Source organism: Streptosporangium sp. NPDC000563, from assembly GCF_040299985.1.
Lineage (GTDB): Bacteria > Actinomycetota > Actinomycetes > Streptosporangiales > Streptosporangiaceae > Streptosporangium.
This window is the reverse complement of record NZ_JBEPDA010000016.1, coordinates 115,344-173,014: the sequence shown is the minus strand read 5'-3', so window position 1 is coordinate 173,014 and position 57,671 is coordinate 115,344. Positions and strand designations below refer to the sequence as shown.

51 protein-coding genes (1 of these 51 only partly in view) are annotated in these 57,671 nt (G+C 71.7%); 12 read left to right on the top strand and 39 right to left on the bottom strand.

Annotation, left to right across the window (positions count from 1 at the left end; genetic code table 11):
• The 7 genes in view from ABT352_RS29060 to ABT352_RS29030 are tightly spaced (at most 31 nt apart) and all read right to left on the bottom strand, a layout consistent with a single transcriptional unit that may run on beyond the window.
• A protein-coding gene (locus tag ABT352_RS29060; RefSeq protein ID WP_350948127.1) for a cupin domain-containing protein crosses the window boundary here: on the bottom strand, positions 1-831 show its 5' portion. Its footprint begins 6 nt before the window's first position; the window shows 831 of its 837 coding nt (coding positions 1-831); the start codon lies at positions 829-831; its stop codon lies beyond the left edge, outside the window.
• Positions 832-862: 31 nt separating this feature from the next.
• Positions 863-1,108 (bottom strand): phosphopantetheine-binding protein, encoded by a 246-nt coding sequence (locus ABT352_RS29055; RefSeq protein WP_350948126.1) that lies wholly within the window; start codon positions 1,106-1,108, stop codon positions 863-865.
• Entirely contained in the window at positions 1,092-1,997 is a 906-nt protein-coding gene (locus tag ABT352_RS29050) for an SAM-dependent methyltransferase (RefSeq protein WP_350948125.1), read from the bottom strand. Before ABT352_RS29050 ends, ABT352_RS29055 begins: the two co-directional genes overlap by 17 nt.
• The gene (locus tag ABT352_RS29045; RefSeq protein ID WP_350948124.1) at positions 1,994-3,214 is read right to left on the bottom strand and encodes an FAD-dependent monooxygenase; all 1,221 of its coding nucleotides are present in this window, start codon (positions 3,212-3,214) and stop codon (positions 1,994-1,996) included. The genes ABT352_RS29050 and ABT352_RS29045 overlap by 4 nt, the downstream gene beginning before the upstream one ends.
• Complete coding sequence (locus ABT352_RS29040) at positions 3,211-3,708, bottom strand: antibiotic biosynthesis monooxygenase family protein (protein ID WP_350948123.1); 498 nt, start codon at positions 3,706-3,708, stop codon at positions 3,211-3,213. Before ABT352_RS29040 ends, ABT352_RS29045 begins: the two co-directional genes overlap by 4 nt.
• Positions 3,705-4,451, bottom strand: a complete 747-nt coding sequence (locus tag ABT352_RS29035) for an SDR family oxidoreductase (RefSeq protein ID WP_350948122.1) — start codon at positions 4,449-4,451, stop codon at positions 3,705-3,707. Before ABT352_RS29035 ends, ABT352_RS29040 begins: the two co-directional genes overlap by 4 nt.
• Positions 4,448-4,930: a SchA/CurD-like domain-containing protein gene (locus tag ABT352_RS29030; protein ID WP_350948121.1), complete on the bottom strand. Its 483-nt coding sequence runs from the start codon at positions 4,928-4,930 to the stop codon at positions 4,448-4,450. Before ABT352_RS29030 ends, ABT352_RS29035 begins: the two co-directional genes overlap by 4 nt.
• An 889-nt stretch (positions 4,931-5,819) precedes the next feature.
• Here ABT352_RS29030 and ABT352_RS29025 point away from each other — a divergent pair.
• From ABT352_RS29025 to ABT352_RS28995, 7 genes are all read left to right on the top strand, one after another.
• The gene (locus ABT352_RS29025) at positions 5,820-6,851 is read left to right on the top strand and encodes a sensor histidine kinase (protein ID WP_350948120.1); all 1,032 of its coding nucleotides are present in this window, start codon (positions 5,820-5,822) and stop codon (positions 6,849-6,851) included.
• Positions 6,830-7,504, top strand: coding sequence for a response regulator (locus ABT352_RS29020; RefSeq protein WP_350948119.1), 675 nt, complete (start codon positions 6,830-6,832; stop codon positions 7,502-7,504). Before ABT352_RS29025 ends, ABT352_RS29020 begins: the two co-directional genes overlap by 22 nt.
• Positions 7,505-7,807: 303 nt before the next feature.
• A complete protein-coding gene (locus ABT352_RS29015) occupies positions 7,808-8,146 on the top strand; it encodes a TcmI family type II polyketide cyclase (RefSeq protein ID WP_350948118.1) in 339 nt (112 codons plus the stop codon).
• Positions 8,143-9,882 carry an acetyl-CoA carboxylase carboxyltransferase subunit alpha gene (locus ABT352_RS29010; RefSeq protein ID WP_350948117.1) on the top strand — a complete coding sequence of 580 codons (1,740 nt, stop codon included), beginning with the start codon at positions 8,143-8,145 and terminating at the stop codon, positions 9,880-9,882. The genes ABT352_RS29015 and ABT352_RS29010 overlap by 4 nt, the downstream gene beginning before the upstream one ends.
• Positions 9,875-10,450, top strand: coding sequence for an acetyl-CoA carboxylase biotin carboxyl carrier protein (gene accB, locus ABT352_RS29005; protein ID WP_350948116.1), 576 nt, complete (start codon positions 9,875-9,877; stop codon positions 10,448-10,450). Before ABT352_RS29010 ends, accB begins: the two co-directional genes overlap by 8 nt.
• Complete coding sequence (locus tag ABT352_RS29000; protein WP_350948115.1) at positions 10,447-11,823, top strand: acetyl-CoA carboxylase biotin carboxylase subunit; 1,377 nt, start codon at positions 10,447-10,449, stop codon at positions 11,821-11,823. The genes accB and ABT352_RS29000 overlap by 4 nt, the downstream gene beginning before the upstream one ends.
• Before the next feature lie 43 nt (positions 11,824-11,866).
• A complete protein-coding gene (locus tag ABT352_RS28995) occupies positions 11,867-13,477 on the top strand; it encodes a serine/threonine-protein kinase (RefSeq protein ID WP_350948114.1) in 1,611 nt (536 codons plus the stop codon).
• 13 nt (positions 13,478-13,490) lie between these two features.
• On the opposite strand, the gene ABT352_RS28990 is transcribed toward ABT352_RS28995, so the two are convergent.
• From ABT352_RS28990 to ABT352_RS28980, 3 genes are read right to left on the bottom strand one after another with little or no spacing between them, the layout of a single operon-like run.
• Complete coding sequence (locus ABT352_RS28990) at positions 13,491-14,420, bottom strand: RluA family pseudouridine synthase (RefSeq protein ID WP_350948113.1); 930 nt, start codon at positions 14,418-14,420, stop codon at positions 13,491-13,493.
• Positions 14,413-15,048 carry a signal peptidase II gene (locus ABT352_RS28985; RefSeq protein ID WP_350948112.1) on the bottom strand — a complete coding sequence of 212 codons (636 nt, stop codon included), beginning with the start codon at positions 15,046-15,048 and terminating at the stop codon, positions 14,413-14,415. The genes ABT352_RS28990 and ABT352_RS28985 overlap by 8 nt, the downstream gene beginning before the upstream one ends.
• The gene (locus ABT352_RS28980) at positions 15,012-15,431 is read right to left on the bottom strand and encodes a TraR/DksA family transcriptional regulator (protein ID WP_350948111.1); all 420 of its coding nucleotides are present in this window, start codon (positions 15,429-15,431) and stop codon (positions 15,012-15,014) included. Before ABT352_RS28980 ends, ABT352_RS28985 begins: the two co-directional genes overlap by 37 nt.
• A 474-nt stretch (positions 15,432-15,905) precedes the next feature.
• Here ABT352_RS28980 and ileS point away from each other — a divergent pair, with 474 nt between their 5' ends.
• Positions 15,906-19,070 (top strand): isoleucine--tRNA ligase, encoded by a 3,165-nt coding sequence (gene ileS / locus ABT352_RS28975; RefSeq protein ID WP_350948110.1) that lies wholly within the window; start codon positions 15,906-15,908, stop codon positions 19,068-19,070.
• 184 nt (positions 19,071-19,254) lie between these two features.
• Here the strand turns inward: ileS and ABT352_RS28970 are convergent, their stop codons facing one another.
• The 18 genes from ABT352_RS28970 to mraZ all read right to left on the bottom strand — a co-directional run bounded on the left by ABT352_RS28970 (position 19,255) and on the right by mraZ (position 40,892).
• On the bottom strand, positions 19,255-21,408 hold the full coding sequence (locus ABT352_RS28970) for a hypothetical protein (protein ID WP_350948109.1): 2,154 nt from the start codon (positions 21,406-21,408) through the stop codon (positions 19,255-19,257).
• A 42-nt stretch (positions 21,409-21,450) separates the two neighbouring features.
• A complete protein-coding gene (locus tag ABT352_RS28965; protein WP_350948108.1) occupies positions 21,451-22,311 on the bottom strand; it encodes a DivIVA domain-containing protein in 861 nt (286 codons plus the stop codon).
• Positions 22,312-22,360: 49 nt separating this feature from the next.
• Positions 22,361-22,648, bottom strand: coding sequence for a YggT family protein (locus ABT352_RS28960; RefSeq protein WP_350948107.1), 288 nt, complete (start codon positions 22,646-22,648; stop codon positions 22,361-22,363).
• Positions 22,649-22,730: 82 nt separating this feature from the next.
• Positions 22,731-23,234, bottom strand: coding sequence for a cell division protein SepF (locus ABT352_RS28955; RefSeq protein ID WP_350948106.1), 504 nt, complete (start codon positions 23,232-23,234; stop codon positions 22,731-22,733).
• A gap of 121 nt (positions 23,235-23,355) precedes the next feature.
• The gene (locus ABT352_RS28950; protein ID WP_350948105.1) at positions 23,356-24,060 is read right to left on the bottom strand and encodes a YggS family pyridoxal phosphate-dependent enzyme; all 705 of its coding nucleotides are present in this window, start codon (positions 24,058-24,060) and stop codon (positions 23,356-23,358) included.
• Between the two features lie 90 nt (positions 24,061-24,150).
• Positions 24,151-25,527: a cell division protein FtsZ gene (ftsZ, locus tag ABT352_RS28945; RefSeq protein ID WP_350948104.1), complete on the bottom strand. Its 1,377-nt coding sequence runs from the start codon at positions 25,525-25,527 to the stop codon at positions 24,151-24,153.
• Positions 25,528-25,752: 225 nt separating this feature from the next.
• Entirely contained in the window at positions 25,753-26,421 is a 669-nt protein-coding gene (locus tag ABT352_RS28940) for a cell division protein FtsQ/DivIB (RefSeq protein WP_350948103.1), read from the bottom strand.
• Between the two features lie 40 nt (positions 26,422-26,461).
• Positions 26,462-27,868: a UDP-N-acetylmuramate--L-alanine ligase gene (murC, locus tag ABT352_RS28935; protein WP_350948102.1), complete on the bottom strand. Its 1,407-nt coding sequence runs from the start codon at positions 27,866-27,868 to the stop codon at positions 26,462-26,464.
• 109 nt (positions 27,869-27,977) lie between these two features.
• The gene (gene murG, locus ABT352_RS28930; protein ID WP_350948101.1) at positions 27,978-29,066 is read right to left on the bottom strand and encodes an undecaprenyldiphospho-muramoylpentapeptide beta-N-acetylglucosaminyltransferase; all 1,089 of its coding nucleotides are present in this window, start codon (positions 29,064-29,066) and stop codon (positions 27,978-27,980) included.
• 14 nt (positions 29,067-29,080) lie between these two features.
• Positions 29,081-30,379: a putative lipid II flippase FtsW gene (gene ftsW, locus ABT352_RS28925; protein ID WP_350948100.1), complete on the bottom strand. Its 1,299-nt coding sequence runs from the start codon at positions 30,377-30,379 to the stop codon at positions 29,081-29,083.
• Positions 30,376-31,728 (bottom strand): UDP-N-acetylmuramoyl-L-alanine--D-glutamate ligase, encoded by a 1,353-nt coding sequence (murD, locus tag ABT352_RS28920; RefSeq protein ID WP_502992900.1) that lies wholly within the window; start codon positions 31,726-31,728, stop codon positions 30,376-30,378. The genes ftsW and murD overlap by 4 nt, the downstream gene beginning before the upstream one ends.
• Positions 31,729-31,810: 82 nt before the next feature.
• The gene (gene mraY / locus ABT352_RS28915) at positions 31,811-32,869 is read right to left on the bottom strand and encodes a phospho-N-acetylmuramoyl-pentapeptide-transferase (RefSeq protein ID WP_350948098.1); all 1,059 of its coding nucleotides are present in this window, start codon (positions 32,867-32,869) and stop codon (positions 31,811-31,813) included.
• Positions 32,866-34,383 carry a UDP-N-acetylmuramoyl-tripeptide--D-alanyl-D-alanine ligase gene (locus tag ABT352_RS28910; RefSeq protein ID WP_350948097.1) on the bottom strand — a complete coding sequence of 506 codons (1,518 nt, stop codon included), beginning with the start codon at positions 34,381-34,383 and terminating at the stop codon, positions 32,866-32,868. The genes mraY and ABT352_RS28910 overlap by 4 nt, the downstream gene beginning before the upstream one ends.
• A gap of 12 nt (positions 34,384-34,395) precedes the next feature.
• Complete coding sequence (locus tag ABT352_RS28905) at positions 34,396-35,940, bottom strand: UDP-N-acetylmuramoyl-L-alanyl-D-glutamate--2,6-diaminopimelate ligase (RefSeq protein ID WP_350948096.1); 1,545 nt, start codon at positions 35,938-35,940, stop codon at positions 34,396-34,398.
• Positions 35,941-35,980: 40 nt separating this feature from the next.
• Complete coding sequence (locus tag ABT352_RS28900; RefSeq protein ID WP_502992899.1) at positions 35,981-37,711, bottom strand: peptidoglycan D,D-transpeptidase FtsI family protein; 1,731 nt, start codon at positions 37,709-37,711, stop codon at positions 35,981-35,983.
• 998 nt (positions 37,712-38,709) lie between these two features.
• Entirely contained in the window at positions 38,710-39,018 is a 309-nt protein-coding gene (locus ABT352_RS28895) for a hypothetical protein (protein ID WP_350948094.1), read from the bottom strand.
• A gap of 223 nt (positions 39,019-39,241) precedes the next feature.
• Complete coding sequence (rsmH, locus tag ABT352_RS28890) at positions 39,242-40,234, bottom strand: 16S rRNA (cytosine(1402)-N(4))-methyltransferase RsmH (RefSeq protein WP_350948093.1); 993 nt, start codon at positions 40,232-40,234, stop codon at positions 39,242-39,244.
• Positions 40,235-40,460: 226 nt separating this feature from the next.
• A complete protein-coding gene (mraZ, locus tag ABT352_RS28885) occupies positions 40,461-40,892 on the bottom strand; it encodes a division/cell wall cluster transcriptional repressor MraZ (protein WP_350948149.1) in 432 nt (143 codons plus the stop codon).
• Positions 40,893-41,383: 491 nt separating this feature from the next.
• Here mraZ and ABT352_RS28880 point away from each other — a divergent pair, with 491 nt between their 5' ends.
• The 3 genes from ABT352_RS28880 to ABT352_RS28870 are packed head-to-tail and all read left to right on the top strand — an operon-like array spanning position 41,384 to position 46,052.
• On the top strand, positions 41,384-42,361 hold the full coding sequence (locus ABT352_RS28880) for an AAA family ATPase (RefSeq protein WP_350948092.1): 978 nt from the start codon (positions 41,384-41,386) through the stop codon (positions 42,359-42,361).
• Positions 42,358-43,614, top strand: a complete 1,257-nt coding sequence (locus ABT352_RS28875; protein WP_350948091.1) for a DUF58 domain-containing protein — start codon at positions 42,358-42,360, stop codon at positions 43,612-43,614. Before ABT352_RS28880 ends, ABT352_RS28875 begins: the two co-directional genes overlap by 4 nt.
• Positions 43,611-46,052 (top strand): transglutaminase TgpA family protein, encoded by a 2,442-nt coding sequence (locus ABT352_RS28870; protein ID WP_350948090.1) that lies wholly within the window; start codon positions 43,611-43,613, stop codon positions 46,050-46,052. The genes ABT352_RS28875 and ABT352_RS28870 overlap by 4 nt, the downstream gene beginning before the upstream one ends.
• A 352-nt stretch (positions 46,053-46,404) precedes the next feature.
• Here ABT352_RS28870 and ABT352_RS28865 read toward each other — a convergent pair whose 3' ends face one another.
• The 7 genes from ABT352_RS28865 to ABT352_RS28835 form a co-directional block, all read right to left on the bottom strand.
• The gene (locus ABT352_RS28865; protein ID WP_350948148.1) at positions 46,405-46,809 is read right to left on the bottom strand and encodes an SCO2097 family morphological protein; all 405 of its coding nucleotides are present in this window, start codon (positions 46,807-46,809) and stop codon (positions 46,405-46,407) included.
• Positions 46,810-46,956: 147 nt separating this feature from the next.
• Entirely contained in the window at positions 46,957-48,177 is a 1,221-nt protein-coding gene (dinB, locus tag ABT352_RS28860) for a DNA polymerase IV (RefSeq protein ID WP_350948147.1), read from the bottom strand.
• Between the two features lie 55 nt (positions 48,178-48,232).
• Positions 48,233-48,991: a class I SAM-dependent methyltransferase gene (locus ABT352_RS28855; RefSeq protein WP_350948089.1), complete on the bottom strand. Its 759-nt coding sequence runs from the start codon at positions 48,989-48,991 to the stop codon at positions 48,233-48,235.
• Between the two features lie 301 nt (positions 48,992-49,292).
• Complete coding sequence (nusB, locus tag ABT352_RS28850) at positions 49,293-49,703, bottom strand: transcription antitermination factor NusB (RefSeq protein ID WP_350948088.1); 411 nt, start codon at positions 49,701-49,703, stop codon at positions 49,293-49,295.
• Positions 49,703-50,263: an elongation factor P gene (gene efp / locus ABT352_RS28845; RefSeq protein ID WP_350948087.1), complete on the bottom strand. Its 561-nt coding sequence runs from the start codon at positions 50,261-50,263 to the stop codon at positions 49,703-49,705. Before efp ends, nusB begins: the two co-directional genes overlap by 1 nt.
• Before the next feature lie 25 nt (positions 50,264-50,288).
• The gene (locus ABT352_RS28840; protein WP_350948086.1) at positions 50,289-51,425 is read right to left on the bottom strand and encodes a M24 family metallopeptidase; all 1,137 of its coding nucleotides are present in this window, start codon (positions 51,423-51,425) and stop codon (positions 50,289-50,291) included.
• 85 nt (positions 51,426-51,510) lie between these two features.
• Positions 51,511-52,551 (bottom strand): LLM class F420-dependent oxidoreductase, encoded by a 1,041-nt coding sequence (locus ABT352_RS28835; RefSeq protein ID WP_350948085.1) that lies wholly within the window; start codon positions 52,549-52,551, stop codon positions 51,511-51,513.
• 191 nt (positions 52,552-52,742) lie between these two features.
• Here ABT352_RS28835 and ABT352_RS28830 point away from each other — a divergent pair, with 191 nt between their 5' ends.
• A complete protein-coding gene (locus tag ABT352_RS28830; RefSeq protein ID WP_350948084.1) occupies positions 52,743-53,636 on the top strand; it encodes an endonuclease/exonuclease/phosphatase family protein in 894 nt (297 codons plus the stop codon).
• Here ABT352_RS28830 and ABT352_RS28825 read toward each other — a convergent pair.
• From ABT352_RS28825 to ABT352_RS28810, 4 genes are all read right to left on the bottom strand, one after another.
• Entirely contained in the window at positions 53,633-54,244 is a 612-nt protein-coding gene (locus ABT352_RS28825) for a nucleotidyltransferase family protein (RefSeq protein WP_350948083.1), read from the bottom strand. The two genes, ABT352_RS28830 and ABT352_RS28825, sit on opposite strands and share 4 nt — an antisense overlap.
• Entirely contained in the window at positions 54,241-55,347 is a 1,107-nt protein-coding gene (locus ABT352_RS28820; RefSeq protein WP_350948082.1) for an XdhC family protein, read from the bottom strand. The genes ABT352_RS28825 and ABT352_RS28820 overlap by 4 nt, the downstream gene beginning before the upstream one ends.
• Positions 55,340-56,554 carry a vWA domain-containing protein gene (locus tag ABT352_RS28815; protein WP_350948081.1) on the bottom strand — a complete coding sequence of 405 codons (1,215 nt, stop codon included), beginning with the start codon at positions 56,552-56,554 and terminating at the stop codon, positions 55,340-55,342. Before ABT352_RS28815 ends, ABT352_RS28820 begins: the two co-directional genes overlap by 8 nt.
• Before the next feature lie 118 nt (positions 56,555-56,672).
• A complete protein-coding gene (locus tag ABT352_RS28810) occupies positions 56,673-57,578 on the bottom strand; it encodes an AAA family ATPase (RefSeq protein WP_350948080.1) in 906 nt (301 codons plus the stop codon).
• Positions 57,579-57,671 lie beyond the last annotated feature (93 nt).

The window sequence follows — 57,671 nt, the reverse complement described above, 5'->3', positions numbered from 1 at the left end:
TCCCACCGCCTCCGGACAGGGCTCGGTGTCCACGTGCCCGAGTTCGGGCCTCGGGGCGAGCGGGCTGAGCTGGAAGACCACGAGCGCGTCGTCGTCGCCGACATTGGTGAGGCGGTGCCTCACCTCGCGGGGGATGAGCAGCGCCTGCTCGGCGCCGACGGTGAGCGGCTCACCGTCGAGGTCCACCCTGAGCGTCCCGGTCGCGACGAACACGTACTCCTCGGAGTAGGGGTGGTAGTGCTCACAGACGCCCTCGCCGGGCGCCAGGCGCACGGCCCCGCAGAAGCCCGACGAGGAACCGCAGGTCGCCGGGGAGACCAGGGTGCGCAGGTCGCCGCCGCGCCTGGTGTTGGACGGCACGTCGTGAAACCCCACGACGCGCCGGCGGCGTCTCTCCACCTTCTCCTTGATCAACGACATCTGGACCGCGGAGCCGGCGTTGATCCGGCCGGTCATCTCCCGGGTGTCGACCGGCGCCTCGGGCCTCATGTGGAAGTCCTGTACCCAGCGCATGCGGGTACGGTCGGGGCCGAGCTCCTCGTAGACCCAGGTGATGTTCATGAACTCGAACGGCCCGGTCTCCACCCGGCGCGCCCTCACCGTCCAGGTGTCGCGGTCCCAGGAGCGCTCCGACACCCAGGACCAGACGCGGTCCAGCGCGTCGGGGTGCATGGTGAGCCGGAAGGTCACCGAGTCGTCCGACTCGGTGAGGACCTCCACCTTGGCGTACTCGGAGAAGAGCTCCGGCCAGGCCCGGACGTCGTTCGTCAGGTCCCAGACGAATCCGATGGGAGCGTCGATCTCGATCGTGTTGTCGGTGTGTCCGATCATGATGTGCGTTCGCCTCCTCAGAAGACACCGGTCAGGCGCCCGTCGCCGCCAGCCGCTCGGTCACGAGTTCTCTCATCAGGGACGGCGTGGTCTGGGCCGTCAGCTCCTCCTCCACGTCCACGCCGAACCGGTCCTGGATGCGGGTGGCGATCTCCACCCTGGCCAGGGAGTCGAGGTCCAGCGCGTCGAAGGTGAGTTCCAGGGCCTCGTCCCCGGCCGCGGGGTCCAGGCCCACACAGAGCAGCAGTTCGCGTACGTTCTCATCGGTGAACGGCATCGTCATCGGCTCCTGTCGTCGGTCGGTGTCCTTCTTCGTCTCGCACTTCGTCTCGCAGGGCGTCCACCAGCCAGATCCGGGCCGAGCCGACCGTCCGGGGATCCGCCATCACCGGGACGGGACGGCCCATCGCCCGGGCGAGGTCGGCCTGGTGGGTCACCGTGGCACGCCACCCGTACCGGGCCAGCCATGCGGTCGGGTCTTCGACGGCCGACCGCCAGGCGGCCCGGGTGGAGGCGAGCCTGCCCATCGCGGGCCGCATCTGCGGCAGTTCGGCGTACGCCTTGTTGACGTGCTCGACGGCGAGCCTGCTCCCGGGGGGCGACAGCTCGGAGACCCGGCCGACCACACGCCCCGCCTCGGCAGGCGTGAGGTACATCAGCACGCCCTCGATCAGCCAGGCGGTCGGCGCGTCCGGATCGAGGCCCGCGGACAGCAGCGCCGACGGCCAGTCCTCGCGCAGGTCGGCGGGGACGACCGCGCGATCGCAGGCGGGCCGGGCCCCCTGGTCGGCGAGCGCCTTCTCCTTGAAGGAGATCAGGTCCGGCAGGTCGACCTCGAACAGGCGGGTGCCTTCTGGCCATTTCAGCCGGAAGGCACGGGTGTCCAGGCCGGCGGCGAGCAGGGCCACCTGCCGCAGGCCCGCCTCCGCGGCCTCGCGCAGCCGGTCGTCGAAGAAGCGGGTGCGCAGGACGAAGTGCTCGGCCGCGTGCCGGCCCGCCTCGCTGATCCCGGTGATCCGCCCGGCCGCGTCGGCGAGCGGGCCCGCGAGCGGATCGTCGAAGAGCCGGTCGGGCCGCGCGCTCTCCGCCTCCCGCGCCTGGGTGATCACCACCGCGGTGCGGCTCACACCCGTGGGCGGCCCGGGCTTCCCCGCGAGTCTGGTCACGTCTCACTCCCCTCCGCCGTGAGGTCCCCGTCGCCGGCGGACCTCCCGGCTCCGATGGCGTCCGCGTCTCCGGTGAAGTCGACGGCCATGGTGAGCCGGTACGTCTCGCGGTACACCAGCCGGTCGAACGTCAGGCGCATGAACGCGTCGCGTGCCGCGCAGGCGATCGGGTGCCGCCAGCGGGTGAGCTCGCCGTTGGCCCGCGACCGCCGGACCATCCGGGCGGTGCGTTCCACCCTGCGGGCCTCGTAGGCGGCGAGTGCCGCCGGAACGTCGCCGCCCGCGAGCTCCTCGCCCAGGACGAGCGCGTCCTCGATCGCCTGTCCGGCCCCCTGGCCGAGGTTGAACGTCATCGGATGAGCCGCGTCCCCCAGCAGCGTCACCCGGCCGTGGCTCCAGCGCCGCAGCGGAGGACGGTCGAAGACGTGCACCGGGGTGACGTCGTCGGCCCCGGTGGCGGCGATCAGGCCGGGAATCGGGTCGGGCCAGCCGTCGAACTCCGCGGCCAGCAGGCCGAGAGGGCTCTCGCCGAGCCGCGGCGCGACCCGGTCGCCCAGCACCCCGTCCCAGTAGACGTGGTCGTCGGAGAGCCGGTAGCAGACGAACCACCGGCCTCGGCCCCACGTGCTGAGGAAGGTGTGCTCGGGCATCCCGGAGCCGGGCAGCCTGATCACCCCCTGGAAGGCGGTGAACCCGGCGTATCGGGGCGGAGGGTCGCCGGGGAGCAGTGCGGCACGTACGGCCGAGCGCAGCCCGTCCGCGCCGACGAGCAGGTCCGCCCGCTCCTCGCGACCCTCGCCGAACCGGACGACGACGCCGTCCCCGGTCGCGGTGAAACCGGTGAACCGGAAGCCGGTCACGAGGTCCTCCCCCACCCGGTCGGCGAGGAGCGCGTGCAGGTGGGGGCGGCCGACGCCGTAGACGGGGGCGCCGAGACGCCCCGCCATGCGCGCCATCGACCACTCCGCGATCCTTCTGCCACGCGCGTCCAGAAAGCGATGCCGGTGAAGCTCGTGACCGATCTTCTCGACCTCGGGCCCCACACCGAGCGCGCGCAGTGCCAGTACGGCGTTGTGCCAGAGCACCAGGCCGTGTCCCGCCCGCGCGGCACGCGGTTCGGTGACGCGTTCGTACACGGTGACCTCGGCTCCCGCGGCCCGCAGCGCCAGCGCCGCGCTCAGCCCGCCGATGCCGCCCCCGACGACGGCCACCCTCACGACGGCTCCCGCGCGACGGCGGCGGCCACGACGGCCTTCGCCTTCCCCGCGGACGGCACGGCCGCCTCCTCAGGGAGTGACACGACCACCGCCGTCCCCCCGGCGGGCGGCGCCCCTCCGGGGACGGCATGGCCGTCCTCCGTCCCCTCCGGGAGCGGTACGGCCGCCGCCGTCCCCTCGGGAAGCGGTACGGCCGCCCCCGTCTCCTCGCGGATCAGAAAGCGCAGGGAACGGGCCTCGGTCATGCACTCGCGCATGGGCCCGACGAGTTCGCGGTGTTCCTCGGTCGCCTCCCAGGTGAGGAAGTCGGCCAGTTCGCGCCACTCACTGGTGATGAGCCACTGCTCGGGGTCGGTGGCCGACTGGCAGACCTGGTCCCTCAGGTGGCCGGGGACACCTGCGGACACCTGGTAGCGGATCTTCTCGTAGGCGGCCAGGAAGTCCTCTCGCCGCTCGTCGGGCACCCTGATCAGGAAGACGATCCTGGCCCTCATCGGGGACCTCCCGCACCGGGCGGCGGTCCGCCCAGCTCGGAGGTGAACTCGAACCGGCCCAGCACCGGGACGCAGCTGCCGTACAGGCCGTCCGACTCCTCGCAGGTGAGGAACCCCACGACCCTGGCGACCAGCTCGGGGGTGACGGTGTGGTCGAAGTTCATCCCGGGCCGTTCCCGGCGCTTGTCCGGTGTGTCCGCCACGGTCATGACGACCGTGTTGGCATGGATGCCGCTCCGCTTCACCTCGTGCGCGATGGAACGGACCCAGGCGACCAGGGCAGCCTTCGCGGCGGTGTAGGCCGACAGCGCGGGCAGCGGCTCACCGGCGAGCGGGGTGCTGAAGTAGACCAGCCGCGCCCCCTCGCCCAGGTACGGCAGGACCGCCTGGGTGGCGATCACCGCCGACAGGAAGTTGTCGCGCAGCATCCGCTCGTAGACCCCGATGTCCGTCAGGAAGAGCGGTCCCGCCCGGAAGCCGCCGACCAGGTGGACCAGCCCGTCGAGGCGGCCGAAACGCCTGATCGCCTCCTCGGCGGCGAGGCGGGCACCTTCGGGATCGGAGACGTCCGTGGCCAGCGTCTCGATCCGTCCGACGACCCCGTGCCGTCGCCGCAGCCCGTCGAGGCGGTCCTTGTCGCGGCCGGTGAGCAGCAGCCGGTCGCCCCGGCCGCCGAGCAGCTCGATCACGGACTCGGCGAGCTGCCCGGTCGCCCCGGTGATCAGGAAGGCCGGGGCGCTCATCGAACCGGCTCCCCTCGAACCGGATCAGCTCGGAAGGGCTCAGCCGGCTCAGCTCTGCCCGCTTCCCCTCGTACCGCCTCAACCTGGACGGCCTCTGCCTGTACGGGCTCTGCCTGTACAGGCTCGCTCCTGGCCGGCCCGGCGACGCGGGTGGTCACGTGGTCCATGAGCGCCGACGCGAAGAAGGCGCGCACTCCCTCCGGGTCACTCATGTCGCGCGGGACCGCGAGGTAGGCGTCCAGCTCGCGTTCCAGTCGCTGAATGCCCGGCTGCCTGGACAGGTGGGCCATCACACTCGGCAGATCGCCGTCGATCTCGATGACACGGACGACCGTGGTGCCGTGCATGAAGATCGACGTACTGAGCAGACGCGTCCCGTCGGAGGTCTCCCAATCCGGGGGAGCGTACTCCGACAGGAGTTTCCGCACCGCCGCCTCCGTGCCGGGCCTGATCTGGAAAGTGATCGCGTAGCGCCGCATCGGTCTCCCTTGGCCGGTGGCAGCCGTCCGCCGCCTTCTGGAACCAGCCTGTTCGCGGCGGGCCCGGCTGTCTTCCACCGCGTGACCGAACCCGTCGTTCCCCCCTCGGTGGGTTCCTCTCCGCCATGGGTGGGAGCAGGCGTCCCCTCACCGCGGTGTTTTCCGGCCTCCGGTGCGGGAGCCCGCCGCCCCCTGCCCCGCGGAACACCCCGGAGCACGGGCACCCTGGCCACGGAATCGGGGACACGGGGCCGAAGGCACAGGGCAGGCGCACGGGAGCATGAAGGCGCGGGAGACCGGGAGGGCCAGGGCATCGACAGAGGTCGGAGCGAGGAGACGGAGACACCGAGGTCCAGGACACGGGCGTGGGGATCGAGGGGTGAGGGGCGCGGAGGCGAGAGGCGCGGAGGCGATGGTGCCATTGCGCCCAGCACTTAAACCGCCTCGCCTTTTAATTCAAAACATCATCACCACAATGCCTCGTTGTCACGATTCACGCCACTTTACCCGCATATCAAGTCACCGCACATAATGCGATTCGGTCCGCGCACCTTAAGAACCTCCGAGACCTCTCTGTGAGAACCCATAGATCGCTTGAATGCGGAGCCCGTCGCCGGTATCCGCCGACAGGAGCGCCTCGAATTCCCCGACGACCGCCCGAGAACATTTCCAGACGCGCGATCGGCGTTTCACTTACCCGGAGAACAGAATCTTAACGAAGCCTGTGACGGCCCATATAATTTGCTTGATATAGCTCCCTTTTCTGACTACGCTCACCTTTCATGGGGGAACGACGGGGCAAAACAACCCAGAAATGCAAGCACCTCTCACATCCACTGATCAGCCGATCCCAGCGGAGATCTCAACGGACCCCAACGGGGTGGGTCCGGTGAGCGACTTCTTCGGCTATCTCCTCTCCGAGCTGAGCTGGACCGACCTGTTGTGCTCCACGGCGGCCGTGATCCTGGCCACCGTGTCGGCGACGACCGATCCTCGCCAGGCCCGGATCACACCGACCCAGACCACCTCGGCCCAGACCATCCCGACCGGGAGCGAGACCGGCGCGATGCTCCGCGAGCGGCGCTGGATCGCCCGCAACCTGCACGACGGCGTGGGTCACGGCCTGACCGTCATCGCGCTCCAGGCCAGACGGCTGTCCGGCTCGTCGACGACGGGACACCAGGTGGCCCGGATCATCGAGGAGACGGCCCAGGCGACCCTGGAGGACCTGCGGGAAACACTGGCCGCCCTGCGGCACGAGCCGTCTCTCCCACGGGGGAGGCTCGACCTGGCGCCCTGGAAGGACCCGCTGGGAGATCCCGCATGGGAGCGGCCTCCGCGTGGTCCGTCTCGAAGGGAGCCGCCACTCCGCCTCTCCCGGAGGAAACCGTCGCGTGGCCTCCCCCTGGAGGAGCCTTCAGGCGGGCTCATCCGGCAGGAGCCTCGACGCGGTGACGACGGGGTGCCGCTCTCGACCAGGCTGACCGAGCTCGCCGGGCGCTTTCCTCTCCCCGACCTGGCCGTACGGCTGCGCAACATCGCCGACGAGCGCCACGTGCCACCCGAGGTCGCCAAGACCGCGTTCCGCGTCGCCCAGGAGGCGCTGACGAACGCGCTCAAGCACAACGCCGGCCCGGTCCACCTGGACGTCTGCTTCGGTGACAAGCTGAGCGTCTCGGTGGTCAACGAGACGCGCCCCGGTGTGATGACCGTGGCCGCTCCCGTGCCCTTTCCCGGCAGGCGGGTTCCCGGCGGACGGGGCGGCACAGGACTGTCCGGCCTGTCCGAGCGGGTCGCGGAGCAGGGGGGCCACCTGGAGTCGGGGCCACTGCCCGGGGGCGGGTTCGCCACCCGGGCAGTCATCCCCGTCACCTCCGCCGTCTCCAGAGAGGACGAGCCATGCGGAAGATCCGCGTCCTGATCGCCGACGACCAGCCGCTGATCCGCAGCGGCCTGCACGCCGTCTTCGACGGGGTGCCCGACATCGTCGTGGTCGGAGAGGCACCGCACGGGCTACAGGCGGTGCAGTCGGTCAAGTCACTCCGCCCGGACGTGGTGCTGATGGACATCAACATGCCGCGCATGGACGGCATCACCGCCACCAGGGAGATCTGCAAGCTGGGTGCCGCCTACCCCGCGAAGGTCGTGATCCTCACCATCTACGACCAGGACGAGCACGTCTTCGAGGCGCTGCGCAGCGGGGCCAGCGGCTTCATCCTCAAGCACACGCCCACCGACCGGCTGGTGGAGGCCGTGCGCGAGGTCGCCGAGGGCGACGCCCTGCTCTCGCCCTCGGTGACGCGAAAGCTCATCGACGAGTTCGCCAGGCGCCCGGTGCTCTCGGCCGCGCCGACCGCCGTGCTCGACCAGCTCACCGAGCGGGAGCGGGAGGTGTTCCGCCTGCTCGTACGTGGCTACGGCAACGACGAGATCGCACGCGCGCTCGTGCTCGGCGACAGCACGATCAAGTCGCACGTCCAGCACCTCTACCAGAAGCTCGGGGTCCGCGACCGGGTCCAGATAGTGATCTTCGCGTACGAGAACGGCCTGGTGGCGGCCACCCCTCGGGGCTGACACGGCTCAGGCGCGCGAAGGCGGCCGTCTCCCCCACGGGGGGCGGCCCATTCGCGTCCGCCCGTACCGCGAGACCACCTTCCGCTCGATCCCGCAAAAGCACCAGAAACCCGAAAAGGCGCCAGGAAGAGGGCCGGAAGGAAGGCCCCGAAGGGGGCCCGGAAAAGAGGACGGCTCCCCTCGGGGAAGGAGAGGGTCCCCTCCCCGGAGGAGTCCCGGGTTCACGCCGGCGGCGGGCGACAGCGGCCCGGCCCGGTTCCTACGGTGGGACGGACCCGATCGACCGGACACCGAGGAGTTCCCGTGCCCGACCGGATTCTGATCGTCGCCCGCCTCACCCCCGGCGGCTCCGGCGAGGTCTCCCGCCTCTTCGGCGAGTCCGACGCCGGCGAGTTGCCCCGCGCGCTCGGGGTGACGCGCCGCGATCTGTTCCGCTACCGAGACCTCTACTTCCACCATGTCGAGTTCGAGGGATCCGCAGCCGAGGCGATGGCCACGGCCGGCGGACGCGAGGACTTCCTGCGGCTGAGCCGGGAGCTCGCCCCGCACGTCAGACCGTACGACCCGGACACCTGGCGCGGCCCCGCCGACGCGATGGCACAGCGGTTCTACCACTGGACCCCCCGGGAGCGTGCCCTGTGACGATCTCCCCCGCCGCACCGGCCACCGCCCCCGCCCCCGCCCTGTGGTCTCGCTGCCCCGGCTGCGCGTCCATCGTGTACGTCCCCCGCCTGGCCCGTACGCGGGGCGTCTGCCCCGAGTGCGACCACCACCACCGGCTGTGCGCCGATGAGCGGCTGCGCACACTGGTGGACGACGGTTCCTTCGTCGCCGCCCCCCGGGTGCGCGGTGGCGACCCGCTGGGATTCACCGACTCCCTGCCCTACGGCGAGCGTCTGGCGCGGGCACGCGAGCGCACCGGCCTGGACGACGCCGTCCTGCACGGCACCGCCACGATCGGCGGCCACCGCGTGGTCGTCGCCGTCATGGATTTCTCCTTCCTCGGCGGCAGCATGGGTTCGGCGGTCGGCGAGGCCGTCACCCGCTCCTGCGAGCGGGCGCTGAGCGAGCGCGTGCCGCTGGTCCTGGCCGTCGCCTCGGGAGGCGCCCGCATGCAGGAGGGCTGCCTGTCACTGATGCAGATGGGCAAGACCGCCCAGGCGATGCGACGACTGCGGGGAGCGGGCGTGCTCAGCGTCTGCGTGCTGACCGATCCCACCTTCGGCGGGGTGACCGCCTCCTTCGCCACTCTCGGGGACGTGCTGATCGCCGAGCGCGGTGCGCTCGTCGGCTTCGCGGGGCCGCGCGTCATCGCCTCCGCCACCCGCGAGAAGCTCCCGCCCGGGTTCCAGAGCGCCGAATACCTCGCCGAACGCGGCATGCTCGACCGGGTCGAGCCCCGCGAAGGGCTGCGTCCCCTGCTCGCCCGGCTGCTGTCCACGACCGGCCGCCCCGGAAACGAACAGACCGGGAACGCACCACACCGAGACGTGCGAAACGGGAACGGATCCGCGCAGGGGACGCCGCTCCCCGCTCGGTCCGCGGCGGTGATCCGCGATCCGGGCGAGCTGTCCGGCGCGCCGGCCGCCCGGGAGACCCTGCGGCTGGCCCGCGACACCCGGCGTCCGACCACTCTCGACTACATCTGGCACCTGTGCTCGGACTTCGTGGAGCTTCACGGAGACCGCACGCACGGCGACGACCCGGCGATCGTCGGCGGCACCGGCCTGCTCGACGGGACACCCGTGATGATCATTGGTCATCAGAAGGGGCACGACACCGGGGAACTCGTCGCCAGAAACTTCGGTCTCGCCCATCCCGAGGGCTACCGCAAGGCACTGCGGCTGATGCGGCTCGCCGACCGGCTCGGCCTGCCGGTGGTGACGCTCGTCGACACCCAGGGCGCGGCCCCGGGCGTCGGAGCCGAGGATCGCGGGCAGTCCTGGGCGATCGCCGAGTGCCTCGCCGGCATGTCGGAGCTGTCCGTGCCGGTGGTCGCCACCGTGGTCGGCGAGGGAGGCAGCGGCGGGGCGCTGGCCCTCGCGCTGGCCAACCGGGTCCTGATGCTGCGCCACGCCGTCTACTCGGTGATCAGCCCGGAGAGCTGCTCGGCGATCCTGTACGGCGATCCCTCACACGCCACCGAGCTGGCCGGTTCCCTGCGGATCACCGCGCCCGAGTTGCTGCGGCTCGGTGTCGTGGACGGGGTCGTGCCGGAGCCCGCGGGCGGTGCCCAGGAGGATCCGCGAGCGGCGATGGACGCGCTCAGGTCGGCCGTACTGGAATCACTGCGCGAGCTGTCCGGGCTCGACGGCGACGAGCTGCGCAAGCACCGCCACGAGAGGTTCCGCGTGCTGGGGGTGGTCGAGGATGAGTGAGCGGGCCACCGGAAGGCAGGGCCGGGGAGAGGACACCCACGCGGTGGTCCGAGACGCCGAGAGGCGGAGTGAGGGGGAGGAGACCCACGCGGCGATGCGGCTGCTGCGCGAGGAGGTCGCCAACCTCGTCAAGGCCGTCCCGGGACCGGTGGCCGGCATCTCCCTGCGCCTGGGCGAGTGCGCCCTTGAGGTGACCTGGGCCTTTCCCCAGGCCCCTCCCCCGGTCCTGCGGCCCGCCTCCCAGCCCGCCGCGCCGGTCCAGCAGCCTGCGGCCGTGACCACGGAGCAGGCGGCCGGGTCGCCCGAGCGGGAGGACCCCGCGTCGTACGCGGTGACCTCTCCCCTGGTGGGCACCTTCTACGTCGCCGCCGAGCCGGGAGCCCCGCCGTTCGTACGACCCGGCGACCGGGTGGACGCGGGACAGACGGTCGGCCTCGTCGAGGCGATGAAACTCATGAACCCGGTGGCCGCCGGCCAGGCGGGCGAGGTCGTCGAGGTGGTCGTGGGAAACGGCGAGCCTGTGGAGTACGGGCAGGTCCTGGTGCGGCTACGGACGGACGAGCCATGAGCTTCGGAAGGATACTCATCGCCAACCGGGGCGAGATCGCGCTGCGCGTGGCCAGGACCTGCCGCGAGATGGGCATCGAGACCGTCGCCGTGTACTCCACGGCCGACCGGGACGCCCGGTTCGTGGCCTACGCCGACAGAGCCGTCCACATCGGCCCGGCCCCGGCGCGGCGCAGCTACCTCTCGGTGCCCGCCGTCATCGAGGCGGCCCTGCAGACCGGGGCGGAGGCGATCCACCCCGGCTACGGTTTCCTGTCGGAGGACGCCGACTTCGCGAGGATCTGCGCGGACAGCGGGATCACCTTCATCGGTCCCCGTCCCGAGGTCATGGAGCGCGTCGGCGACAAGGCGCGGGCGCGCTCCCTGATGGCCGAGGCCGGGCTGCCCGTCCTGCCCGGCAGCGACGGCGCCGTCTCCTCCGCGGCCGAGGCCGAGCGGATCGGCTCCGAGATCGGCTATCCGGTCATCGTGAAGGCCGTCGCGGGCGGCGGCGGGCGGGGCATCGAGGTGGCGCGCGACCGGGCGGAGCTGCGTGACGTCTACCGGCGCACCACCGCGCTCGCCCGGCGGATGTTCGGTGACGGCGACGTCTACATCGAGCGGTTCGTGCCCGTGGCCCGCCACGTGGAGGTGCAGCTGCTGGGAGATTCCGCCGGGACCGTCGTGCACCTGGGGGAGCGCGACTGCTCGTTGCAGCGGCGCAACCAGAAGCTCGTCGAGGAGGCGCCCTCCCCCGCCCTGTCCGAGGAGGCGCGCGGGCGGCTCGGCGAGTACGCCGTGGCCGGAGCGCGGCACGTGGGCTACACCGGGGCGGGGACGATGGAGTTCCTGGTCGGCCCGACCGGCGAGGCGACCTTCATGGAGATCAACGCCCGTATCCAGGTCGAGCACCCGGTGACCGAGATGCTCACCGGCGTCGACCTGGTCAGGGAGCAGATCCGGGTGGCGGCGGGCGAGCTCCTGCCGTTCACCCAGGAGCAGATCCGCCTCACCGGCGCGGCCGTCGAGTGCCGGGTGAACGCCGAGGACCCGGGCGCGGGGTTCCGCCCCACTCCTGGCCGCCTGACGGTCTTTCGTCCGCCCGGCGGACCCGGGGTGCGGGTCGACTCCGGGTTCGCCCAGGGCGACACGATTCCCCCCGACTACGACTCGATGATCGCGAAACTGGTCGTCTGGGCGCCCACCAGAAAGGAGGCGATCGCCAGGGCGGACCGCGCGCTCGCCGAGTTCGCCGTGGAGGGACCGGGGGTGGCCACCACCATCCCGTTGCTGCGCGCCCTGCTCGCGCAACCGCGGTTCGCGGCGGGTGAGCACGGCACCGGATTCGTGGACACGTTCATGCGCGAAGAAGGGCACATGCTCTGGTCTGCGTAAACTTTCCTGAATGCCGACGTAAATCCTGGGTACTCGCCACCCCATGACCGATTCTCAGGGGATCATCGGAGCCCGCTACCGCCTGCTCGAACGCATCGGCCGAGGAGGCATGGGAACGGTCTGGCGAGCGCGGGACGAGGTCCTGGGCCGGGAGGTGGCGGTCAAGGAGGTCGTCCCCTCCCCCGACCTCACCGGTCCCGAGCGGGAGGTCTTCACCGTCCGGACCCTCAGGGAGGCCCGTACCGCCGGGCGGATCGGCGGCCACCCGGGGGTGGCGACGGTCTACGACGTGATCGAGGAGAACGGGCGCCCCTGGATCATCATGCAGCTCATCGACTCCCGCACGCTCGGAGCGGTGGTCAGGGAGGACGGGCCGCTGCCGCCGATGCGGGTGGCGCGGATCGGGCTGGAGGTGCTGGGCGCGCTGCTCGCCGCCCACCACGCCGGTGTCCTGCACCGCGACGTGAAGCCGGACAACGTGCTGATCGCCAGGGACGGACGGGCGGTGCTCACCGACTTCGGCATCGCCGTCCTGGAGGGCGACTCCTCGATCACCAGGACCGGCTCGCTCATCGGCACCCCGGCGTTCATCGCGCCGGAGCGGGCGAGCGGCGGGCCGGCCGAGTTCGCCTCCGACCTGTGGTCGCTCGGCGTGACGCTTTACGTGGCGGTCGAGGGACGCTCCCCCTTCGAGCGTGCCCACCCGCTCGCGACGCTCAGCGCCGTCATGCACCAGGAGCCGTCGCCGATGCGGTTCGCCGGGCCGCTCGCCCCGGTGATCTTCGGCCTGCTCCACAAGGATCCCGCGCGACGCATGTCGGCCCGCGATGTGCAGGTCCACCTCACCTCCCTGGTGAACGGCACCGCACCGGAACCGACCATGCCCATCGAACTGCCCACCGCACCGCCCGCCGGAGCCGCCACCGGACCGTCGACCGGATCTTCCTTGGCGGTTCCCCTGGTGGCCGCGGTCCCGGGTCCGGACGGCGCACCCACCGCTCCGGCCGAGGCCACACCGCCGCCGCCTCCCGTGCCCGCCGGATCCGGCCCGGAGCAGGGGCCGGGCTTCGTCCCCCGGAGGAGGCGACGCCCGGCGATGGCCGCCCTGGTCGCGGCGACGCTCGCCATCGCCGCGACCGCGGGAGGTGCGGCGTGGGTCGCCGTCAACTCCTCGCCCCCGATCCCCCGGGATCAGCCGACGTCGGCGAGCGTGGGGCCCGACGAGAAGAAGCCCTCGAACAAGCCCGAGCAGGCGAAGGTACCCGCGCGAGACAACGGTGGCGGGACCTCGGGTCGCCCCGCCCCGGAAAGGGCGAGGAACGACGACCCCGCGCCACGGGACAGGCCGTCGGGCGAACCGTCGGAGAAGCCGTCGCCCAAGCCGTCACAGGACCCTCAAAACAAGCCCGACAAACCCGACAAGCCTGAGGAGGACCCCGCCGGCCAGGGGCAGAACGAGGAGCAGGACCAGGGTGAGGGGACCGGCGAGGGCTCGGGGCAGGACACCGCGCCGGGCGAGGGGCAGCAGGGCGACTCACCCGACCAGGTCGACCCCAACGCCGGGACGGCCTCCGAGAGCAAGGTCGCGAACGCCGGAGTGATCAACGAGCCGGGCCAGGACACGGACACCGGAGGCGAGATCAGGAACGGCTGATCGGTGTGCGGCGCTAGGACTCGGCGGCGACGATCCTGAGAGCCTGGGCCAGATCTTCGGGGTAGGCGGTGCTGAAGGAGACCCACTCGCCGGTGGAAGGGTGCTCGAAGGCGAGGGAGACCGCGTGCAGCCACTGCCTGCTCACCCCCAGGCGCGCGGCCAGGGTGGGGTCGGCCCCGTACAGCATGTCGCCGACGCACGGGTGGCGCAGCGCCGACATGTGGACCCTGATCTGGTGGGTCCGGCCCGTCTCCAGCTTGATGTCCAGCAGCGACGCCGCGCGGAACGCCTCGATCGTGTCGTAGTGGGTGACCGAGTCCTTGCCCCCGGCCACCACCGCCCAGCGGCCGTCCCCGACGGGATGGCGGTCGATCGGCGCGTCCACCGTGCCTCGGTGCGGGTCGGGGTGGCCCTGGACCAGCGCGTGGTAGCGCTTGTCGACCGTACGCTCCTTGAAAGCCCTCTTCAGGTGGGAGTAGGCGTGCTCGCTCTTGGCGACGACCATCGCGCCGGTGGTGTTGGCGTCCAGCCGGTGCACGATGCCCTGGCGTTCGGCCGCGCCGCTGGTGGCCACCCGGTGGCCGGTGCCCAGCAGACCGCCGATCACGGTGGGACCGGTCCATCCGGTGGTCGGGTGGGCGGCCACGCCGATGGGCTTGTTGACGACGACGATGTCGTCGTCCTCGTACACGATGTGCATTCCGGGCACGGGCTCGGCCACCGGCATCGGCGTGGTGGGCGGCGGCGGAAGGGTGACCTCCAGCCACGCGCCGCCGTGGACCCGGTCGGACTTGATCGCGGTCGCGCCGTCCACCAGCACGTCACCGGCGACGATCAGCTCGGCCGCGCGGGTGCGGGAGAGGCCGAACAGGCGTGACAGGGCGGCGTCGAGGCGCTCGCCCTCCAGCCCGTCGGGGACGGGCAGGCTTCGCCGGTCAGCCATCGCTGTTCTCCTTCGTTTCCTTCGTGGTCTTCTCGGCTCCCATGTCGCGCGTGCCGTCGAGCTGGTAGCCCCGCCAGGCGAGAACGACCGCCAGGATGCCCCCGCAGACGATCGCCGAGTCGGCGACGTTCCAGACCGGGAAGTGGCCGGGGAAGGTCTCGATGAAGTCGACCACGTGCCCCTGGAAGGGCGAGGGCCTGCCGGGCCCGAAGCCCGAGGGCCAGCGGAAGATCCGGTCGGTGAGGTTGCCGAGTGCCCCGCCGAGCAGCAGGCTCAGCGTGATCGCCCAGGGCAGGCTGCGCAGGTTGCGCGCGGTGCGCAGGATCGCCACCACGACGGCGGTCGCGACACAGGTGAAGATGATCGTCATCCCGGTGCCGAGACTGAAGGCGGCCCCCGAGTTGAAGATCACCCGGAACTGGAGGAGATCCGGGACGACCACGAGCGGTTCCCTGCCCTCCAGGGTCCGAAGCACGAGGGTCTTCGTGGCCAGGTCGAGGGCGTAGATGACGGGGACGATCGTCGCGAGTACGGCGATCCGCCGCCTCGGGAGCGGGGCGGCGGAAACCGCCCCGTCCTCGCTGTCACCGGTCAGCGGCGCTCCTCCCGCTGCTTGCAGGCCACGCACAGCGTCGCCCTCGGAAACGCCTGAAGGCGCTCCTTTCCGATCGGCTGATGGCACGATTCGCACACTCCGTAGGTCCCCGCGTCGATCCGGGCGATCGCTCGCTCGTTCTGCGCGACCAGGTCGCGCGAGTTCAGGGTAAGGGCGATTTCGCGCTCGCGTTCATACGTCCGGGCTCCGGCGTCGGCCTGATCGTCGCCCGCGCCGTCGGTGACGTCGCTCGACGCGATCTCCGTCTCGGCCTTGGCGATCTCCTCGGTGAGCTCTCGGATCTCCGTGGCCAGTTGCTCACGGACCACCTTGAGTTCCTCGGCCGACCAGGTGACGACGGCGCCGTCCTGGGACGGCGCCACCGCGCTGTTGTGTGCGCGCACGGTCGCGGCCATGGCGGCCTCCTTGCTCGATGACCGTTTCCAATGTGGTAAGCGGTGCGGGCAGCTTAGGTCTTCTATAACAGAACGGCAAACGACCCGCCGCATTGTTTACCACTCCCGTAACATCCGGTCGCTTCCCCCTGATTCCGCTCAGCCTGCCTCGATAACGGGAAGCTTCCAGGGGGGCGGGTGCGTTATCGTGTGAGCCTGCAAGGCGTTGATGGGGACAGCAACCTCCGCATCCCCTCGCACGAGCGACCCGGGGACGGTGCGAGCCCGGGGCGAGGCGCGAAGGCACGATCACCCCGGAGCCGCCGGAAGAACGGCCGCGACGTCCCGGAGAAGATCCGCGGCGGCCCAGTAGACCCGGCAGCAGACCGAAGGAAGAGGGCCTCGCACGCGAGGTCAAGGAGGGTGGTACCGCGGGGCCCGACGGCCTCGTCCCTCCACGCCACAGCCGGTTCCAGCGTGGAGGTCCAGCCCATCATGTCCGCCTATTTCCGTTCTCTTCCCGCGCAGGTCGATCTTCCCGCGCTTGAGCACGAGGTGCTCGACCGCTGGCGGGACGGCAAGATCTTCGAGCGCTCGGTCGAGCAGAACGCCGGCGGTCCCAACTGGGTCTTCTACGAGGGTCCGCCCACCGCCAACGGCATGCCCGGCGTCCACCACGTCGAGGCGCGTGTCTTCAAGGACGTCTTCCCCCGCTACAAGTCGATGCGTGGCTACAACGTCCCCCGCAAGGCGGGCTGGGACTGCCACGGACTGCCCGTCGAGGTCGCCGTCGAGAAGTCCCTCGGCCTCTCCGGCAAGAAGGAGATCGAGGCGTACGGCATCGCCGAGTTCAACGACAGGTGCCGCGAGTCCGTGCTGAAGCACGTGGACGCCTTCGAGGAAATGACCGAGCGGATGGGCTACTGGATCGACCTGTCCCAGGCGTACCGCACGATGGACCCCGCCTACGTGGAGTCCGTCTGGTGGTCGCTCAAGGTCATCTTCGACAAGGACCTCCTCACCCGCGACTTCCGCATCACCCCGTACTGCCCCCGCTGCGGCACCGGCCTGTCCGACCACGAGCTGGGCCAGCCGGGCGGCTACGAGACCGTGAACAGCCCGTCGGTCTACGTCCGCATGCCCGCGACCTCGGGGCCGCTCGCCGACCTCGGCGCCTCGCTGCTGATCTGGACCACCACGCCGTGGACCCTGGTCTCCAACACCGCCGTGGCCGTGCACCCGGACGTGACCTACGTCGCGGCCCGTCCCGCCGGATCCGACGAGGTCCTCGTCGTGGCCGAGCCGCTGCTCGCCGCCGCGCTGGGCGAGGGCGCCGAGGTCCTCGCCTCCTTCCAGGGGGCCGACCTGGAGCACACCACCTACACGCGCCCCTTCGAGCTGGTCGACATCCCCGGTGCGCACTACGTGGTGCTCGGCTACTACGTCACCACCGACAACGGCACCGGCCTGGTCCACCAGGCGCCCGCCTTCGGCGCCGACGACATGACGACCTGCAAGCGCTACGGGCTGCCCGTGGTCAACCCGATCGGCCCCGACGGCCGCTTCCTCGACAACGTTCCCCAGGTCGGCGGCACGTTCTTCAAGGACGCCGACGAAGGGCTCACCGCCGACCTGCGGACGCGCGGCCTGCTCTACCGGGGCAGCCACTTCGAGCACAGCTACCCGCACTGCTGGCGCTGCCACACCGCGCTGCTCTACTACGCCCTCCCCGCCTGGTACATCCGCACCACCTCGATCAAGGACCAGCTCCTCGCCGAGAACGAGAAGACCAACTGGTACCCCGAGACGATCAAGTGGGGCCGGTTCGGCGAGTGGCTGCGCAACAACGTCGACTGGTCGCTGTCGCGCTCACGCTACTGGGGCACCCCGCTGCCCCTGTGGGTCTGCACCACCGACGACTCGCACGTCACCTGCGTCGGCTCGCTGGACGAGCTGGGCCGCCTGTCCGGTCAGGACGTCTCCGCGCTCGACCCGCACCGCCCCTACGTGGACGACGTCACCCTGCCCTGCCCCACCTGCGGCGACGAGGCGCGCCGGGTGCCCGACGTGATCGACGCCTGGTACGACTCGGGCTCGATGCCGTTCGCCCAGTGGGGCGCCCCGTACCAGAACGAGGAGATGCTCGCCAAGGCGTATCCCGCGCAGTTCATCTGCGAGGCCACCGACCAGACCCGCGGCTGGTTCTACTCGCTGATGGCGGTGGGCACGCTCGTCTTCGGCAGGTCCTCGTACGAGAACGTGCTCTGCCTCGGCCTGATCCTCGCCGAGGACGGCCGCAAGATGAGCAAGCACCTGGGCAACGTCCTGCAGCCGATGCCGCTGATGGACCAGCACGGCGCCGACGCGCTGCGCTGGTACATGGCCTGCTCCGGCTCGCCGTGGGCGGCCCGCAGGGTGGGGCACGGCGCCCTTGAGGAGATCGTCCGCAAGGTCCTGCTCACCTACTGGAACACCACGTCGTTCTTCACCCTGTACGCGAACGCGGAGTCCTGGTCGCCATCCCAGCTGTCGGCGGCGCCCGCGTACCACGAGCGCCCGCTGATCGACCGCTGGGCCCTCGCCGAGCTGCACAGGACCGTGGACGAGGTCACCGCGTCGATGGACGTCTTCGACACCGCCCGCGTCGGGCGGCGCCTCGCCGAGTTCCTCGACGACCTGTCCAACTGGTACGTACGGCGTTCCCGGCGCCGCTTCTGGAGCGGTGACCCCGCGGCGTTCGCCACGCTGTACGAGTGCCTGGAGACGGTCACCCGGCTGATGGCGCCGGTGGTGCCGTTCACCACCGACTACGTGTGGGACGTGCTCCGCGACGCCGACGCCGACGCCCCCTCCTCGGTCCATCTCGCCTCCTGGCCCGAGGTCAACGGCGAACTGCTGGACCCGGAGCTGTCCGAGCGGATGGCGCTGGTCCGTCGCCTGGTGGAGCTGGGCCGCTCGGCCCGCGCCTCCAGCGGGGTCAAGACCCGCCAGCCGCTCGGCCGGGCCCTGGTCGGCGCCCCCGGCTGGGCCACGCTCCCCCCAGAACTGCGCGAGCTGATCACCGACGAGCTCAACGTGAAGGACCTGGAGGACCTGTCCGGGATCGGAGCGGACCTGGTGTCCTTCACGGTCAAGCCCAACTTCAGGGCGCTGGGCAAGCGGTTCGGCTCGCGGACCAAGCTGGTCGCCTCGGCCGTCACCGCCGCCGATCCCGCCGAGCTCGCCCGCGCGCTCCGTACCGGCTCACCGGTCCCGGTGGAGGCGGGAGAGCTGGGCACCGTGGAGCTCGGCGCCGACGACGTGATCGTCACCGAGCAGCCGAGGTCGGGCTGGGCGGTGGAGGCCGGGGCCGGTGAGACGGTCGCCCTCGACCTGACCATCACCGACGAGCTGCGCCGCGCGGGCCTGATCCGCGACGTCATCCGCCTGCTCCAGGACACCCGCAAGTCCACCGGCCTGTCGATCGCCGACCGGATCGACGTGTGGTGGTCCACCGGCGACGCCGACCTGGCCGAGGCCCTGCGAACCCAGGGACAGGCGGTGGCCGACGAGGTCCTCGCCGTCTCCCTCACCGAGGGCGGCGCCGACGACCTCCCCGTCCACGGCGACGCGGAGCTGGGCCTGACCTTCCAGCTCCGCCGCGCGACGACGACGGTCTGACCGCTGACCGGTCCGGCCGGTCCGATCGGCTCAACCGGTCGGACCGGCCCGGGAAGGTCGGCGAGACCGGACGCGGCCGGGGTTTCCTGGATGTCCTCCAGGAAACCCCGGCCGTCATGGTTCACAGCGGTACGGATGTGCGGAGGGGCCGGTAAGGGCCGGGCATCCGGCCTGCCCGGTCAGCTCACGTCCGGCGGTCGATCCGGCAGATCGGGCAGTTGCTCAGACCGGCCCGCTCGGCCTCGGCTCGGGTCGTGGTCTCGACGCCGCTGCCGCCCACGCTGGCCCCCTTGACGAGAGGGCAGTCGGAATCGTGGAAGCGGCGGGTGCCGGCGATGACCGTGACCGTCTCGCCGTCCGTCTCCCGCTCCTCGGTCGCGGGGCGCGGCCGGTCCTTGATGGCGGGGATACCGCCGGGAGAGGTGTCGTCGTCTCGATCATCGGGGGCGTCGCCGTCGTCGCGGCCGTCGCGGGAGGAGGCCCCCGCGCCTGCTTCGGACCTCACATCGGCCGAGGCGTTCTCGGGTGCCGGGTCGGGTTCGGCTGAGGTGGAGTCGGCCGCTACCTGCCGCCCGGCGCGCCCGGGTGCGGTCTCGGCCGGCTCCACCGGCTCGGGGGTGCCGACCGTGGCGGAGTCTTCTCGCCCGGAGGAACCCGAGGGCTCCGGAGAGGTCTCCCGACCGGCGGTCGTGGTTTCCGCCTCCGCGGAGGAGGCGTTCTCGCCGGGGACGGCCTCGGCGCGGGCCTCCCCGCCACCGGACCCGCCCTTCGCGGAGTCGGCGGACGTGGCCTCGGCCGGTCGGCTCCTGGTCTGCTCGTCCTTCGCGGGCTTGGTCCGAGCGGGCCTGGTGGGCTCGACCTCGGCCTGATCGGATCCGGTTGACCCGGACTTCGCGGACGCGACCCCGCCGGCGTCCGGCTCATCGGGGTCGGACGCCCCGGCCCGGCTCGCCGAGGCGTCCGTGGCCGGCGTACCGGAAGAGCCTGGGGCGCCTGAGGCGGCGGGCTCGGGTCCGGCCTTCGCGGAGTCAGGCTCCGGCTTCGGCGAACCGGGCTTGGCCGAGGCGCCCACGGAGCCGGCGGAGGCCTCCCGGCTCTCCCCTGCCGCCTGCGCGGCCACGTCACGGCTGAACCAGCTGGTGGCCTCGGACGCGGCGTGCGGGATCTCGGGGATCTTCGGCAACTGGATCGCCGGTCGGGTGGGCTGCTCCGCCGGGCGGGCCGGAGGGCTCGCGGGCTTCTGCGGCTGGGGCCTGGGCTCGGAGGACCGAGGCTGGGGCTCGGAGGACCGGACGTAGGGCCGGGCGACCGGGACGACGGGGTCCTGCTGGGAGGGCTCGGCTTCCGGACGCCCGGTCTCCTGGCGGGACGCGGTGCTCTCGCGACCGCCTGCGGAGCTCTCCGGCCTGGCGGGCGCGGCGTCGCGGCTCGCGACCGGAAACGCCGGAGACGCCGGAGATTCAGCCCTGGTCTGCGAAGCCTCGAAACGGCCCTGCGATGCCGCTGTCTCGGGCCGCTGAGTCTCGGACCCCTGCTGTTCGCCGGGCCGCTGGGACTCGGAGCGCTGGGACTCGGGCCGCTGAGGTTCGGGCCGCGCTCCGGGAGTCTGCTGCCCGCCGGACGAGACCCCACCGGACGGAGCGGTGGGCTGCACGGGCCGGTACGGGGAGGTGAAGCGGGCGGTGGCCTCATGAGCACCTGGCTCGCGAGCACCGGCGACGGGGCCGGACTCCCGAGAGGCGGTCAGAGGCTCGTCGGGCTTCCGCGCCTCGGGCGAGGTCTCCCGCGGCTGGGGCCCGGAGGCGGAGTCTGCGGGCAGGCACGTGGTGCAGGGCGTGAAGCCCTCCTCCAGCGCCTCCTCGTGGGTGAGCTCCTCATGATCCCTGCCGGCCAGCTGGCGGCACCCCGCGACGTGATAGCGCTTACGGCCGGGGATGACCAGCACGATGGCCTCGGGGGCCAGGGCGCCCCGCCTCGCCGCGGCGGTGGCGGGTCCGGCCACCGGGCCGCGTCGCGGCTGGGTCGGGGCCACGGGCGCCTGCTGCATCCCGTGCCGCACCATCATCTGCTGTGGCGCCGAAGGGTGGTTCGGCACCCCGTGCGGCGCGGGCAGTGGCCCGGCCGGCATCGGTCCCTTCTGGGGAAGGGGCTGAGATGCCCCGGCGTCCCCGCCGGGGAACAACTCGTGGCGGCGCAGCAACGCCCCGATCACCAGGAAGACCGCCGACAACACGCTGACCGCGATCGACCACATGACCAGAAATGGCTTGGCCAGCACGAACCCCGCGATGAGCAGGACGATGGCCGTGAGTACCAAACCGGCGCTGATAAGGATCACAGAGAGACTCCCGGGTGCGGGTCAAGGGGATGACCCGACACCTTAGCGGCGGTCGTTGTGAGGACCGTCAACGCCCTGGAAGGCACCGGAGTGCTGCGAGGGGTCACCGCCGAACGGGTTGGGTGCGCTCTGGAGGGTCGGCTGACCGCCCTGAGCCACCGCGTGGGACATCGCCGGAGGCCCGCTCACGATCGGGAACCCGCCGCTGCCCTCGGCAGCCACGTTCAGCTCTGCGAGCTGGTTCTCCAGGTACAGCTTCAGGCGACTGCGATACTCGCGCTCGAAGCTGCGGAGCTCCTCGACCTTGCGCTCAAGCTCGTCGCGGGTCTGCACCAGAGAGCCCATGGCCTGGCGGTGCCGCTCCTGCGCGTCACGTTCCAGCGTCTCGGCTCGGGCACGCGCGTCGCCGATGACCTGCTCGGCCTGGCGACGTGCCTTGCCGAGGATGTCGTCGGCCTCGCGGCGCGCCCGGGTCACCGTCTCGTCCGCCTCACGGCGGGCGTCGGCGATGGCCTGGTCGGCGGTCTGCTGGGCGAGAGCGAGAACGCGGGCCGCGGTGTCCATGTTGTCCTCGGCCGGAGGCATTCCCATCGCGACGGGAACAGGCTGCTGATGCTGCACCGGCTCGGGAGCGCGCATGGGCTCCGGCTGCTGCTGCATCATCATCTCGGGCTTGGGCTCGGCGATGGGGGCCGGCGCCATGGCCATGCCCATACCGCCGGGGACCTTGCCCCGCAGGCACTCCGCCAGCTTGGCGCGGAGCTCCTCGTTCTCCTGAATGAGACGGTCCAACTCGGACTCGACCTCATCGAGGAAGGCGTCTACCTCTTCCTCGTCGTAACCCGGCCGAAGGCGGGTCGTACTGAATTGCTTGTTCCGCACATCGGCGGGTGTCAGCGGCATTTCGGTCTCCTTGGCGCGCTTGGAGTCTGTCCGGGGGGACGGTACCCGATCAACGAAGCGCGGACACGAGTTGGATCAAGACCAAGACCACAATGAACAGCACTGTGAAGCTTAGGTCAAAGGCCACCGTACCCAACCGGAGTGGTGGAATGAAACGGCGGAGGAACTTGAGAGGTGGGTCGGTCACCGTGTATACGGCTTCCGCCAGCACCAGAACGATGCCGGTGGGGCGCCACTGGCGCGCGAACGCCTGCACCGTCTCCAAGATCATTCTGCCGATCAGCAGGACGAGGTAGATGGACAGGACGAAGACCAAGATCCCGCTAACGATCCCCACGGTCCGTGCCCGCCTCCACTTCGCTCTGCCGTCCTCTGGCCCGTCGGGACCTGTTAGGCCGGTCACTGTTCATGATGGAACTCTAGCTCTGGTTGAAGAATCCGCGTTCCGCGATTCGAGCCTTGTCCTCGGCGGTCACCTCGACATTGGCTGGGGACAACAGGAACACCTTGTTCGTAACACGTTCGATGCTGCCGTGTAGGCCAAAGACGAGACCTGCCGCGAAATCAACGAGCCGCTTGGCGTCACTGTCAACCATCTCGGTCAGATTCATGATGACCGGGGTGCCGTCACGGAAGTGCTCGCCGATGGTCCGCGCCTCGTTGTACGTGCGGGGATGCAGGGTGGTGATGCGCGCCAGATCGGTCGTACGGCGCTCCAGAAGGGCCGTCGCGGGCCTCGGGGCGGGGACGCCGGAGTCGGTGTCGTCCTGGAGGTCGTGGACCGTGCCAGACCGCTCGTCGCCCTCGCGGCGCGCGTCGTCGAACTCCTCGTACTCGTCGTCGGGGTAGCTGTCGTATCTCTCGTAGCGGTCGTCCTCAACAAGACCGAGGTAGACCGCCATCTTGCGCATCGCGCCGGCCATCGCTACTTCTTCCTCCGTCTTACTTCAGATGTGCCCCAGGGGGACAGCCCGACCGCCCTGAGCTCACCACCGTTCGACCGCTGTCCGGACACGTGGACGCCAAGGTCCACTTGAAGGGACATTACCTGACGAAGGGCTTCCTGCGACCGAGCAACGCCGTACCAACACGCAGGTGTGTCGCGCCGTTGGCGATAGCCTGGGACATATCCCCACTCATCCCCGCCGAGACGACACCGGCGCCGGGGTGAGCCCGCCGGACGGACCTCGCGATCTCCCTCAGCCTCGCGAACGCCCTGCCCGGCTCCTCGCCCAGTGGCGCGACCGCCATCACCCCGCCCAGCTCAAGCCCCTCGGCTCCGGCGACGGCGTCGGCCAGGGCCTCCACCTCCTCGGGCCGCGCACCGCCCCGCGCGGGGTCGCCGTCGAGCGCGACCTGCACCAGGCAGGTGACCGGGCGTCCCGCCGCGAGCGCCTCCCGGCTGAGCGCGGCCACCAGGCGCGGACGGTCGACCGAGTGGACGACGTCCGCGTACCCGACCACCGAGCGGACCTTGTTGGTCTGCAACTGGCCGACGAAGTGCCAGCGGAGATCGAGGTCGGCGCATTCGCGCGCCTTGGCGGACGCCTCCTGGTCGCGGTTCTCCCCCACGTCGGTGATCCCGAGCTCGGCCAGGATCCGCACGTCGGCGGCGGGATAGGTCTTGCTCACCGCGATGAGCGTCAGCTCCTCGCGGTGACGGCCGGCGGCCCGGCAGGCTTGGGCGATCTCCGCCTCCACCCGGGCCAGCCCGGCCGCGATCTCATCACGTCGTGTTGTTTCCGTCACATCTCCGCCGCTCGGACGTCGGCAAACCGGCGGAGCCCATTCTTCCCGGCACGGCCGGGCAGGTCGTCGCCACCCCCACCGTGAGAGATCTCACTTCAGGAAGTCGGGGACGTCCAGCTCCTCTTCCTGCTCCTCGAAGATCACCGGTCGGCGCCGGGCCGGGTCGGTGGCCCTGGCGGAGATCGGCGTCGGCTGCGAGGGTTCGGGAGCCGGGCGGGGGATCGACAACGGCGGGGAGTGCGGCTCCTCCGCGCGGTGCGGCTCGGCGTGCTCCGCCGAGGGCTGCGCCTGCTGGACCGGGTAGATCTGCTGCTGGGGCGTGGGCTCCGCCGGCGCCGGCTGCGGGGTGGCGACCGGTCGCACCGGAGGGGGCGGCGCGTGCTCCACCCTCGGCTCGGGGCGGGGCTCGGCCTTGACCGTGGGCGCCAGCGGGCGGACCGGCGCCGTCGCGGCGGGCGGGGCGGGGCGGGAGACGGCCTGCGGGCGCGCGGCCGGCTGCGCGGCCTGCTTGGGCTCGGGAGCGGGCTCGTCGAAACCGGCCGCGATCACCGTGACGCGCACCTCGTCGCCGAGGGCGTCGTCGATGACCGTACCGAAGATGATGTTGGCATCCGGCGCGGCGGCGGTGGAGACGAGCTGGGCCGCCTCGTTGATCTCGAAAAGGCCGAGGTCGGAGCCTCCGGCGATCGAGAGCAGCACGCCGTGCGCACCGTCGATGCTGGCCTCCAGCAGCGGGCTGGAGACGGCCATCTCGGCCGCCGCGACCGAGCGGTCGTCGCCGCGGGCGTGGCCGATGCCCATCAGGGCCGAACCGGCTCCGGACATGACCGACTTCACGTCGGCGAAGTCGAGGTTGATCAGGCCGGGCGTGGTGATCAGGTCGGTGATGCCCTGGACACCGGAGAGCAGCACCTGGTCGGCCGCCTTGAAGGCGTCGAGCACGCTCACCTGCCGGTCGGAGATCGACAGCAACCGGTCGTTCGGGATCACGATGAGGGTGTCGACCTCCTCGCGGAGGGTCTCGATGCCGGCGTCGGCCTGCATCGCCCTGCGCCGTCCCTCGAAGCTGAACGGCCGGGTCACCACACCGATGGTGAGCGCGCCCAGCGTACGGGCGATGTTGGCCACCACCGGGGCGCCGCCGGTGCCCGTGCCACCGCCCTCGCCCGCCGTGACGAAAACCATGTCGGCCCCCTTGAGGACCTCCTCGATCTCCTCGCGGTGGTCCTCGGCCGCCTTGCGCCCGACTTCGGGGTTGGCCCCCGCGCCGAGGCCGCGGGTGAGCTCGCGCCCGACGTCGAGTTTGACGTCGGCGTCACTCATCAGCAGCGCCTGGGCGTCGGTATTGATGGCGATGAACTCGACGCCCTTGAGTCCCTCCTCGATCATCCGGTTGACGGCGTTGACTCCGCCTCCGCCGATTCCTACAACCTTGATGACCGCGAGGTAGTTCTGCGGTGCTGCCACGACGAGGGGCCTTTCCGCTCGTTGACTTGCAATTTCATGCGGCACGGGGCCCGTGCCGTCGTTTCCAAAACCCTCACCCTCAAGTTGAGATTTAGCTTTATGTCAACCTGAGGAGTGATACGGACAGTAGGAGTTACGCTCCTGGCGGGTCAACTAACCGCGCCGCAAGCGTGTCCAGCGTGTCGCGGGCCGTCCTTTTCCGGGAACGCCCGCCATCCGATGAGATCACTTAACCGTCACCACGTCAGGCGAACTGACGTCATAGGTGTCAGCGGGACGCTTGAGCAGCGTAACAAGGATCCGCGCCTTGTCTGCGGGGCGGTCGCCGCCACCCCACACGATCGCGCGGCCGTCCTTGAGACGCAGCGAGACCGTCTCCGCCGACGGCGCGAGAACCTCCGCGACCCGGCGGGCGAGATTCTGCGGCAGCGCGGTGATGACCTTGAGCGCCGCCGCGGTCGCGGGATCCGCCGGGCCCGGCCGGGACACCCTCAGCACGGGCAGTGCCGGGGGCGCGACGTTCCTGAGCTCGGTGACGATCCCGTGGCGGTCCATCAGCGCGGACCTGTCACCGACCGGCACCACCGCCACCGGCTCGCGCTCCACGACCTCGACGCGCAGGGTGCCCGGCCAGCCACGGCTCACCGTCACCGACTCCACCTGCGGGATCCTGCCGATCCTGCCCTCGACCTCGGCCACGTCGACGGTGGCGAGTGGCATGTCCTCGGCCACCTGCGCCGCCTGGCGGATCTGCTCGGCGGACAGGCCCGCGTTGCCCACCACCTGGATCTCCCTCACCCCGAGCACCGGGGAGAAGAACACCAGCCAGGCGGCGATGCCCACCACCCCCACGGTGAGCAGGGCCAGGAAGGCCGACCTCCACACCCCGTTCATCGCCACTCCCCCTCCGGCGACCCGCGCCCGCTGGCGTGAGTCACCGCGCGGCCAGCTCCGCAACGATCCTGGGACCGAGCTCGGTGACGTCGCCCGCTCCCATGGTCAGGACGATGTCACCGGGCCTGGCCCGCTCCGCCACCAGGGCGGGCACGCTGTCGCGGCGGGGGGCGTAGGCCACCCGCTCGGCGGGCAGCGGCACCTTCCCCGCCACCAGCGCCCCCGACACGCCCGGCTCGGGGTCCTCGCGGGCCCCGTAGACGTCCAGGACGATGGCCTCGTCGGCCAGCCCGAGCGCGGTACCGAAATCGTCGGCGAAGAACCTCGTCCGCGAGTACAGGTGCGGCTGGAAGACCGCGATGACCCTGCCGTCGCCGGAGAAGGACGCCACCACGTCCCGCGCCGCGCGCAGGTCGGCGGCGAGCTCGGTCGGGTGGTGGGCGTAGCTGTCGAAGACCGCGACCCCGCCCGCCTCCCCCTTGGCCTCGAAACGGCGCTTGGCGCCGGTGAAGGCCGCCAGGCCGTCACGGATCTCGTCGAAGGAGACGCCCAGCTCTCTGGCCACCGCGATCGCGGAGGCGGCGTTGAGCGCGTTGTGGCGGCCCGGCACCGCGAGCCTGACCTCCCCGTGCCCCACGATCGTGAAGGTGATGCCCAGCCCTTCGGGGACGATCCCGTCCACCCGCAGGTCGGCGTCCTCGCTCTCGCCGTAAGTGATCACCTTCAGGCCGCGGGCGCGGGCGATCGGGATGAGCGCGGCGGAACCGGGATCGTCGGCGCACACGACCATGGTGGCGGTGACGCGCTCGACGAACCGGGCGAAGCTGTCGTGGACCGCGCGCGGGTCTCCGTAGTTGTCCAGGTGGTCGGGCTCGACGTTGGTCACCACGGCGATGTCGGGGGCGAGCATCAGGAAGGAGCCGTCGCTCTCGTCGGCCTCGGCGACGAACGTACCGCCCGAACCCTCGTCGGCGCCCAGGCCCGTCGTCACCAACTGCCCGCCCACGCAGTACGAGGGGTCGGCGCCGCACTTCTGCAGCGCCACGGTGAGCATCGAGGTCGTGGTGGTCTTGCCGTGGGTGCCGGCCAGCGCGACACCGGTCTTGCCCGCCATCACGGAGGCGAGCGCCGCGGCCCTGGGGATGACCCGCAGGCCCTGGCGGAGCGCCTCGCCCAGCTCGGGGTTGGAGTCGCGGATCGCGGTGGAGACCACGACGGTGTCGACGTTCTTGATGTGGGAGGCGGCGTGGCCGATGTGGACCCTCGCCCCCAGATCGCGCAGCTCCGTCACCAGGTCCGAGCCCCGCGCGTCACTGCCGGAGACCGGCACTCCCCGCTTGAGCAGGATGCGCGCGATCCCGGACATCCCGGAACCGCCGATCCCGATGAAGTGGACCCGTCCCAGATCGCCGGCCGCGACCGGATCCACCAGCTTGACCAGGCTCATCGGCCGCTCACCCCTCCTCGTTCGCCGCGCGGGCGCGTCCGCGCCCCTCCGGCCGTCGTTCGTCTCCGGCGGTCCCGCGCCCGCCGCCCCGGCTCCCCTGCGCGCCCATTCAGCCTCTCCCCTGCGCCGCGATCCGCAGCACCTCGCGTGCCAGCGTCACGTCGGCGTCCTTCCTGCCCATCCTGGCGGCCGCCTCGGACATGGTGACCACGCGCTCGGGGTCGGACAGGATGGGCAGCACGCTGTGGACGATCCACTCCGCCGACAGCTCGGCGTCGTCGATCATCACACCGCCGCCGCCCCGCACGATCGGGGTGGCGTTGAGCCGCTGCTCGCCGTTGCCGTGCGGCAGCGGGATGTACGCGGCCGGCAGGCCCACGGCCGTCAGTTCGGCGCAGGTCATCGCGCCGCTGCGGCACAGGGCGAAGTCGGCCGCCGCGTAGGCGAGGTCCATCCGGTCGACGTACTGCAGCACGACGTACTGGGGGTCGCCCGGCGGCGGCTCCTCCTCCAGCGTGTTCTTCGGGCCGATGACGTGCAGCACCTGCACCCCGGCCCTGCGCAGCGCGGGGGCGGCCGCCAGGGCCGCCCGGTTGAGCGAGCGCGCCCCCTGGGAACCTCCGGTGACCAGCAGCGTGGGCAGGTCGGCCTCCAGGCCGAACCAGGACCGGGCCTTGTCGCCCATGGACAACCGGTCCAGGTTGACGATCTCGCGGCGAAGCGGGATCCCGATGTGCTCGGCGCGGCCCAGGGGGGTGTCCGGATGGCCGGTGAACACGTGCTCGGTGAGGCGCGCGCCCAGCCGGTTGGCCAGGCCGGGGCGCGGGTTGGCCTCGTGGACCACGATCGGCACGTTGCGCCGCCGCGCCGCCAGGTAGGCGGGGGTGGCCACGTAACCGCCGAAGCCGACCAGGACGTCGGCCTGCACGCGGTCCATGATGCCGGCGGCCGCGTTGACCGCGCCCGCCAGACGGCCCGGCACGCTCAGCAGCTGGGGCGTCAGGGACCGGGGCAGCGGCACCGCGGGCACCAGCTGCAGCTCGTATCCCCGGGCGGGCACCAGCCTGGTCTCCAGGCCGCGCTCGGTGCCGAGGCAGGTGATCCCGATGTTCGGGTCGAGCCGGCGCAACGCGTCGGCCAGAGCGAGCGCCGGTTCGATATGACCGGCCGTCCCGCCGCCGGCGAGGACCACCCTCATCTCGGTCCTTTCGCTTATCGTTTTCCGCGGCCCGGCCGTCGTTTCCTGGCCGGACCACCCAGGCCAAGCCAGCTTAGGCCCCGCGCCACCGGTCCGGGGCCATGGGCCGCCAGCGCCTCGCGGGCGCCGGGTTCCTGCTTGGCGAACGACAGGAGCATGCCCAGGGCGGCGAGGGTGGGCAACAGGGCCGATCCACCGTAGGAGACCAGCGGCAACGGGATGCCGGTGATGGGCAGCACGCCGATGACCGCGCCGATGTTGACGAGCGCCTGACCCACGATCCAGGCGACCGCGGCGGAGGAGGCGAGCCTGATGAACGGGTCCTTGACCCGGGTGGCGACCCGCAGCCCCGCGTAGCCCAGCAGCCCGAACAGGGCCACCGCGACGAGCGTGCCCATCAGGCCGAGTTCCTCGCCGAGGATGGAGAAGATGAAGTCGCTCTCGGCGTGCGGGATCCAGCTCCACTTCTGCCTGCTGGACCCCAGCCCCAGCCCGAACCAGCCGCCGCTGCCGATGGCGATCTGTCCCTGTACGGCCTGGAAGCCCGCCCCCTGGGCGTTGCCCCACGGGTCGAGCCACCCGGCGATCCGCGCCGAACGGTATCCCTCGGTGCTGATCATGACGATGGTCGCGAGCGCCGTCACCCCGAGGATCCCGCCGAACAGCTTCAGCGGCGCCCCCACCACCCACAGCAGCGACAGGAAGATGAGCATCAGCACCAGCGTGGTGCCGAGGTCGCTGCCCAGCATGACCAGGACGGCCAGGATGGCGGTGCCCGGCATCAGCGGGATGAACAGGCTGCGCCACTCGATCATGCCGTTGCGCGCCTTGCGGGCCAGCAGGTCGGCCCCCCAGAGCATCAGCCCGAGCTTGGCGGGCTCGGACGGCTGCAGGTAGATGGGGCCGAGGTCGATCCAGCGCTGGGCGCCGAGCTGGGAGGTGCCGACGAACAGCACGAGCACCAGCCCGAGGATCGCCAGCGCCATCAGCGGGTATCCGGCGAGCCTGAAGAACCTCGGCGGCAGCTGCGCGCAGATCCACATCAGCGGGAGGCCGAGCCCGACCGAGATCGACTGCTTGAAGAACCAGTAGAAGGGATCGCCCGTCTTCTGCAGCGCCTCGATGCTGGAGGCCGAGAGCACCATCATCAGGCCGAGGACGAGCAGCAGGCCGCTGCACCCCAGGATCAGGTAGTACGAGGTCAGCGGCCGGTTGAGCAGCTCACGGAAGGCGGTCAGGTGCTCGCGGAACCCCTCGGGGCGCCCGGGGGCGCCCTGGCGGGCGGGCGCGCCCTCCTGGGTGGTCGCGCTCACGCCGCTCCCCCGTCGTGCCCCTCGGCGAGACGGTGCACGGCCCGGGCGAACGCCTCCCCTCGGGCGGGGTAACCGGCGAACATGTCCAGAGACGCGCCGGCCGGGGCCAGCAGCACGGTGTCTCCGGGGGCGGCGAGCCTGGCGGCTTCGGTGACGACACGGTCCATGACCCCAGTGTCTTGCCCCGCCACCTCCACCACGGGAACATTCCCGGCGTGTCGCGCCAGAGCCTCGCGAATTCGCTCGCGGTCGGCGCCCAGGAGCACCGCGCCGCGCAGCCTGGGCGCGGCCCGGCGTACCAGCTCGCCGACGTCGGCCCCCTTCAGCTGCCCTCCGGCGACCCAGACGATCGACGGGTAGGCGGCCAGCGAGGCGGCGGCGGCGTGCGGGTTGGTGGCCTTGGAGTCGTCCACGTAGTCGACCTCGGCGACCCTGGCCACGTGCGCGATCCTGTGGGGGTCGGGAACGAAGGCGAGCAGTCCCTCGCGGACGGCGGCGGCGGGCACCCCGTAGGCCCTGGCGAGGGCCGCGGCGGCGAGCGCGTTCGCCACGTTGTGCGGCGCGAACGGGCGGATGTCGGCGAACGAGGCGAGCTCCTCGGCGCTGCTCGCCGGGTCGGCCACGAACGCCCGGTCCACCAGCAGGTCCTCGACCACGCCGAGCTGGCCGGGCCGGGGCACCTTGAGGGTGAAGCCCACGCTCCGCGCCGTGACGCCGTGCCCGGCCGCGCTCTCGTACGGCGCGGCGAGACCGGCCGCCCACTCGTCGTCGGCGTTGTACACGACCGTCCCGGCCCTGGCGAAGATCTCCCCCTTGACGCGGGCGTACTCCTCCATGGAGCCGTGCCAGTCGAGGTGGTCGGGCGCCACGTTGAGCACCGCGGCCGCGTACGGGGCGATGCTGGGCGAGCGGTGCAGCTGGAAGCTGGAGAGTTCCACCGCCAGCACGTCGCCGGGACCGGCGACGGCCTCCACCACCGGGGTGCCGACGTTGCCGACGGCGAGCGCCCGGTGGCCCGCGGCGAGGAGCATCGCGGTGAGCATGCGCACCGCGGTGGTCTTGCCGTTGGTGCCGGTCAGCGCCAGCCAGGGGGCGGCGCCCTCGCCTCGGAGCCGCCAGGCCAGCTCGACCTCGCCGATCACCTCGATACCGGCCGCCGCGGCGGCGGCGAGCAGCGGGTGGTGCGGCGGCCAGCCGGTGGTGACGATGAGGGAGGTGCCCTCGGGAGGCTCGGCGGGTTCGCCGAAGCGCACCTCGACGCCGAGCGCGGTCAGCTCCCCCGCGACCGCCCTGGCCCGCTCGCCGTCCCTGCCCTCCAGGACGACCACCTTCTCGCCGCGACCGGCCATCGCGCGGGCCACGGCGGTGCCGGAGACCCCCAGCCCCGCGACGCAGATCACACGCCCTCCCCGGCCACGCTCGTCCGTACGCTCACAGCCTGGGCATCCATTCCACGTAGAAGATCCCCAGTCCGGCGGCGGAGCACAGGGCGGCGATCAGCCAGAAGCGGACCACGATGGTCGTCTCGGCCCAGCCCTTCAACTCGAAGTGGTGCTGGAGCGGCGCCATCCTGAAGACCCGTTTCCCGGTCATCTTGAAGAAGCCGACCTGGATGATCACCGACATGGTGATGAGCACGCACATCCCGGCGAGGATGATCAGCAGCAGCTGGGTCCTGGTGGTGATGGCCAGACCGGCGATCACGCCGCCCAGGGCGAGCGAGCCGGTGTCACCCATGAAGATCTTCGCGGGCGGCGCGTTCCACCACAGGAACCCGACCAGCGCGCCGAGCACCGCGGCGGCGACCACCGCCAAATCCAGCGGGTCGCGGACCCAGTAGCAGTTGGGTCCGAGCTGGCTGGTGCAGCTGTTGCGCAGCTGCCAGTTGCCGATCAGCACGTACGAGGCGAGCACCACGCCGGTGGCGCCGCTGGCGAGGCCGTCGAGACCGTCGGTGAGGTTCACCGCGTTGGAGAAGCCGACGATCATGATCAGCACCCAGATGGTGAAGCCGATGAGGCCGATGGAGGGGCCGAAGTCCCTCAGGAACGACAGGCGCGTCTCGGCCGGGGTGATCTGGTAGGAGTTGGGGAAACGGGTCACCAGGACCGCGAAGACCGCGCCCACGATGAGCTGGCCCAGCGCCTTGGCACCGCTTCGCAGACCGAGGCTGCGCTGCTTGTAGATCTTGATGAAGTCGTCGAGGAAGCCGACCGCGCCCAGTCCCGTCATCAGGAACAGCACGAGGACGGCGGAGACCGTGGGGGGCGTGAAGCTGTACAGGTGGGCGCAGGCGAAGCCGACCAGCGCGGCGATCACGATCACGGTGCCGCCCATGGTGGGGGTGCCGCGCTTGTCGTGGTGGCCGGAGGGTCCCTCCTCCCGGATGCTCTGCCCGTAGCCGCGCCGGGAGAACAGGCGGATCGCCAGCGGCGTGCCCAGCATGGACAGCAGCAGGCTGACCGCCGCCGCGACGAGGATCTCCCTCATCGGCGGTCACCCCCGAGCAGCGCCGCGGCCACGCGTTCGAGGCCCGCGGCGCGCGGTCCCTTGATCAGTACGACGTCGCCGGGGGCGAGCAGTGCCGACAGCTCCGCGCCCGCCTGGGCCGCGTCGGCGGCGTGCGAGATCCGGATGGCGCCGGCGGCGGCATCGGGCTCGGCGGTCTCGCCGAACGCGGAGAGAGGCGAGAGCGCGCCGTCGCCCGGTGGTCCCCCCGCCCCGTGCGGCGCCGCTCCCGCGTGCGCGACGACGCCGCTCTCCCGCGCGGCCCGTACGGCGGCCTCCGCCCCTGCCAGGACCGGATCCGCGTCGGGGCCGACGACGAACAGGCCCGCCAGGCCCGCGCCCCCGGCCAGGCGTCCCAGCCCCTCGTTGAGCGCGGCGCTCTCGTCACCGAGCTCGCGCAGGGCGGCGATGACCGCGAAGCGGCGGCGGCCGCCCGCGAGCACGTCCAGGGTGCCGAAGGCGGCCCGCATGGAGTCGGGGTTGGCGTTGTAGGCGTCGTTGATCACGGTGACGCCGTCCGCGCGGTCGGTGACCTCCATCCGCCAGCGGCTGCGGGGCTCGGCCTCGGACAGCTCCTCGGCGATGGTGGCGACCGGCAGGCCCAGCTCGTAGGCGGCCGCCGCGGCGGCGAGCGCGTTCTCCACCGCGTGCTCGCCGTACAGGCGCAGGCCGACGGGGGCGGCACCCGAGGGGGTGCGCAGCGTGAAGGAGGCTCGGCCGCGCTCGTCGACGGTCACGTTCTCGGCCCGTACGGTCGCGTCCTCGCCCCGGCCGTACCAGGTGACGCGGGCACCGGTGCGCCCGGCCATCGCGGCCACCAGCGGGTCGTCGGCGTTGAGCACGGCCACCCCGTCGGCGGGCAGCGCCTCGACCAGCTCGCCCTTCGCCCTCGCGATCTCCTCCTTGCCGCCGAAGACGCCCAGGTGGGCGGTGCCGACGTTGAGGACCACGCCGATCCTCGGCGGGGCGACGCGGGTCAGGTGGGCGATGTGCCCCGCGTTCCTCGCGCCGAGTTCCAGCACCAGGTAGCGGGTGTCCTCGCAGGACTTCAGCACGGTCAGCGGGTGGCCGATCTCGTTGTTGAACGAACCGGCCGTGGCGACCGTCGGGCCGATCCTCGCGGTGAGCCTGGCGAGCAGGTCCTTGGTGGTGGTCTTGCCCGCGGAGCCGGTGATGCCGATGACCGTGGTCGCCGGCAGTGCCGCGCAGACGGCGGTGGCCAGGCCCGTCATGGCGGCCACGGTGTCACCGACGATGACGGCGGGGGCGTCGACCGGCCGGGCGGCGAGCACGGCGACCGCCCCGGCCGCGACGGCCTGCGCCGCGAAGTCGTGCCCGTCGACCCGTTCGCCCTTGATCGCGACGAACAGCGACCCCGGTTCGACGGCGCGGGAGTCGGTGACGACCGGGCCGCGCACCACCGCGCGTGGGTCGGCCATGCCCGCGAGGGCCCCCGAGGTGATCTCGGCGATCCTGGCCAGCGGCAACGGGATCATGATGCGTCTTCCCTACTCTCCATACGTGCTTCGGCGCCCGGTGCGGTTCCTGCGCCTGACGATCGCGTCGGCCACGACCTGCCTGTCGTCGAAAGGAAGCACCTGGTCGCCGACGTACTGGCCCTGCTCGTGGCCCTTGCCGGCCACGACGACGACGTCACCGAGACCCGCCCGGCCGATGGCCAGGTCGATGGCCGCGGCGCGGTCCGGCTCAATGATCACATGTGCGCGCCCGTCCTGGGGCACACCGAGAACTCCGTCCATCATCTCCGCGAGGATCCGCAGGGGATCCTCGGAGCGGGGGTTGTCGCTGGTGAGAATAGCCACATCTGCCAACCTTGCGGCGGCTTCTCCCATCATTGGGCGTTTACTGCGGTCACGGTCACCCCCGCAGCCGAGCACGACGATGAGTTCGCCCTCGGTGACCTCGCGCAGCGAGCGCAGGACCGACTCGACCGCGCCGGGCTTGTGCGAGTAGTCGACGATGGCCTGGAAGTCCTCGCCGCCGGGAACCCGCTCCATCCGGCCGGGAACCCCCGTCAGCGTACCGACACCCGCCACCGCGGCCCGCAGCGGCACACCCGCCTCCACCAGCGCGACGATCGCGCCCAGGGCGTTGGACACGTTGAAGGGCCCCGGCAGGGCGACCGAGGCGGCCTCCTCGACGCCTCCCGGCCCCACGACCGTGAAGGTGCTGCCCTCGGGGCCCAGCCGCACACCGGTGGCCCGCCAGTCGGCCTCCAGGGCGCCCTCGGCGGAGAAGGTGGTCATCGGGATCTTCGCGAAGCCCGCGAGTTCACGTCCGTGCGGATCGTCGAGGTTGACGACCCCCACGCGACTCATCTCGGGGGTGAACAACCTGGCCTTCGCCGCGAAGTAGTCGTCGAGGTCACGGTGGAAGTCGAGGTGGTCCTGGGACAGGTTGGTGAACAGCGCCACGTCGTAGAACACCCCGTCGACCCGGCCGAGCGCCAGCGCGTGGCTGGAGACCTCCATCGCCGCGGCGGTGACGCCCCGCTCGCGCATCAGGGCGAACAGGCTCTGCAGGTCGCTCGCCTCGGGCGTGGTGAGCTTCGGCGCGAAGCGCAGCTCACCGGCGTGGATCTCCACCCCCCCGATGAGCCCGGGGCTGTGCCCGGCGGCCCGCAGCCCGGCCTCCAGCATGAAGGTGACCGTGGACTTGCCGCTGGTGCCGGTGACTCCGACGACCATGACGTCCGCCACGGGATTGCCGTACACCCAGGCGGAGACCTGCCCGAGCAGGGCCCGCGGATCGGGCACGACGAGGACCGGGAGGCCGGTCGCGACCGCGGCCTCCCTTCCCGCCTCGTCGGTCAGGATCGCGCTGGCACCCGCGGCGAGGGCCTGGGCGGAGAAGTCGGCCCCGTGGACCGAGGCCCCCGGGAGCGCGACGTAGAGATCTCCCCGGCACACCTGGCGCGAGTCGATGGTGATCCCGGACACCGCGGCAAGCGGGGCTCGCGACGTGCCCGAGGGCGCGCCGATGAGGCTCGCCAGCCCCGAGAGCGGACGGGGTGAACTGGTTGAGGGTCGCATTGACGACGGGGGACGCACGGCGAGAGCGTACCTTCACTCGTCACTCTCCGGCGCGTATCCGCACCGGGGACGGCTTGGTTCCGGTCGGCGGGATCTTCCCGCTCTTCAACGCGAACGTCATCACCTTCTTGAAGACCGGCGCGGCGATCTCCCCACCGTAATGGCCCTCCTTGGGGTCCTGGAGGACCGCCAGGACGACGAGGCGGGGCTTGTCCGCGGGAGCGAAACCAACAAAAGTCGCGGTATAACCGCAATAACCCTGACATCTGGTGTCGTAGCGCATCGCGGTCCCCGTCTTGCCCGCCACCCGGTAACCGTCGATCGCGGCGAGGTTGCCGGTGCCCTCCTCGCTCACGGCGGCCTCCAGCATGGTCGCGATCTCCCGCGCCGTACGCTCGCCGACCACCCGGGTCTGCTTGCCCGGCGGCGACGGCGTGAACACGCCGTTCTCACCGGTGGTGCCGGCCACGATCCGCGGGGTGACACGCACCCCGCCGTTGGCGATGGTCTGGTACACGCTCGCCGTCTGCAGCGCCGTCACCGAGACCCCCTGGCCGTACGCGATCGTGCAGCGCTGGCTACCCGACCAGCTCTTCCAGTCGGGCAGGAGCCCGGCCTCCTCCCCCGGCAACTCCGAGCCCGGCTTCGTGCCGAACCCGAAGCGCTGGAGCATCGAGTGGAGCTTCTCGTCGCCGATCTTCTGGGTGGCGAGGATCGTGCCCACGTTGCTGGAGGTCGCCACGATGCCCGAGAAGGTCAGGCGCTCGGTGGGGTGCGGGTGGGAGTCCTTCAGCACCTGGTCGGCGCACCTGATCCGGTCGGCGACCGTGAACAGGGTCTCCGGCCGCACGGCACCCGACTCCAGGGCCGCCGCCGCGGTGATGACCTTGTTGGTGCTGCCCGGCTCGAACACGTCCGTGACCGACCGGTTGACCCGGTCGGCGCCGGGAGAGTTCATCCAGTTCTTCAGGTCGAGCTCGGGCGCGTTGGCCATGGCGATCACCTCGCCGGTCCGCGTGTCCAGCACGATCGCGCTGCCGGTGCGCGCCCCGGTCGCCTTGACCTGCTCGGCGATCGCCTTCTGCGCGGCCCACTGGACGTCGCGGTCGATGGTCAGACGCACGTCCCTGCCCTCGACGGGCGCCCGGACGGTGCTGCGGGTCATCGGGATGCGCTGCCCCCTGGCACCCGTCTCGATGATCTGCTCGCCGTCGCGGCCCGCGAGCAGCTTGTCGTAGGTGCTCTCCAGCCCGGCCAGCCCGGTGCCGTCGGTGCCGACGAAGCCCAGCAGGGTGCCCGCCAGGTCGCCGCCGGGATAGTCGCGCCGGTAGCGGTGCTTGCTGCCGACGCCCTTGAGGTCTTGCGCCATGATCCGCTGGGCGAGCGGCGGGTCGACGGCCGCGGCGAGCTGCTGGTAGTGGCTGGTGCTCTGGGCCAGCTTGGCGGCGATCGACTCCTTGGGCGTGCCCAGCTCCTTGGCCAGGATCGTGGCCACCCGGTCACGCTGGCCGGCGGAGACCTGGGAGGGGTCCACGAAGATCTCGCGAGCCTCCAGGGTGAGCGCGAGCTCGTGACCGTTCACGTCGGTGATCGACCCTCGCCTCGCGGGCAGCTTCTCACCCTGGACGCGCTGCTTGGCCGCCTCCGCGGTGTAGACCTTCGAGTCGAGGCCCTGGAGCTGGATGAGCCGCCCCGCGAAGATGGACAGCACGAAGGTCATCGCCATCAGGCCGATACCGATGCGCCTGCGGGGGTTGCCCAGGCGCAGCACCGCCGACGGGCGCGCCGGCGGCCGCGGCGGCCTGCCACCGCCGCCGCGTGTGGTCATGCGGGTGTGCTCGTGATCCCCCGGTCGCTCGCCCCCGCGCCTCGGCGCGGACCGCACCCAGCCCAGCGGGTCCGGCGGTCCTTCCGCCCGTGAGGACCGCACCGGCCCACGCGGGGCCTCGGATCCCGAGGACCTGCGCGGGGCCTCGGGCCCCGAGGACCTGCGTGGGGCCTCGGACCCCGGCGGCCTGCCGGGGCGGGGGGCGGAGGTCCTGCCCGGCGCCTCGGGGCGGCCGGATCCACCGGAAGCCCTCGGGGCTCCGGAGACACCGGGAACGCCGGGGACACCACGGATGCCGGGGGCGCCGGGGGCACCGGAGGCACCGCCCTTGCCGTCCGGTCGTCTTTGCCGGCCCGAGCCGTCGGAAGCGGGCGGCCGTGCGCCGGAACCGGTCCTGCCGGTGGGAGCGGGCCTGCCCGGGGCTCCCGGCCTGCCGGACGCGCCGGCGGCCGACGGCCTCGCCGGGGAGCCCGGCCTGCCGCCCCTGGCCGGTTTACCGGATTTGCCGGAACCTTCCGGTGCCGGTGACCCGCCGGACGAGCCTGCCCTGCCGGAGGCACCGGAGGAGCCCGCACGGCCGGAGCTCCCGGCGGAGCCCCCGCGCCCCGAGCCACCGGAGGAACCCGCACGGCCCGAAGGGGAGCCCGCACGGCCGGAACTTCCGGAGGAACCCGTACGGCCCGAACCGCCTGCCCCCTGCCTGCCCGAGGCCGGAGGCCTGCGCGGGGGGGCCGGCTCCCGGGGGCTGTCGGGAACGCCGGGAGCACCGGACGGCCCGGCGTCGCCGGACCCCGGCCTGCGCGGCTTACCGGAGGCGTCCGGGGAACCGCCAGGTCTGGCCGCGCGGCCGGGACCGCCGGGAGAACGGCGGCCCGCCCCTCCCGCCGGTCCTCCCCCGGAGCCCCCGCGGCCCTGCCCGGGACCGGGCCCCCCGGTCTCCCTCACCGGCCCGTGCCCGGCACTCGCTCCTGCCCCGCGGGCTTGGTGGCGTCGTCGGCGCCCCCGACGGCGGGCTTGTCGGGGTCGATGACGCGCGCGGTGTCCCAGTCGGGACCCAGACCCTGGAGTTCGTTGTTCCTCGCCACCGCTTCCGGCATCTCCTGCCGCATGATCGCGCTCTGCTTGCTCTCCTTCGCGATGCGCAGGTCACTGATCTCCTTGCGCAGCCCGTTGGCCCTGAAGGAGTCCTGGGCGAGCACGGCGTTCAGCAGCAGCAGGCTGATCAGCCCGCCGCAGAGCAGGCCGACCACGAGCAGCAGGAAAGGAGTCCTCGGCGGCCTGGCGCGACGGGCCGCCGGGGGCCCTGAGGCACCTGTAGCCCCGAGAGCCACAGCCTTGACCTGCTTACCCTGCGCGGCCGGAGCGGTTGCGGGCGCAGGCCTGGCCGGCTTGGTCCCGTACCCCTGCGGCACCGCGCGGGGGACGCGCACGGGGCGTGCGCCGCGGCTGGGCGCGGCGCGTCGGACGTCTGTCTCACTCCTCGTCAACTGCCTCACGGATCCTCTCTGCCGCCCGACACCGGGCGGAGGCCGCCCGCGGGTTGCGGGCCACCTCCTCTTCGCTCGGAAGCTCGGCTCCCCTTGTCAGGAGCGCGAACCGCGGCTGGTGAGCCGGCAGCGGGACGGGGAGGCCGACAGGGCCGGTGTCCCTGGTCCGCGCGGTGATGACCTGCTTCGTCAACCGGTCCTCAAGGGAGTGGTACGCGAGCACGACGACGCGCCCGCCCAGCGTCAATGCGTCGAGCGCGGCCGGGAGCGCGCGTTCCAGTGCTGTCAACTCCGCGTTCACCTCGATCCGCAACGCCTGGAAAGTCCTTTTGGCGGGGTTGCCCCCGGTCCTGCGGGTAGCGGCCGGGATCGCCGTTCTGACGATCTCCGCAAGCCGCTTGGTAGACGTTATGGCCTCTCTGGCCCTTTCCTTGATGATTAAGTGCGCGACACGCGGGGCGAATCGTTCTTCTCCGTAATCCCGCAGGATCCGGATCAGCTCGGCGGCCGGGTAGGTGTTGACCACGACCTCGGCCGTCAGCTCCTCGTCGCGGTCCATCCGCATGTCCAGCGGCGCGTCGTAGGAGTAGGCGAAACCGCGTTCGGCCTCGTCCAGCTGCGGGGAGGAGACGCCCAGGTCGAACAGCGCGGCGTCGACGCGGGGACGGCCCAGCTCGGCCAGCACCTCGGGAAGCTCGTCGGAGACCGCGCGGACCAGCGTGATCCGCTCGGCGTACGGGGCGAGCCTGGTGGTGGAGCGCTCGATGGCGGTGGGGTCGCGGTCGATCCCGATCAGGTGGAGCGAGGGGTGCGCGGCCAGCAGGGCCTCGGCGTGACCGCCGAGGCCGAGGTTGGCGTCGACGAGCACGGGGGCGGGGCGGGCCAGCGCCGGAGCGAGCAACTCCAGCACCCGGTCGAGCATGACGGGGACGTGACCCCCGGCCGTCTGGAGATCATGGTTGTGGTTCTCGGCGCGCATGAAGCGCAACCCCCCTCTTTCCCGCCTCGTCCCGTGGACGCGCGGCGGACGCTCACCGGTGTCTTGAAAACAGGCCCCCACCCCCGGGGCCGTCCGGCCAGGTCCCCATCCGCACCCGCGTGTCCACCCGTCACCTGACACCGGGGAAGGTGCATCAGCTGACGGACAGGTGGTTGCGGGTGGAGACCTCGCCGAACGACGTTTTACCGATGAGTCGACCGTGGAATCACAGAATCCCTGGCAGCACCTCCTCCGACAGATCGGCGAAAGCCTGCTCTTGGTCGGCCAGATAGGCGCTCCAGGCGTCCGCGGCCCAGATCTCCAACCGGGTGTTGGCTCCGATGACCACGCAGTCGCGGCGCAGGCTGGCGTACTCGCGCAGAGGTTGCGGAACGGTGATCCGGCCCTGCTTGTCGGCGACCTCGTCGGATGCGCTGGCGAAGAGGACGCGGCTGTAGTCGCGGACCGCCTTGGCGGTCACCGGCGCAGTGCGCAGAGCCTCGGTTATGCGCTGAAACTCCTCTACGGGAAAGACGTAGAGGCAGCGCTCCTGGCCTTTGGTGATCACCAGACCCTCCGCCAGCTCCTCGCGGTACTTCGCCGGCAGGAACAGCCGTCCCTTGTCATCAAGACGTGGGTGGTGGGTGCCGAGGAACACCGGCCTCACCTCCCGTGCCCAGCGGAGCGCCAGGCGTCGCCGCCCTGCCCTCCACTGCGCACCACCATACTCCACTTCTCTCCACCGTCAACTGATTCCACGCCTCTTCACGACGGGTTTCGCCGACATTTCCCCAGTTCAAATGGGGTGGTGCGGAGTGGAGGGGGTAAGCGGCCCCTCGTACGCCACGGGCGTGTCGGGTAAGGCCGCCGAATAGGCTATGGATCATGAAATAAGTCGGATCGCGGCGAAGAATGATGGAAGGCGGGGATCCCCGCACCGTTCCGGAATCGGCGCGCCCCGGCACGTGGTCGCGACCACCGCGTCGCCCGCTATGACCGTTTACCCGGAATCAGCCCTGATGACCGCATAAAGTCGCCGTGGGAACGTATGGCGCCGTAGTGTCGGAAGGCAGAATGAGTTACGGGATCGCAAAGATTCCGCAACGGTAACCCCTCGGCGCACAACCGCCGCACCCTCATGGAGGCCTGGTGGCAGTAACACATGACGTCTCACCACAGCTCGATGATCTTGTGGTCACCGCGCACCGGATTCGTGAGTCGATCGAATCGGTGATCGAGGGCAAGAGCGACGTCGTCCGCCTGACCTTGACCGTACTACTCGCCGAGGGACACCTCCTCATCGAGGACGTGCCCGGAGTCGGCAAGACCATGCTCGCCAAGGCGCTGGCGCGGTCCATCGACTGCCCGGTGCGCCGCGTGCAGTTCACCCCCGACCTGCTACCGAGCGACATCACCGGGGTGAGCGCCTACAACCAGCAGACCAGGGAGTTCGAGTTCAAGCCCGGCCCGGTCTTCGCCAACATCGTGGTCGGTGACGAGATCAACCGGGCCTCGCCGAAGACCCAGTCGGCGCTGCTGGAGTGCATGGAGGAGCACCAGGTCACCGTCGACGGCGCGACCTACCGCCTGGACTCCCCCTTCATGGTGATCGCGACACAGAACCCGATCGAGATGGAGGGCACCTATCCCCTTCCCGAGGCACAGCGCGACCGGTTCACCGCCCGGATCGCGATGGGCTACCCCGCCCCCTCCGCGGAGCTGGAGATGCTCGACGTGCACGGCGCGGCCTCCCCGCTGGACAAGCTGGAGCCGGTGGCCACCACCGAGCAGGTGAAGGCCCTGATCGAGGCGGTGCGCGGGGTCTACGTCTCCCAGCCGATCAAGAAATACGCGATCGACCTGGTGACCGCCACCCGTCAGTCCCCCGACCTGAGGCTGGGCGCCTCCCCCCGCTCGACCCTGCAGCTGGTCAGGGCGGCGCGGGCGCACGCCGCACTCGCGGGCCGCGACTACGTCATCCCCGACGACCTTCAGGATTTGTGCGCCCCCGTGCTCGCGCACCGGCTGCTGCCCAGCATCGAGGCCCAGGGGCAGCGCCGCCCGCCCGAGCAGGTGATCGCCGACCTGGTCCGCCGGGTGCCCGTGCCCGAGGCCCAGGCCCGGTGACCTCTGGCCTCAAGGCGCTCACCGCCCGCGGCCGGTCCTTCCTCGCGTCCGGCGTCGCGGCGCTGTTGTGCGCCTTCATCCTCGGCGAGCACGACCTGCTCAGGATCGGCGTGCTGATCGTCTCGCTGCCGCTGCTCGCGGCCCTGGTGGTCGCCCGCACCCGTTACCGGCTGAGCTGCGCCCGGCGCCTGGACCCGCCCAGGACCGAGGTGGGCAGCGAGGCCACCGTGACGCTGCGGCTGGAGAACATCACCCGGCTGCCGACCGGGCTGCTGATGATCGAGGACACCGTTCCCTACGCCCTCGGCGCCCGGCCCAGGTTCGTGCTGGACCGGGTGGAGGCGCAGGGCATCCGGGAGATCGACTACCGGGTCCGCTCCGACCTGCGCGGGCGCTTCACCATCGGGCCGCTCTCCATCCGGATCAGCGACCCCTTCGGCCTGGTCGAGCTGACCAGGTCGTTCACCATCACCGACACGCTCATGGTGACGCCCCAGGTGGTGGCGTTGCCCCATGTGCGCCTGTCCGGTGAGTGGACGGGCGGGGGCGACAGCCGTACGAGAAGCGTCGCGGCCGCGGGAGACGACGACGTCGCGCCACGTGAGTACCGTCAGGGCGACGACCTGCGTCGCGTCCACTGGCGCTCGACCGCCAGGCACGGCGAGCTGATGGTGCGGCGCGAGGAGCAGCAGTGGCAGAGCAGGGGGGCGCTGCTGCTGGACACCCGGCGCTACGCCCACCGGGGCGAGGGCCCGCGCTCGTCGTTCGAGGCGGCGGTCTCGGTCGCGGCCTCCATCGGCGTGCACCTCGCCCACGAGGGTCTCGGCCTGCGCCTGGTCACCGACCAGGGGGCCGAGCAGCTCACCGACAGCGGGCTGAGCCTGTCGCTGCTGGACACCCTGGCCGTCGTGCGGACCAGCACGGCACGGTCACTGGAGTACGGCGTCGGCGCGCTGCGGCAGGGGGGCGGCGACGGCCTGATCGTCGCCGTGCTCGGCAAGATGGACCTCGACCAGGCCCAGGAGCTGGCCAGGGCCAGGCACGGCAACGTGACCGGCGTGGCCGTGCTGCTGGACGTCGAGGGCTGGGAGAATCCCGAACTGGGCGAGGACGAGGAGTTCCGGGCGGTGCGCTCGGTGCTCACGGGAACGGGCTGGCGCGTGGTGGGGCTGCCCGCCGGCACCTCCGTCGCGAGCGTCTGGCAGGACGTCGCGCAACGCGGACGATTCGCGGCCGGCAGGAGTGGCTCATGAGACTTTCCATCGCGTCGGGCGTGGCCACGGGAGCGGTCGCGCTCGCGCTCTACCCGCTCTTCCAGGGCGGTGCCTGGTTCTGGTCGAGCCTGGGCGCCATCCTGGTCGTGACCGGGGTCGGCATGCTGGCCGGTCACTACACGCTGCCCGGCTGGCTGGCGCCGCCCGTGCAGGTGCTCGCGGTGTTGCTCTATCTCACGGCGGTGTTCGCCGGGGACGAGGCGTGGGCGAGGGTGTTTCCCACCTGGGACTCGCTCGACAGGCTGGACGAGTTGCTGACGACGGGCTTCGCCGACATCCAGCGGTTCGCCGCCCCCGTGCCCGACAACGCCGGCATCGTCCTGCTCACCTGCGGCGGTGTCGGCCTGATCGCCGTCCTGGTGGACCTGCTCGCCGCGCGGCTGCGCAGGGCGGCGCTCACCGGGCTGCCGCTGCTGGCGCTGTTCACGGTCCCGGCCGCGGTGATCGTCGAGCCGATCAGCTGGCCGGCGTTCATCATCGGCGCCTTGGGCTACCTGGGGATCCTCGTCGCCGACGGGCGGGAACGGGTCGGCCAATGGGGCCGCGCGGTGCTGGTGCGCCGCACGTCGTCCTTCACCGCCACCCGGCCGAACCCCGCCGACACCGGGCCGCTGCGGCTCTCCGGCAGGCGCATCGGCTTCACCGCGATCGCGCTCGCCGTCCTGCTGCCAGCGCTGCTGCCCACCCTTGAGCCCGACCCGCTGTTCAATTTCGGCGTGGGCAACGGCAGAGGCGGCGGCGGCAACTCGATCAGCATCCCGAACCCCATGGTCAACCTGCGCGGCCAGCTGTCGCTGCCGGAGAACTCCACCGTCCTGACCTACCAGGCCAGCGACAGCACGCCGCGCTACCTGAGGATGTACTCGCTCGACGTCTTCGACGGCGAGCAGTGGACGATGTCGGAGCCCAGGGGCCGCCCCGAGGACCGGACCTCCGAGGCACCGATGCCACCGCCTCCCGGCCAGGGCGCGAACGTGCCCGTCACGCCCGCGACCGTCACCGTCACGGTGAGCCCGCAGGTCAGGAGACTGAGCTTCCTCCCCCTGCCCTACCCGGTGTCCAGGGTCACGGTGGCGGGCGACTGGCGTCCCGACCGCGACACGCTCATGGTCTTCTCCACGCGGAACACCGCGGGGGGCCTCACCTACCAGGCCCTCACCGCCGAGCCCGAGGCCACGGCGGACAGGCTCAAGGCGGCGCCCTCGCCCGCCACGGCGATCAGGGACCGATACCTAACGCTGCCGGAAAACCTGCCCGAGGAGATCAGGCAGCTCGCCCTCAGCGAGACCAAGCAGGACGCAAGCCCGTACGAGCAGGCGATCCAGCTGCAGGAGTTCTTCACCAAGACCGGCGGGTTCACCTACAGTCTGGCCACCCAGGGGCACGACGGCCCGGCGCTGACGGACTTCCTGATCCGCAACAGGACCGGCTACTGCGAGCAGTTCGCCGCGTCCATGGCGGTGCTGGCGCGCGTCCTGGGCATCCCCTCCAGGGTCGCCATCGGTTACACCGGGGGCAGCGTCACCTCCGAGGGGTGGCAGGTGCGCACCCATGACTCGCACGCCTGGCCCGAGCTGTACTTCGAGGGCGTCGGGTGGCTCCGCTTCGAGCCCACCCCGGCGGGCGGAGCGGGTCAGGGCAGCGCGACGGTGCCGTCCTACACCCGCCCCGAGGTGGCGCCGGCCACCTCCGACGAGCCGAGCGCGGCACCGTCGTCGGCCCCCGACGACTCCGACTCGCCCACCGGCGCGGCGGACGACCGCCGCCGCGAGCAACTCGACCGGGACTCCGGCGGCGCGCTGATCCCGGTGGACGAGGGAATGCCGCCGGCTGCGAAGATCGGCATCGGGGTCGCGATCGCGCTTCTGGTCGCGCTGATCCCCGCGCTGATCCGCTGGCAGCTGCGGGCCCGCCGAGGCAGGTCCTACTCACGGCCGGTGAGGGGTCCCGGGGGCGAGGGTTCGGCCGTCCCCGATCCCACCGCCGTCGCGCCCGCCGCGGTCAGGGAGATCCGCTGGGAGCCGGCGGTGACGGCCGCGTGGGCCGAACTCGACGACGCCCTGTGCGACTACGGGATGTCGCGGCAGGTGAGCGAGAGTCCGCGCGCGCTGGCCAGGCGGCTGGCCGAGCAGTACGTGTTCGAGCCGGAGGCCGCCGCCGCGCTGGCGAGGATCGCCGCGGCGGTGGAGCGGATGCTCTACGCCAGAACGCCGGGCGAGATCGGCACCCTGCGCGAGGACATGCGCACCGTGCGGCGGGCGCTGGCGGCCACCGTGACCCGTGGCAGGCGGATCAGGGCGGTGCTGCTACCGCCCTCCACGCTCCTGCGGGCGCGGGCGATGGGCGGGCGGGTGCTGGACGGTTTCGACCGGCTGGAGAACATCCGGCTGCGCCGACCGGCCAGGAAGGGCGCCTGAGCCCTCCGGTGATCGGGGCGCGACATCGCGCTCCGATCACCGGGCCGCCGCTGCCGGCACTGTTCACGGTCCCGGCCGCGGTGATCGTCGAGCCGGTCGGCCGACCGGCGTTCATCATCGGCGCTCCGGGCTACCCGGGGATCCTCGTCGCCGACGGACGGCGAGGCAGGAGCCGCCGGGGCACGCGAGAGGGACCCGGGGGACGACACCGTGCGACACAGCGGACGAGGCGATGGACGACGCGCTGAACGACACAGGGGGTGACGTGGGCCCTCCCATGCGGGAGTGACCCTCGTCGGCGTGGAGAGATCGTCGGGGGGATTCTCCGGGGAAGGTGACGCCCCCCGCCGGGCTAGCGCTCGTCGTTGCGACGGCGCCAGCGCTCCTCCATACGTTCCATGAAGCTCTGGCGGGAGCCGCCGGGACGGCGCCCCCCCTTGCCTCGCGGCTGATCGGGCGACGTGGCCGCGTTGGCCTCACCGAACCCGTTCATCCGCTTCCAGCTGGACAGACCCCACAGACACGCGGCGAGCATGACCACGAAACCGCCGACGCCGAGCGGGATGTTGATGATCACAACGCCGACCATCAGCAGGACGACACCCAGGATGAAGCCGATGGAGGCTTTCACCAGGCGGCGCCTGTAATGGCTGCGGGGATCACTGATCCTGACGGTATTGGCCCACTTCGGGTCCTCGGCGTAGAGGGCCTGCTCGATCTGGTCGAGCAAGCGCTGCTCGTGCTCAGAGAGCGGCACGGCGCCTCCCAAGGACAGCCCCAGGACGGGGAAGACGGTGACGGACGACACGGGGTGTCCGAACCTCGCGGTCGGTTATCCCCAGAATACGAGGCTGTAGACGTAGACGAAAGAAAACGTCCAACGTAGTCCAAACCGGAGGCCGCGTCATGGGTCTATTCCATCAAACGGCGGGCGAACAAGGGAGGCCGGGAGGACGGCATCGCGACCGAATCTGCGGGCCGCCCTGTCCATCGCCCGCTCGGCCTCCCGCCAGCCCGTCTCGCGCTCTCCGAGCCCGAGCTGCCGGGTCGCCCCGGCGGCCGGGCCGAGGTTCTCCACCCGCACGCCGACCAGTCTCAGCCTGGTGTTCTCCAGGCCGGAGGCGGCGTAGAGGGCGCAGGCGACCTCGTACAGGACCTTGGCGACGTCGGTGGGCTCTCGCAGGCTCCTGGACCGGGAAAGGGTGGTGAAGTCGGCGCGGCGGAGCTTGACGCTGATCGTGCGGCCGACGCTGCCGCCCTCCCTGAGCCTGGCGGCGACCCGCTCGGAGAGCCGGAGCAGCTCCCTGCGGATCTCCACGGGATCGGCGATGTCTGTGGCGAAGGTCTCTTCCGCGCCGATGCTCTTGTCGGGGACGTACGGGGTCACCGGGCGTTCGTCGCGCCCCCAGGCGAGCGCCGCCAGGTGCGCGCCGGCCGCCTGGCCCAGATCCCGCTGGAGCGTCTCCACAGGGACCCTGGCGAGGTCGCCGACGGTCTTGATGCCGAGGCGGGCCAGTGACCGCTCGGTGCGCTCCCCGACGCCCCACAGCGCCGCCACGGGCAGCGGGTGCAGGAAGTCGACCACCCTGTCGGCGGGCACCACGAACAGGCCGTCGGGCTTGCAGTGCCGCGAGGCGAGCTTCGCCACGAACTTGCTGCCGGCGACCCCGACGGAACAGGTGACGCCCTGCTCTCGCACGACCTGCTCGCGGATCATCCCGGCGATCGCCGCCGGCGGGCCGAGACGCTTGCGGGCCCCGCCGACGTCGAGGAACGCCTCGTCGGAGGCGATCGGCTCGACCTCGGGGGTGTAGGTGTGGAAGATCTCCATGACGCGCCGGGAGACCTCCGCGTATTTGCCCCGGCTCGGCGGGATGATCACCGCTTGGGGGCAGAGCCGTCGGGCCCGGGTCATGGGCATGGCCGAGTGCACCCCGAATCTCCGGGCCTCGTAGGTGGCGCTGAGCACCACCCCGCGCGCCCCGGGCGCGCCGATGATGACGGGAGAACCCCGGAGCTCGGGACGGTCACGCAGCTCGACACCCGCGTAGAAGGCGTCCATGTCGACGTGGAGGATCGGGCAGCCGCTGTCGTCCGTCCCCAGATCGGAACCCGGACGCGGCATCTGCTGCTTTCTCGACACCCCGCCATCCTACGGGAACACGCGTTCGATGTGGTGTTCACCGGTGGCCAAGCATGTGCAGTTGGGTGGCGATGTCGCGGAGCACCGGGTGCGCCGCCGCCGCCTGCTCCAGGGCGACCAGGGCGCGGGCGGCTCCGGGCTCGCCGTCGAGCAGCCTGCTGGGCACCAGGTCGGTGAAGATCCGCACGCCGTGCGCCTCGCCGGGCGTGAAACCCGCCGCGGCGAGAAGCCGCTCCAGCGCCTCTCGGGTGAAGCGCCTGGGCGTGGGGTCGCGGTCGCCCCAGCGGCCCTGGGGGTCGTCCAGGACCTGGAGTGCCTCGTCGAACCTGCCCGCGATGGAGCGGTGGAGTGCGGCGGCGAGCGGGTTGGCGGCGAGCACGCTGATCACGCCGCTCTCGCGCAGCAGGCCGGCCATCGCCCGCACCGCGCCGGTCGGGTCCTCCACGTACTCCAGCACGCTGTGGCAGAGCACCAGGTCGGCCCCGCCACCCGGGAGCAACTCCCCCAGGTCCGCGGCGTCACCCTGCAGGGCGCGCACCTCCACCCCCGCCTCCGCCGCGCGGCGCTCCAGCGCGGCGAGCGAGTCGGGGCTGGGATCGACGACCGTCACGGCGTGCCCCAGGGCGGCCAGGGGAACGGCGAAACCGCCCGTTCCGCCCCCGGCGTCGACGATGTCGAGCCGCTCACGGCCTGTCGCGGCCACCCGCTCGGCCAGCACGGCACTCAGGACGTCCCACACGACCGCTGTGCGGACCGCGGGGGTGCCCGCCTGCCGTGAGATGCCTACGGCGTGCAACTTCAGATCGCCTCCTCGTTCGGTGACGAGCCCAGCCTACGCGGCGCGCCCCCCGGTGCGGCCCAAGGAGTATCCATACTCGTACTTGATCGAGTCTTTTTCCCGGCTCGGACGGATCCCATGGGCAAGCCGGGAGAAAAGGGGACACCCTGGACAGGGGTACGCCGGGGCAGGGAGACCCGGAGATCCGGGCCCCCGCGGGGCGACCGGCGAGGTGTCTGCTGCCCCTGAGCGGGTTTCCCTCGGCCGGGACGGTTGTTCCCCGCCGAGGTTTTCCCGGTCGACGCCCGGCGCGGGACCGCTAGAGCGCCAGGGACGGCTTGAGCTGCTTGAAACGGGCCATCAGCCCGTTGACGAACTGCGGCGACTCGTCGGTCGACAGCTCGGAGGCCAGGCTGACCCACTCGCTGATGACGACGCCCTCGGGAACGTCGGGCATCCACAGCAGCTCGTAGGTGCCGCCGCGCAGGAGGTTGCGGTCGACCGCGGGCATGCGGTCGAGCGTCCAGCCCTCGGAGTAGGTGGTGATCAGCTCGTCGATGCGCGACCGGTGCCTGCACACGCCCTCGACGATCGTCGTGGTGTATTCGTTCACGGGCGGCTCGGCCCGCTCCAGGCGCTCGGCGAGGACGCTCAGCGGGTCCTGGCCACGCGCCTCGGCCTCGAAGAGGATGTCGAGCGCGCGCCTGCGCGCCTTACCTCGTGCCGACATCAGGCGCGGCCGAGATAATCGCCGGTGCGGGTGTCTACCTTGACCTTCTCACCGGTGGTGATGAAGAGCGGCACCTTGATCTCGGCGCCGGTCTCCAGCGTGGCGGGCTTGGTGCCGCCGGTGGAGCGGTCGCCCTGGAGGCCGGGCTCGGTCTCGGCGACGAGCAGCTCGACGGCCGCGGGCAGGTCGACGTAGAGGACGTTGCCCTCGTTGATCGCCACGGTGGCCAGCATGTTCTCCAGCAGGTAGTTGGCCGAGTCGCCGACCGCCGTCCTGGAGACGTGGAGCATGTCGTAGGTCTCGGTGTCCATGAAGACGTAGTCGTCGCCGTCCATGTAGGAGAACTGCATCTCGCGCTTGTCGACGTTGGCCACCTCGACCTTCACGCCCGCGTTGAAGGTCTTGTCGACGACCTTGCCCGATAGCACGTTCTTGAGCTTGGTGCGGACGAACGCGCCGCCCTTGCCGGGCTTGACGTGCTGGAACTCCACGACGGCCCAGAGCTCACCGCCGTCGAGCTTGAGCACCAGGCCGTTCTTGAGGTCGTTCGTCGTCGCCACTAGTCTCTCCTGCGTACGGCCGCTCTTAAAGGACGAGCAGCTCTTTGGTCGTCCGTGTGAGAAGTTCCGGTCCGCCATCGCGCACCACGAGCGTGTCCTCGATGCGGACACCGCCCCTGCCGGGAAGGTAAACCCCTGGCTCGACGGTCACCGGAACTCGATCCTCTAGTCTAGCGTGCTCATGGTCGCGCTCCGGCTCTCTCGAAGATCGTTCCGGCTTCGGAGAACCTTCCCGCTCTCCCCGGGAGTCCTGCGGGTTCTCGGGTCTCGCCGGCGAGAGGAACGGGGCCTCGTGGATCTGCAGCCCGACGCCGTGGCCGAGGCCGTGCTTGAAGAACTCCCCGTAGCCCGCCTCCCCGATCAGGTCGCGGGCCGCGGCGTCCACCTCGTGGAGCGCAGCGCCGACCCGCGCGGCCAGGCTCCCGGCCCGCTGGGCGGCGCGGACCAGGTCGTACAGCTCGCGCTGCCATCCCGCGGGCTCGCCGATCGCCACGGTCCTGGTCATGTCCGCGTGGTAGCCCCGGTACAGCGCCCCGAAGTCCATGGTGACCAGGTCGCCGCGCTCCAGCGGCCGGCCCGAGGGCGAGTGGTGCGGGATCGCGCCGTTGGGCCCGCTCGCGACGATCGAGTCGAAGGCGAGCCCGTCCGCGCCCAGTTCCACCATCCGGCGCTCCAGTGCCCTGGCGACCTCCTTCTCGGTCAGTCCGGGACGCAAGCCGGGCACGACCTCGTCGAAGGCCCTGCCGGTGAGCTCGCACGCGGTGCGGATGAGGTCGATCTCGGCGTCGTCCTTGACCGTGCGCACCGACTCCACGAGCCCGGACAGACGCGGCAGTCCTCCACCCAGCCGGAAGTAGTCGGCGACGGACATGTGGTCGGCCTCGATGCCGGTCCGGCCGTTCTCCGGCAGCAGGGCCCCGGCGACGTCGGACGCCTCGATCACCTCCACGTCGGCGCAGACGCGCCGGGCGGCCTCGATGTAGCGGGAGTCGGTGGCCAGGGTGGCGTCGGCGTCGGCCCCGACCAGGACTGCCGCGTTGGAGCTGGCCAGGCCGGTCAGGTAGCGCACGTTCACGACGCTGGTGACCAGGATCGCGTCCGCTCGGTGAGCGGGCAGCAGGGCCGCGAGGCTCGCGCGGCGCCGGGCGTGGGTGGCGGTCATGGTAGGCATGCTATTAACCGATTTGACCAATTTTAACCGATGCCGTCACCTTAATCCTGCGACCCTGCGCTCACCGGGCCGGCGGTCAGGAGGCGAGCTCCCTCACCCTCTCGATGAGCCGGACGCGCTCCTCGTGGGTGCCCGCGAGCGGGGCGACGTTGACGGTCGTGACACCCGACTCGCGCATCGCCTGCAGGCGCTCGCGGACGTGCCCCTCCGAGCCGATCAGGGACGTCCTCTCCAGCAGCTCGTGCGGTACGAGCGCGGCGGCCTCGTCCTTCCTGCCCTCCAGGTAGAGGTTCTGGATCTGCTCGGCCTCCTTCTCGTAGCCGTACCTGCGGGCGAGGTCGTTGTAGAAGTTCCTGCCCTTGGCGCCCATACCGCCGATGTAGAGCGCGGCCATCGGGCGGCCCAGCTCCAGCCAGCCGGAGACGTCGTCGCCGATGGCGAGCGGGGCCTGGGCGATCACGTCCAGCTCGCCCAGCGCCGGATCCCGCCTCGCCCCGCCCGCCGCCAGGGAGGCACCCCACACGTCGGCGGCCTTCTCCGGCACGTAGAAGATCGGCTCCCAGCCCTCGGCGAGCTCGGCGGCGAGCTCGACGTTCTTGGGACCGATGGCGGCGATCACGACGGGGATGCGCTCGCGGACCGGGTGGTTGATGAGCTTCAGCGGCTTGCCCAGCCCCGTTCCCTGGTCCGCGGGGAGCGGGACGGTGTAGTGCCTGCCCTCGTAGGTCAGGCGCTCGCGCCGCCAGACCTGACGGCAGATCTCGACGACCTCGCGGGTACGGCCGAGCGGCGCGGTGTAGGGAACACCGTGGAAGCCCTCGACGACCTGGGGGCCCGAGGCTCCCAGTCCGAGGGTGAAGCGGCCGTCGGAGACGTAGTCCAGGCCCGCGGCGGTCATGGCCAGCAGGGCGGGGGTGCGGGAGTAGACGGGCAGGATGCCGGAGGCGATCTGCAGCCTCTCGGTCCTGGCGGCGATGTAGCCCAGCTGACTGACCGCGTCGAAGCTGTACGCCTCGGCGACGAAGACGATGTCGAGCCCGGCCTTCTCGTAGTCGGCCAGCTCGGCCACCGTCTCCTTGAAGCCCCCCGAGTAGTTCAGGGCCATACCGATGCGCATCGTGAGATCGTCCTTCCGCGGTGCCGACAAAACCGAATGTTATTCCGTCGCCTCGTCGGCAAAGGCTATCGACTCACCGCCGAAGCACCAAGCCCCGCGCCGCCGCCATCGGGCCGGTAGCCTACGCATTCCGGGGTAGGGGACCCCGGAGGTGGGGGCGGGTCACCACCACAGAGCGGACGAGGAGCGGTGTGCTGAGGCAGTCGATCGTCGTGGCGGCGGCAGCGCTCGCCCTCACGCTCGGAGGGCACCGGCTCCTGCCGGAGCTGGGCGGTTTCACGCCCGTGCTGGAGAGCCTGCTCCCCTGGCTCGGGGTGGCCGTGCCGATCCTGCTGATCTGCGCGCTGGCCACCCGTTCGTGGCAGGTGATCGTCGCCGCACTGGTCCCGGCGACCGTGTGGGGCCTCATGTTCGGCCCGGCGCTGCTGCGCAGCCCGCCCGGCGGACCCAGCGACCTCTCGGTCGCCACCCTCAACGTCGGCGCGACCAACGCCGCCTCCGCCGAGGCCATGCGATCCGTCTCCAAGGGCCGCGACCTGGTCGCGGTGCAGGAACTGACCGCCGGCGGCCCCGCGGCGAAGTTCCTCAACGACCACTTCCCCCACCGCTACCGGATCGCCACGGTCGGCCTGTGGAGCCGGTTCCCGATCGCCGAGGCACGCAAGGCCGACATCGGCCTCGACTGGGCGCGGGCACTGCGCGCGGTGGTCGTCACTCCCAAGGGCAGGGTGACCGTGTACGTCATGCACCTCGCCTCCGCCCGCCCGGGACAGACCGCCCAGCGCGACGAGACCCTCGCCCACGCCCGCAGGATGATCGACAGGGACGACAGCGAGCACCTGCTGCTCCTCGGCGACCTCAACACCGCCACCACCGACCGCAAGCGTTCCGGCCTGGTGCCGCCGCTGTCGGACGCCCAGCAGGAGGCCGGTACCGGATTCGGCTTCACCTGGCCCGCGTCCTTCCCCGTCACCCGCCCCGACCACATCCTGTACCGCGGCATGATCGCCACCAGCGCCGGCGTCGAGCGTGCCGCGGGCAGCGACCACCGCGCCGCCGTCGCCTCCCTGCGCCTGGCCGCCTAAAGACCCGGCGCCCTTGGGCGGGCACGGAGGGCGGACAGGTCGGCCGGGGTGTCGATGTCGGCGGGGTCGGCGACGTCGTCGCAGGGGACCGCGACGACCAGTTCCGGATGGGCCCTCAGGAACGGGCGGGCGCCCGCGTCCCCGGTCGCGAGCCTGGCGACCTCCTCGAAGTGCTCCCTCGCGATCAACACCGGGTTCCTCCGCGCGCCGCCGTAGGTGGCGACGGCGACCGAGGCGCCCCGCCGCGCGGCCTCGATGAGCCGCTCCACCGCCCGCGGGCCGACGAACGGCTGGTCCACCAGGGCGATCACCACGTACTCGGCGACGTCCGGGATCGCGTTCAGTCCGGCCCTGAGCGAGGAGCCCATCCCCGAGCTCCACTCCGGGTTGTGGACGGTCACCGCTCCCCCTATCCGCACGGTGGCCGCGCCGAGCACCACGACCACGGGACGGCAGCCGCCGTCGTGGAGGGCCCTCACCCCGCGATCCACCAGCCGCTCCCCGTGGAAGTCCACCAGCGCCTTGGGAGTGCCGAGCCGCGAGCCGGATCCGGCGGCGAGCAGCAGTCCCGCGCTCGCCGCACGCCCACCGATCTCCGCTGCGCTCACCCGCCGGGTCCCTCGCCGTGGATCCTGCCGGAACCGTCGGTCAGCGGCCGGCCAGAGCCGCCCCAGCGCAGCTGGATCAGCTCCGCGGCGATCGAGATCGCCGTCTCCTCCGGCGTGCGCGCGCCCAGGTCCAGCCCGATCGGCGAGCGGAGCCTCTTCAGCTCGGCCTCTCCCATCCCCGCCTGCGCCAGCCGGGCCAGCCGGTCCTCGTGCGTACGGCGCGAGCCCATCGCGCCGACGTAGCCCGCCGGGGTGCGCAGCGCGACCTCGAGCAGGGGAACGTCGAACTTGGGATCGTGGGTGAGCACGCAGATCGCGGTCCGCTCGTCCACGACGGTCGAGGTGAGATAGTCGTGCGGCCACTTCACGACCACCTCGTCCGCCTCGGGGAAGCGCTTGGCCGTGGCGAACACCGGCCGGGCGTCGCACACGACCACGTGGTAGCCGAGGAACTTGCCGACCCTCGCGACCGCGGCGGCGAAGTCGATCGCGCCGAAGACCAGCATCCTGGGCGGCGGCGCGAAGGACTGGACGAAGACCGACAGCTCGTCGAGCCGTCGCTCCCCCTTCGCCCCGTACCTGCGGATGCCCGTCAGTCCCTGCGCGAGCATCCCCCTGACGTCGTCGTCCACCGCGTCGTCCAGCCGGGTCACCCCCAGGGAGCCTGAGGAGCGGTCAGGCCAGATGACCCGGCGGGTGCCGATCGCGCCCGGCCCCGACAGAACGGTCACCACCGCCACCGGCTCACGCCGCAGTACCGAGGCGGCGACCTCCCCCAGCTCGGGGAAGGTCTCCCTGGAGACGGGCTCGACGAAGATGTCCAGGATGCCGCCGCAGGTCAGGCCGACGGAGAAGGCGTCGTCGTCGCTCACCCCGTACCGCTGCAGGACGGGCGCGCCCGAGGAGACCACCTCCCTGGACAGCTCGTAGACGGCGCCCTCGACACAGCCGCCGGAGACGCTGCCCTCGGCCTCGTCGCCGAGCACCGCCATGGACGCCCCAGGTGGCCGGGGCGCGCTGCGGAAGGTGTTGACCACGGTGGCCAGGCCGAACGTCTCTCCCGCCTCCCACCATCGCAGGATCTGTGACAGAACGTCACGCATGCGTACCTCCAAGCAGCGTCGCCAGTTCCTCGAACGCGGCCAGGCTGTGCCCGGCCACGAAGTCGTCGATGTGGGGAAGCGCGGCCCGCATCCCGGCGGTGAGCGGCCGGTAGCCCTCCCTGCCCTTGTGCGGGTTCACCCAGATCACCCGGTGGGCCGTACGGGACAGCCTGGCCATCTCCGCTCCCAGCAGCGAGACGTCGCCGCGTTCCCAGCCGTCGGAGGCGATCACCACCACCGCCCCCGCCGCGTCGTTCAGCGCCAGGAGGCGCCGCAGCTCCTCCCCCAGACGGGTGCCGCCGCTCCAGTCGGGAACGGCGCGGGAGACGGCGTTCATCGCGGTCTCCGGGTCGCGGTGGCGAAGCTCGGCGGTGAGCCTGGTCAGCCGGGTGCCGGCGCTGAACACCTCGGTGGCACCCGGCTCCGACCTGACCAGCGCGTGGGCGAGGCGGAGCAGCGTGTCCGCGTACGGGGTCATGGAGCCGCTCACGTCGACCAGCAGCACGACCCTGCGCGGCCTGGTCCGGTGCGCGCGGTAGCGGAGCCCGGCGATCTCCCCTCCTCTGCGCAGGGTCTCCCGGACGGTCGCCGGGCCGTCCAGCCGCCCTCGGCGCGAGGGCCGGAAACGCCGTGACGCGCGCCGCTCCCTGCCCACCCGCAGCAGGGCGAGCAGCCGGTGCGCCTCGGCGAGCTCCGCCGCCGTCATCCGGGCCACGTCCCGGGTGCGCAACACCTCCGTCGCGCTCGCGGTCGACGCCAGGGCGGGAGGCTCGCCGCCCTGGCGGTGCTCGGGGCGTACCTCGGGCCTCGCCGCGGTGTGCCGGGTGACGGTGACCGCCTCCGCTCTCGCACGGCCCGCCCGCAGCCCTGCGAAGTAGGCGCGGAAGACCCGGTCGTAGCGGGGCAGGTCCTCGGCCGAGGCGCACAGCGTGACCCTGCCCGCCCAGTAGACGTCGCCGGGCCTGGAGGCGTCCAGGTGGGACAGGGCACGCAGCAGGCCCTGGGTCCGTTCGTGGTCGGCGGACACCCCCGCGGCGCGCAGCGTCCTGGCGAAACCGGTCATGACCGCGACCAGGTCCTCCCCCGCGCCGAGTCCGGAGGGAAGCGCCGCGAGAGGGGCCCCGCCGTCCGGAGCGGCCCGGGTGACGGGAGGAACGCCGGTCGAGGGGAGTCCGGTCGAGGCAGCCCCGGTCGGCGGGATTCCCACCGGGGGAGAGCCTGTCGGCGGAACACCGGTCGCGGGAGACCCGGCCGGGGGAACATCGGTGGCGGGAACACCGGTCGCGGGAGACCCGGTTGTGGGAGACCCGGTCGGGGGAACGCCGTCAGCGCCGGGACGCACCGAGGAATCCCTTCCCGAGCACCGTCTCGTGGTCCTCCCTGTGCTTGAGCAGGGCGCCCAGCGAGGCGGCCGCCAGGTCGGGGTCGAGCTCGCGGGCGCCGAGGGCGAGGAGTGCCTCGGTCCAGTCCAGGGTCTCGGCGATCCCCGGCGGCTTGATCAGATCGGCCTCGCGGAGCCGCCCCGTCGCCGTGGCCACCTGCTCGGCCAGGATCTCCGAGCACTCGGGAAGCCTCCTGCGCAGGATCGCCACCTCCCTGTCGAAGGAGGGGTGGTCCAGCCAGTGGTAGAGACAGCGTCGTTTCAGCGCGTCGTGCACCTCGCGGGTGCGGTTGGAGGTGAGCACGACCACCGGCGGCCGCGCGGCGCGGATCGTACCGAGTTCGGGGACGGAGATCGCGAAGTCCGAGAGCACCTCCAGCAGGATCGCCTCGAACTCCACGTCGGCCCGGTCGACCTCGTCGATGAGCAGCACCGCGGGCTGGGTCTCGATCGCCCTCAGCAGCGGCCTGGCGATCAGGAATCTTCGGTCGTAGACCTCGCCCTCCAGCCGGGCCGCGTCGGTGACGCCCCCTGCGTTGGCCGCCTCGGCCGCCTTCAGGTGCAGGAGCTGGCGGGCGAAGTCCCAGTCGTAGAGCGCCTGGGACGCGTCGAGCCCTTCGTAGCACTGCAGGCGGATCAGTGGCGCGTCGAACACCTCGGCGAGGGTCCTGGCCAGCTCGGTCTTGCCGACTCCCGCCTCGCCTTCGAGCAACAGCGGGCGGCCCATCCGCAGCGCGAGGAAGGTCGCCGTGACGAGCCCTTCGTCTGCCAGGTATGACCGCTCGTCGAGCAGCTCCGCCAACTGCGCGGGCGACTCCACATTGGATGTCTCGATTGTCCGCCTCACCACCACCTCAGGCTACGCCCGTCGGCGGGGTCCCAGCGTGACCACACCGCACCACACCGCGCCCCGGCTCCCGCGTCTGCCCGCCCGGCGGCGGCG

Excerpts from the sequence above, each read along its gene's own strand:
- ABT352_RS29055 (WP_350948126.1), bottom strand. The coding sequence starts at position 1,108 with ATGCCGTTCACCGATGAGAACGTACGCGAACTGCTGCTCTGTGTGGGC.
- ABT352_RS29040 (WP_350948123.1), bottom strand. The coding sequence starts at position 3,708 with ATGAGGGCCAGGATCGTCTTCCTGATCAGGGTGCCCGACGAGCGGCGA.
- ABT352_RS29035 (WP_350948122.1), bottom strand. The coding sequence starts at position 4,451 with ATGAGCGCCCCGGCCTTCCTGATCACCGGGGCGACCGGGCAGCTCGCC.
- ABT352_RS29030 (WP_350948121.1), bottom strand. The coding sequence starts at position 4,930 with ATGCGGCGCTACGCGATCACTTTCCAGATCAGGCCCGGCACGGAGGCG.
- ABT352_RS29020 (WP_350948119.1), top strand. The coding sequence starts at position 6,830 with ATGCGGAAGATCCGCGTCCTGATCGCCGACGACCAGCCGCTGATCCGC.
- accB (WP_350948116.1), top strand. The coding sequence starts at position 9,875 with ATGAGTGAGCGGGCCACCGGAAGGCAGGGCCGGGGAGAGGACACCCAC.
- ABT352_RS29000 (WP_350948115.1), top strand. The coding sequence starts at position 10,447 with ATGAGCTTCGGAAGGATACTCATCGCCAACCGGGGCGAGATCGCGCTG.
- ABT352_RS28995 (WP_350948114.1), top strand. The coding sequence starts at position 11,867 with ATGACCGATTCTCAGGGGATCATCGGAGCCCGCTACCGCCTGCTCGAA.
- ABT352_RS28990 (WP_350948113.1), bottom strand. The coding sequence starts at position 14,420 with ATGGCTGACCGGCGAAGCCTGCCCGTCCCCGACGGGCTGGAGGGCGAG.
- ABT352_RS28980 (WP_350948111.1), bottom strand. The coding sequence starts at position 15,431 with ATGGCCGCGACCGTGCGCGCACACAACAGCGCGGTGGCGCCGTCCCAG.
- ileS (WP_350948110.1), top strand. The coding sequence starts at position 15,906 with ATGTCCGCCTATTTCCGTTCTCTTCCCGCGCAGGTCGATCTTCCCGCG.
- ABT352_RS28965 (WP_350948108.1), bottom strand. The coding sequence starts at position 22,311 with ATGCCGCTGACACCCGCCGATGTGCGGAACAAGCAATTCAGTACGACC.
- ABT352_RS28955 (WP_350948106.1), bottom strand. The coding sequence starts at position 23,234 with ATGGCCGGCGCGATGCGCAAGATGGCGGTCTACCTCGGTCTTGTTGAG.
- ABT352_RS28940 (WP_350948103.1), bottom strand. The coding sequence starts at position 26,421 with ATGAACGGGGTGTGGAGGTCGGCCTTCCTGGCCCTGCTCACCGTGGGG.
- murC (WP_350948102.1), bottom strand. The coding sequence starts at position 27,868 with ATGAGCCTGGTCAAGCTGGTGGATCCGGTCGCGGCCGGCGATCTGGGA.
- murG (WP_350948101.1), bottom strand. The coding sequence starts at position 29,066 with ATGAGGGTGGTCCTCGCCGGCGGCGGGACGGCCGGTCATATCGAACCG.
- murD (WP_502992900.1), bottom strand. The coding sequence starts at position 31,728 with ATGGCCGGTCGCGGCGAGAAGGTGGTCGTCCTGGAGGGCAGGGACGGC.
- mraY (WP_350948098.1), bottom strand. The coding sequence starts at position 32,869 with ATGAGGGAGATCCTCGTCGCGGCGGCGGTCAGCCTGCTGCTGTCCATG.
- ABT352_RS28910 (WP_350948097.1), bottom strand. The coding sequence starts at position 34,383 with ATGATCCCGTTGCCGCTGGCCAGGATCGCCGAGATCACCTCGGGGGCC.
- ABT352_RS28905 (WP_350948096.1), bottom strand. The coding sequence starts at position 35,940 with ATGCGACCCTCAACCAGTTCACCCCGTCCGCTCTCGGGGCTGGCGAGC.
- rsmH (WP_350948093.1), bottom strand. The coding sequence starts at position 40,234 with ATGCGCGCCGAGAACCACAACCATGATCTCCAGACGGCCGGGGGTCAC.
- ABT352_RS28870 (WP_350948090.1), top strand. The coding sequence starts at position 43,611 with ATGAGACTTTCCATCGCGTCGGGCGTGGCCACGGGAGCGGTCGCGCTC.
- dinB (WP_350948147.1), bottom strand. The coding sequence starts at position 48,177 with ATGCCGCGTCCGGGTTCCGATCTGGGGACGGACGACAGCGGCTGCCCG.
- nusB (WP_350948088.1), bottom strand. The coding sequence starts at position 49,703 with ATGTCGGCACGAGGTAAGGCGCGCAGGCGCGCGCTCGACATCCTCTTC.
- ABT352_RS28840 (WP_350948086.1), bottom strand. The coding sequence starts at position 51,425 with ATGACCGCCACCCACGCCCGGCGCCGCGCGAGCCTCGCGGCCCTGCTG.
- ABT352_RS28835 (WP_350948085.1), bottom strand. The coding sequence starts at position 52,551 with ATGCGCATCGGTATGGCCCTGAACTACTCGGGGGGCTTCAAGGAGACG.
- ABT352_RS28820 (WP_350948082.1), bottom strand. The coding sequence starts at position 55,347 with ATGCGTGACGTTCTGTCACAGATCCTGCGATGGTGGGAGGCGGGAGAG.